The 55,186-nt window shown below is 72.0% G+C and carries 55 protein-coding genes and 1 pseudogene (1 of these 56 cut by a window edge); 21 read left to right on the top strand and 35 right to left on the bottom strand.

The features are described from left to right. The 5 genes from ACZ7G3_RS18600 to ACZ7G3_RS18580 all read right to left on the bottom strand — a co-directional run. Positions 1–529: the start of an SWIM zinc finger family protein gene (locus ACZ7G3_RS18600; RefSeq protein WP_470926820.1), read on the bottom strand. Its footprint begins 1,442 nt before the window's first position; the window shows 529 of its 1,971 coding nt (coding positions 1–529); it begins with the start codon at positions 527–529; its stop codon lies beyond the left edge, outside the window. Between the two features lie 806 nt (positions 530–1,335). After that, positions 1,336–4,251 carry a DEAD/DEAH box helicase gene (locus tag ACZ7G3_RS18595; protein ID WP_470926792.1) on the bottom strand — a complete coding sequence of 972 codons (2,916 nt, stop codon included), beginning with the start codon at positions 4,249–4,251 and terminating at the stop codon, positions 1,336–1,338. Positions 4,252–4,361: 110 nt separating this feature from the next. Then, positions 4,362–4,946: a sugar kinase gene (locus ACZ7G3_RS18590; protein ID WP_426602086.1), complete on the bottom strand. Its 585-nt coding sequence runs from the start codon at positions 4,944–4,946 to the stop codon at positions 4,362–4,364. Beyond that, on the bottom strand, positions 4,943–6,091 hold the full coding sequence (locus ACZ7G3_RS18585) for an ROK family glucokinase (protein WP_470926790.1): 1,149 nt from the start codon (positions 6,089–6,091) through the stop codon (positions 4,943–4,945). Before ACZ7G3_RS18585 ends, ACZ7G3_RS18590 begins: the two co-directional genes overlap by 4 nt. 444 nt (positions 6,092–6,535) lie before the next feature. Further along, positions 6,536–7,273, bottom strand: a complete 738-nt coding sequence (locus ACZ7G3_RS18580) for an NADPH-dependent F420 reductase (protein ID WP_470926788.1) — start codon at positions 7,271–7,273, stop codon at positions 6,536–6,538. A 147-nt stretch (positions 7,274–7,420) separates the two neighbouring features. Here ACZ7G3_RS18580 and ACZ7G3_RS18575 point away from each other — a divergent pair, with 147 nt between their 5' ends. After that, positions 7,421–8,269 carry a LysR family transcriptional regulator gene (locus tag ACZ7G3_RS18575; protein WP_470926786.1) on the top strand — a complete coding sequence of 283 codons (849 nt, stop codon included), beginning with the start codon at positions 7,421–7,423 and terminating at the stop codon, positions 8,267–8,269. A gap of 211 nt (positions 8,270–8,480) precedes the next feature. Here the strand turns inward: ACZ7G3_RS18575 and ACZ7G3_RS18570 are convergent, their stop codons facing one another. Both ACZ7G3_RS18570 and ACZ7G3_RS18565 read right to left on the bottom strand, forming a co-directional pair. Further along, positions 8,481–8,921, bottom strand: a complete 441-nt coding sequence (locus tag ACZ7G3_RS18570) for a DUF6010 family protein (protein WP_470926784.1) — start codon at positions 8,919–8,921, stop codon at positions 8,481–8,483. A 313-nt stretch (positions 8,922–9,234) separates the two neighbouring features. Beyond that, positions 9,235–9,924: a DJ-1/PfpI family protein gene (locus ACZ7G3_RS18565; protein WP_470926782.1), complete on the bottom strand. Its 690-nt coding sequence runs from the start codon at positions 9,922–9,924 to the stop codon at positions 9,235–9,237. Positions 9,925–10,126: 202 nt separating this feature from the next. Between ACZ7G3_RS18565 and ACZ7G3_RS18560 the strand changes: the two genes are divergently transcribed. Continuing rightward, complete coding sequence (locus tag ACZ7G3_RS18560; RefSeq protein WP_470926780.1) at positions 10,127–11,065, top strand: GlxA family transcriptional regulator; 939 nt, start codon at positions 10,127–10,129, stop codon at positions 11,063–11,065. 21 nt (positions 11,066–11,086) lie between these two features. Here the strand turns inward: ACZ7G3_RS18560 and ACZ7G3_RS18555 are convergent, their stop codons facing one another. From ACZ7G3_RS18555 to ACZ7G3_RS18540, 4 genes are all read right to left on the bottom strand, one after another. Beyond that, complete coding sequence (locus ACZ7G3_RS18555; RefSeq protein WP_426602092.1) at positions 11,087–11,881, bottom strand: ATP-binding cassette domain-containing protein; 795 nt, start codon at positions 11,879–11,881, stop codon at positions 11,087–11,089. Further along, on the bottom strand, positions 11,878–12,918 hold the full coding sequence (locus ACZ7G3_RS18550) for an ABC transporter permease (protein ID WP_470926778.1): 1,041 nt from the start codon (positions 12,916–12,918) through the stop codon (positions 11,878–11,880). The genes ACZ7G3_RS18555 and ACZ7G3_RS18550 overlap by 4 nt, the downstream gene beginning before the upstream one ends. Beyond that, positions 12,915–13,919: a sugar ABC transporter substrate-binding protein gene (locus ACZ7G3_RS18545; protein WP_470926776.1), complete on the bottom strand. Its 1,005-nt coding sequence runs from the start codon at positions 13,917–13,919 to the stop codon at positions 12,915–12,917. The genes ACZ7G3_RS18550 and ACZ7G3_RS18545 overlap by 4 nt, the downstream gene beginning before the upstream one ends. Positions 13,920–14,248: 329 nt before the next feature. Then, on the bottom strand, positions 14,249–14,986 hold the full coding sequence (locus tag ACZ7G3_RS18540; protein ID WP_470926818.1) for a myo-inositol degradation transcriptional regulator: 738 nt from the start codon (positions 14,984–14,986) through the stop codon (positions 14,249–14,251). 129 nt (positions 14,987–15,115) lie between these two features. Between ACZ7G3_RS18540 and ACZ7G3_RS18535 the strand changes: the two genes are divergently transcribed. After that, the gene (locus tag ACZ7G3_RS18535) at positions 15,116–16,138 is read left to right on the top strand and encodes a Gfo/Idh/MocA family protein (RefSeq protein WP_470926774.1); all 1,023 of its coding nucleotides are present in this window, start codon (positions 15,116–15,118) and stop codon (positions 16,136–16,138) included. A 136-nt stretch (positions 16,139–16,274) separates the two neighbouring features. Here the strand turns inward: ACZ7G3_RS18535 and ACZ7G3_RS18530 are convergent, their stop codons facing one another. The 5 genes from ACZ7G3_RS18530 to ACZ7G3_RS18510 all read right to left on the bottom strand — a co-directional run bounded on the left by ACZ7G3_RS18530 (position 16,275) and on the right by ACZ7G3_RS18510 (position 22,693). Further along, positions 16,275–16,922, bottom strand: coding sequence for a response regulator (locus ACZ7G3_RS18530; RefSeq protein ID WP_470926772.1), 648 nt, complete (start codon positions 16,920–16,922; stop codon positions 16,275–16,277). Continuing rightward, on the bottom strand, positions 16,919–18,112 hold the full coding sequence (locus tag ACZ7G3_RS18525; protein WP_470926770.1) for a sensor histidine kinase: 1,194 nt from the start codon (positions 18,110–18,112) through the stop codon (positions 16,919–16,921). Before ACZ7G3_RS18525 ends, ACZ7G3_RS18530 begins: the two co-directional genes overlap by 4 nt. Positions 18,113–18,162: 50 nt before the next feature. Then, entirely contained in the window at positions 18,163–20,367 is a 2,205-nt protein-coding gene (locus tag ACZ7G3_RS18520) for an MMPL family transporter (RefSeq protein ID WP_470926768.1), read from the bottom strand. Positions 20,368–20,536: 169 nt separating this feature from the next. Beyond that, a complete protein-coding gene (locus tag ACZ7G3_RS18515; protein ID WP_470926766.1) occupies positions 20,537–21,226 on the bottom strand; it encodes a response regulator transcription factor in 690 nt (229 codons plus the stop codon). A 174-nt stretch (positions 21,227–21,400) separates the two neighbouring features. Further along, complete coding sequence (locus tag ACZ7G3_RS18510; RefSeq protein WP_470926764.1) at positions 21,401–22,693, bottom strand: sensor histidine kinase; 1,293 nt, start codon at positions 22,691–22,693, stop codon at positions 21,401–21,403. Between the two features lie 180 nt (positions 22,694–22,873). Here ACZ7G3_RS18510 and ACZ7G3_RS18505 point away from each other — a divergent pair, with 180 nt between their 5' ends. Continuing rightward, positions 22,874–23,074: a hypothetical protein gene (locus tag ACZ7G3_RS18505; protein ID WP_426602101.1), complete on the top strand. Its 201-nt coding sequence runs from the start codon at positions 22,874–22,876 to the stop codon at positions 23,072–23,074. Between the two features lie 33 nt (positions 23,075–23,107). Here ACZ7G3_RS18505 and ACZ7G3_RS18500 read toward each other — a convergent pair whose 3' ends face one another. Together ACZ7G3_RS18500 and ACZ7G3_RS18495 are read right to left on the bottom strand one after the other, a co-directional pair. Continuing rightward, on the bottom strand, positions 23,108–23,503 hold the full coding sequence (locus tag ACZ7G3_RS18500; protein WP_470926762.1) for a guanyl-specific ribonuclease: 396 nt from the start codon (positions 23,501–23,503) through the stop codon (positions 23,108–23,110). 145 nt (positions 23,504–23,648) lie between these two features. Beyond that, a complete protein-coding gene (locus ACZ7G3_RS18495; RefSeq protein WP_470926760.1) occupies positions 23,649–24,275 on the bottom strand; it encodes a dihydrofolate reductase family protein in 627 nt (208 codons plus the stop codon). 134 nt (positions 24,276–24,409) lie between these two features. On the opposite strand from ACZ7G3_RS18495, the gene ACZ7G3_RS18490 reads away from it, so the two are divergent. After that, a complete protein-coding gene (locus ACZ7G3_RS18490; protein WP_426602104.1) occupies positions 24,410–25,177 on the top strand; it encodes an SDR family oxidoreductase in 768 nt (255 codons plus the stop codon). Positions 25,178–25,484: 307 nt separating this feature from the next. Here the strand turns inward: ACZ7G3_RS18490 and alc are convergent, their stop codons facing one another. Then, positions 25,485–26,615 (bottom strand): allantoicase, encoded by a 1,131-nt coding sequence (alc, locus tag ACZ7G3_RS18485; RefSeq protein WP_470926758.1) that lies wholly within the window; start codon positions 26,613–26,615, stop codon positions 25,485–25,487. 62 nt (positions 26,616–26,677) lie between these two features. Then, on the bottom strand, positions 26,678–28,015 hold the full coding sequence (gene allB / locus ACZ7G3_RS18480; RefSeq protein WP_470926756.1) for an allantoinase AllB: 1,338 nt from the start codon (positions 28,013–28,015) through the stop codon (positions 26,678–26,680). 233 nt (positions 28,016–28,248) lie between these two features. On the opposite strand from allB, the gene allR reads away from it, so the two are divergent. Continuing rightward, positions 28,249–29,052 carry an allantoin degradation transcriptional regulator AllR gene (allR, locus tag ACZ7G3_RS18475; RefSeq protein ID WP_426522845.1) on the top strand — a complete coding sequence of 268 codons (804 nt, stop codon included), beginning with the start codon at positions 28,249–28,251 and terminating at the stop codon, positions 29,050–29,052. Positions 29,053–29,141: 89 nt separating this feature from the next. Here allR and ACZ7G3_RS18470 read toward each other — a convergent pair whose 3' ends face one another. Beyond that, positions 29,142–29,456: a DUF5955 family protein gene (locus ACZ7G3_RS18470; RefSeq protein WP_426602108.1), complete on the bottom strand. Its 315-nt coding sequence runs from the start codon at positions 29,454–29,456 to the stop codon at positions 29,142–29,144. A 197-nt stretch (positions 29,457–29,653) separates the two neighbouring features. On the opposite strand from ACZ7G3_RS18470, the gene ACZ7G3_RS18465 reads away from it, so the two are divergent. Then, positions 29,654–30,253, top strand: coding sequence for a nucleotidyltransferase family protein (locus ACZ7G3_RS18465; protein ID WP_470926754.1), 600 nt, complete (start codon positions 29,654–29,656; stop codon positions 30,251–30,253). 184 nt (positions 30,254–30,437) lie between these two features. Then, positions 30,438–32,060 (top strand): malate synthase A, encoded by a 1,623-nt coding sequence (aceB, locus tag ACZ7G3_RS18460; RefSeq protein WP_470926752.1) that lies wholly within the window; start codon positions 30,438–30,440, stop codon positions 32,058–32,060. An 86-nt stretch (positions 32,061–32,146) separates the two neighbouring features. Here aceB and ACZ7G3_RS18455 read toward each other — a convergent pair whose 3' ends face one another. Then, on the bottom strand, positions 32,147–33,061 hold the full coding sequence (locus tag ACZ7G3_RS18455; RefSeq protein WP_470926816.1) for a HipA family kinase: 915 nt from the start codon (positions 33,059–33,061) through the stop codon (positions 32,147–32,149). A 710-nt stretch (positions 33,062–33,771) separates the two neighbouring features. Then, complete coding sequence (locus ACZ7G3_RS18450) at positions 33,772–34,167, bottom strand: helix-turn-helix domain-containing protein (protein WP_470926750.1); 396 nt, start codon at positions 34,165–34,167, stop codon at positions 33,772–33,774. 121 nt (positions 34,168–34,288) lie between these two features. On the opposite strand from ACZ7G3_RS18450, the gene ACZ7G3_RS18445 reads away from it, so the two are divergent. Further along, entirely contained in the window at positions 34,289–35,014 is a 726-nt protein-coding gene (locus tag ACZ7G3_RS18445) for an SDR family NAD(P)-dependent oxidoreductase (RefSeq protein ID WP_470926749.1), read from the top strand. A gap of 81 nt (positions 35,015–35,095) precedes the next feature. On the opposite strand, the gene ACZ7G3_RS18440 is transcribed toward ACZ7G3_RS18445, so the two are convergent. Further along, entirely contained in the window at positions 35,096–35,863 is a 768-nt protein-coding gene (locus tag ACZ7G3_RS18440) for an IclR family transcriptional regulator (protein ID WP_426522839.1), read from the bottom strand. A 156-nt stretch (positions 35,864–36,019) separates the two neighbouring features. Here ACZ7G3_RS18440 and ACZ7G3_RS18435 point away from each other — a divergent pair, with 156 nt between their 5' ends. Further along, positions 36,020–36,949 (top strand): alpha/beta fold hydrolase, encoded by a 930-nt coding sequence (locus ACZ7G3_RS18435; RefSeq protein WP_398136212.1) that lies wholly within the window; start codon positions 36,020–36,022, stop codon positions 36,947–36,949. Positions 36,950–37,082: 133 nt separating this feature from the next. On the opposite strand, the gene ACZ7G3_RS18430 is transcribed toward ACZ7G3_RS18435, so the two are convergent. The 4 genes from ACZ7G3_RS18430 to vph form a co-directional block, all read right to left on the bottom strand. Next, the gene (locus tag ACZ7G3_RS18430) at positions 37,083–37,166 is read right to left on the bottom strand and encodes a DUF6461 domain-containing protein (protein WP_470926814.1); all 84 of its coding nucleotides are present in this window, start codon (positions 37,164–37,166) and stop codon (positions 37,083–37,085) included. Next, the gene (locus ACZ7G3_RS18425; protein ID WP_470926747.1) at positions 37,136–37,483 is read right to left on the bottom strand and encodes a hypothetical protein; all 348 of its coding nucleotides are present in this window, start codon (positions 37,481–37,483) and stop codon (positions 37,136–37,138) included. The genes ACZ7G3_RS18430 and ACZ7G3_RS18425 overlap by 31 nt, the downstream gene beginning before the upstream one ends. 483 nt (positions 37,484–37,966) lie before the next feature. After that, complete coding sequence (locus tag ACZ7G3_RS18420) at positions 37,967–38,245, bottom strand: hypothetical protein (protein ID WP_470926745.1); 279 nt, start codon at positions 38,243–38,245, stop codon at positions 37,967–37,969. 122 nt (positions 38,246–38,367) lie between these two features. Then, positions 38,368–39,249, bottom strand: coding sequence for a viomycin phosphotransferase (gene vph / locus ACZ7G3_RS18415; RefSeq protein ID WP_470926743.1), 882 nt, complete (start codon positions 39,247–39,249; stop codon positions 38,368–38,370). Between the two features lie 71 nt (positions 39,250–39,320). Between vph and ACZ7G3_RS18410 the strand changes: the two genes are divergently transcribed. Beyond that, a complete protein-coding gene (locus ACZ7G3_RS18410) occupies positions 39,321–40,319 on the top strand; it encodes a Rieske 2Fe-2S domain-containing protein (RefSeq protein WP_470926741.1) in 999 nt (332 codons plus the stop codon). Between the two features lie 33 nt (positions 40,320–40,352). Here ACZ7G3_RS18410 and ACZ7G3_RS18405 read toward each other — a convergent pair whose 3' ends face one another. Together ACZ7G3_RS18405 and ACZ7G3_RS18400 are read right to left on the bottom strand one after the other, a co-directional pair. Next, positions 40,353–40,781, bottom strand: coding sequence for a response regulator transcription factor (locus ACZ7G3_RS18405; protein WP_470926739.1), 429 nt, complete (start codon positions 40,779–40,781; stop codon positions 40,353–40,355). A gap of 731 nt (positions 40,782–41,512) precedes the next feature. Continuing rightward, positions 41,513–41,806, bottom strand: a complete 294-nt coding sequence (locus ACZ7G3_RS18400) for a hypothetical protein (RefSeq protein ID WP_470926737.1) — start codon at positions 41,804–41,806, stop codon at positions 41,513–41,515. On the opposite strand from ACZ7G3_RS18400, the pseudogene ACZ7G3_RS18395 reads away from it, so the two are divergent. Continuing rightward, positions 41,770–42,213, top strand: a pseudogene (locus ACZ7G3_RS18395) (Scr1 family TA system antitoxin-like transcriptional regulator); the annotation flags it as partial. The gene ACZ7G3_RS18400 and the pseudogene ACZ7G3_RS18395 sit on opposite strands and share 37 nt — an antisense overlap. 62 nt (positions 42,214–42,275) lie before the next feature. Further along, the gene (locus tag ACZ7G3_RS18390) at positions 42,276–42,392 is read left to right on the top strand and encodes a DUF397 domain-containing protein (RefSeq protein ID WP_470926735.1); all 117 of its coding nucleotides are present in this window, start codon (positions 42,276–42,278) and stop codon (positions 42,390–42,392) included. 66 nt (positions 42,393–42,458) lie between these two features. Here the strand turns inward: ACZ7G3_RS18390 and ACZ7G3_RS18385 are convergent, their stop codons facing one another. Beyond that, positions 42,459–42,947: a hypothetical protein gene (locus ACZ7G3_RS18385; protein WP_470926733.1), complete on the bottom strand. Its 489-nt coding sequence runs from the start codon at positions 42,945–42,947 to the stop codon at positions 42,459–42,461. A 140-nt stretch (positions 42,948–43,087) separates the two neighbouring features. Then, positions 43,088–44,623 (bottom strand): IucA/IucC family protein, encoded by a 1,536-nt coding sequence (locus ACZ7G3_RS18380; RefSeq protein WP_470926732.1) that lies wholly within the window; start codon positions 44,621–44,623, stop codon positions 43,088–43,090. A 121-nt stretch (positions 44,624–44,744) separates the two neighbouring features. On the opposite strand from ACZ7G3_RS18380, the gene ACZ7G3_RS18375 reads away from it, so the two are divergent. From ACZ7G3_RS18375 to ACZ7G3_RS18365, 3 genes are all read left to right on the top strand, one after another. Continuing rightward, on the top strand, positions 44,745–46,244 hold the full coding sequence (locus ACZ7G3_RS18375; protein WP_470926730.1) for an IucA/IucC family protein: 1,500 nt from the start codon (positions 44,745–44,747) through the stop codon (positions 46,242–46,244). 62 nt (positions 46,245–46,306) lie between these two features. After that, a complete protein-coding gene (locus ACZ7G3_RS18370; RefSeq protein WP_470926728.1) occupies positions 46,307–47,572 on the top strand; it encodes a VWA domain-containing protein in 1,266 nt (421 codons plus the stop codon). Continuing rightward, complete coding sequence (locus ACZ7G3_RS18365; RefSeq protein ID WP_426602120.1) at positions 47,572–48,375, top strand: hypothetical protein; 804 nt, start codon at positions 47,572–47,574, stop codon at positions 48,373–48,375. The genes ACZ7G3_RS18370 and ACZ7G3_RS18365 overlap by 1 nt, the downstream gene beginning before the upstream one ends. An 89-nt stretch (positions 48,376–48,464) precedes the next feature. On the opposite strand, the gene ACZ7G3_RS18360 is transcribed toward ACZ7G3_RS18365, so the two are convergent. Further along, positions 48,465–49,106, bottom strand: coding sequence for a winged helix-turn-helix transcriptional regulator (locus ACZ7G3_RS18360; RefSeq protein ID WP_470926726.1), 642 nt, complete (start codon positions 49,104–49,106; stop codon positions 48,465–48,467). An 87-nt stretch (positions 49,107–49,193) separates the two neighbouring features. On the opposite strand from ACZ7G3_RS18360, the gene ACZ7G3_RS18355 reads away from it, so the two are divergent. Next, the gene (locus ACZ7G3_RS18355; protein WP_470926724.1) at positions 49,194–50,402 is read left to right on the top strand and encodes a pyridoxal phosphate-dependent aminotransferase; all 1,209 of its coding nucleotides are present in this window, start codon (positions 49,194–49,196) and stop codon (positions 50,400–50,402) included. Between the two features lie 67 nt (positions 50,403–50,469). Here the strand turns inward: ACZ7G3_RS18355 and ACZ7G3_RS18350 are convergent, their stop codons facing one another. Beyond that, positions 50,470–51,495 (bottom strand): NHL repeat-containing protein, encoded by a 1,026-nt coding sequence (locus tag ACZ7G3_RS18350; RefSeq protein ID WP_470926722.1) that lies wholly within the window; start codon positions 51,493–51,495, stop codon positions 50,470–50,472. Positions 51,496–51,691: 196 nt separating this feature from the next. Then, positions 51,692–52,519 carry a helix-turn-helix transcriptional regulator gene (locus ACZ7G3_RS18345; protein WP_470926720.1) on the bottom strand — a complete coding sequence of 276 codons (828 nt, stop codon included), beginning with the start codon at positions 52,517–52,519 and terminating at the stop codon, positions 51,692–51,694. A 100-nt stretch (positions 52,520–52,619) separates the two neighbouring features. On the opposite strand from ACZ7G3_RS18345, the gene ACZ7G3_RS18340 reads away from it, so the two are divergent. From ACZ7G3_RS18340 to ACZ7G3_RS18325, 4 genes are all read left to right on the top strand, one after another. Beyond that, on the top strand, positions 52,620–53,222 hold the full coding sequence (locus tag ACZ7G3_RS18340) for a histidine phosphatase family protein (RefSeq protein WP_470926718.1): 603 nt from the start codon (positions 52,620–52,622) through the stop codon (positions 53,220–53,222). A gap of 85 nt (positions 53,223–53,307) precedes the next feature. After that, positions 53,308–53,961, top strand: coding sequence for a hypothetical protein (locus ACZ7G3_RS18335; RefSeq protein ID WP_470926716.1), 654 nt, complete (start codon positions 53,308–53,310; stop codon positions 53,959–53,961). Positions 53,962–54,015: 54 nt separating this feature from the next. Further along, positions 54,016–54,438, top strand: coding sequence for an acyl-CoA thioesterase (locus tag ACZ7G3_RS18330; RefSeq protein WP_470926714.1), 423 nt, complete (start codon positions 54,016–54,018; stop codon positions 54,436–54,438). A 174-nt stretch (positions 54,439–54,612) separates the two neighbouring features. Then, positions 54,613–55,002: a hypothetical protein gene (locus ACZ7G3_RS18325; protein WP_426522826.1), complete on the top strand. Its 390-nt coding sequence runs from the start codon at positions 54,613–54,615 to the stop codon at positions 55,000–55,002. Positions 55,003–55,186: the final 184 nt, after the last annotated feature.

The following is a 55,186-nucleotide window of genomic DNA, read 5'->3' as shown; positions in this document are numbered from 1 at the left end:
GGCGGTACGAGCCGGACGACGGGTCCGGCTCCGGGTGCGGGGGCACCGAACTCTCGGCGGATCCGCCGCCGGCGGGCTCCACCAGGGGCGCGGCTCCCCCGGCGGGGTCCGCCTCCGGAGGCAGACGGAACGCGCCCGCGACGAAGTCCCGCACGGCACGGGCCCTGGCATCGGCGGTGCGCGAACCGCCGGCCCTCTGCGGGCGGCCGGCCGGGCGGGACGGTCGCCGTGTGGACGCCGCACCGTTGGCCGCAGTGTCCGCTTTCGCCTGCCGACGAGCAGCCCGCAATGCCTCACGCGCCACGTCCGCCGGTCGTCCGTCGCCCCCGTCGACGGAGCCGGGGCGGGCCACGGAGGTCGCGTCGACGGGAGAGTGCGCCGGGCCAGGGGGGTTCGCCTCGCCGGGCAGGGACGTCGGGGTGACGGAGGGGGCCGCCGCTTCGTCGGAGCGGCCGACATGGCCGGCCCCACCCGCCGGGGCGGAGGCTGGTGTGCCGTCAGGGACGTCCGGCCCAGCGGGCCGGGTCACCTCTTCGGACCCGTCCGCTTCGTCTCGTGGTGTGCCGGGTGGGCCCGGTGGGCCGTCCGTACTCGCCTCCGGCTGCGCGTACCGAGGGATGCCGCCTTCCCCCGCCGCGCCGTCGGCGACAGCGCCGCCGTCCGCCTCCGCACGCCGTGCGGTACGCGCGCTGCGCAGCGCCGCGCGTGCGACGTCCCCGGGACGCGGCCCAGTGCGCTCCTCCGACTTCCGGGCCTGGTCCCTGCTCCGGGCCTGGTCCTTGTCCTGGTCCTGGTCCTTGTCCTGGTCCTTGCCCTGGGCCTGGGCCTGGTCCCCGTCCCGGGCCTGGTCCTTGCCCTGGGCCTGGGCCTGGTCCCCGTCCCGGGCCTGGTCCTTGTCCTTGCCCTGGGCCTGGGCCTGGGCCTGGGCCAGGTCCTGGTCCGGGTCCTGGCCACGGTCATGATCCTGTTCCCGGCCCCGATCCCTGTCCCGGACCTGGGCCAGGCCCTGTACCCGATCCCAGCGTTGCGCCTGGTCCCGGCCCTGACCCTGGCCCCAGCCTTGGTCCCGGTCCCGGTCGTCGTCCCGGTCCCGGGCCTGGTCCCCGTCCCAGGCCTGGTCCTGGAGCTGGCTCCCGTCCCGGGCCCGGTCCTCGACCTCGGCCTGGTTCCGATCGCGGGCCTGGGCCTGGTTCCGGTCCCGTCCATGTCCCCGCACCGGCTCACGCCCCGTCGTCGCCGCACCGACGTCTGCGTCTCCGGCGGGGCCCGGCTCCCGCTCACTTCGCTCGCGCGCCTCACGCAGGGCGCGGCGGGCCTCGTCGGCGGGCCCGGGGGTCATGACGGCCTCCGCAGGGACACCAGATCGGACAGTTCACGGACCGTCAGTTCGGTGAGGGCCGCCTCGCCGGAACCCAGTACGGCATCCGCCAGGGCGCGCTTGGACTGGAGCATCTCGGCGATGCGGTCCTCGACCGTGCCCTCGGTGATGAGCCGGTGGACCTGGACCGGCTGGGTCTGGCCGATGCGGTAGGCGCGGTCGGTCGCCTGTTCCTCCACGGCCGGGTTCCACCAGCGGTCGAAGTGCACGACGTGGCCCGCGCGGGTGAGGTTCAGGCCGGTGCCGGCCGCCTTCAGGGACAGGACGAGGACGGGAGTCGCCCCGCTCTGGAAGCGGTCCACCATGCGTTCGCGCTCCGGGACCGGCGTACCCCCGTGGAGAAGGTCGACAGGGACCGCGCGGGCGGTCAGGTGGGAGGTGATGAGGCGGGCCATTCCGACGTACTGCGTGAAGACGAGCGCCGAACCGTCCTCGGCGAGCAGCGTGTCCAGCAACTCGTCCAGCAGGGCGAGCTTGCCGGAGCGGGCGGTCAGCCGGTCGGCCCCGCCCGGCGGATGCTCCTCCTTCAGGAACAGCGCGGGGTGGTCGCAGATCTGCTTCAGCGAGGTCAGGAGCTTGAGCACCAGGCCCCGGCGACCGATGCCCTCGGCCGACTCGATGGCGAGCATCGATTCGCGCACCACCGCCTCGTACAGCGCGGCCTGTTCCCTGGTGAGCGGGACGGGGTGGTCCGTCTCGGTCTTCGGCGGCAGCTCGGGGACGATCCCCGGGTCGGACTTCTTGCGGCGCAGCAGGAACGGGCGGATCAGACCGGCGAGGCGCTCCACAGCCTCGTCGTCCTCGCCGTTCTCCACCGCGCGCGCGTGCCGGGCGCGGAAGGACTTGAGGGGGCCGAGGAGGCCGGGGGTGGTCCAGTCGAGCAGCGCCCACAGCTCGGAGAGGTTGTTCTCCACGGGCGTGCCGGTCAGCGCCACGCGCGCCGGGGACGGGATCGTGCGCAGGGCCTTCGCCGTCGCCGAGTACGGGTTCTTGACGTGCTGCGCCTCGTCCGCGACGACCATGTCCCAGCGCTGCTCGGCCAGGGTCGCCGCGGCGGACCTCATCGTGCCGTACGTGGTGAGGACGAAGCCGCCCGTCAGACCGTCCAGGGTGCGGTCGGGGCCGTGGAAGCGGCGGACGGGGACGCCGGGCGCGAACCGGGTGATCTCCCGCTGCCAGTTGCCCAGCAGGGAGGCGGGGCAGACCACCAGGGTCGGTTCGGTGCGGGCCCGCTTGAGGTGCAGGGCGATGACGGTGATCGTCTTGCCGAGGCCCATGTCGTCGGCGAGGCAGCCACCGAGGCCGAGGGAGGTCATGAGGTCGAGCCAGGCCAGGCCGCGCAGCTGGTAGTCGCGGAGGGTGGCGTGCAGGCCCGGCGGTGGTTCGGCGGGGTGTACGCCGGCGGTGAGACGGTCGCGCAGGGCGGCCAGCGCGCCGACCGGCACCACGTCGACCGTCTCGCCGTCGGCCTCCGCACTGCCCGTGAGGGCGACGGACAGGGCGTCGACCGGGTCGAGCAGGCCCAGGTCGCGCTTGCGTGCCTTGCGGACGAGGCCCGGGTCGACCAGCACCCACCGGTCGCGCAGCCGGACCACCGGGCGGTGGGCCTCCGCGAGGGTGTCCATCTCGGCCTCGGTGAGCGGGTCGCCGCCGATCGCCAGCTGCCAGCGGAACTGGAGGAGAGCCTCGCTCTCGAAGAAGCCCGTGCCGTCGGTCGCCGAGCCGGGCGCGGGCCGGACCACCGCGGTCGCGGTGAGGTCCTGGGCCAGGTCGCGGGGCCAGTGCACGGCGACGCCGGCGGCGGAGAGCCGGCCGGCCGCCACGCCCAGCAGGTCGATGACCTCCTCCTCGGAGAGGCTGAGTACGTCGGGCACGTCCTGCTCGGTGAGCCGGTCGAGGGGCGGCCAGACCCGCGCCGCGCGCCGCACCGCGAGGGCGGCGTCCACGCGCGCGCGGGAACCGAACGCCGTGTCGGCCGTCCCCGACCACAGGTCCGCCGCGTCGGCCACGAGGGTGGGGTCGGCCAGGCTGTGCACCTGGACGACCGCCGCTCCCGCGCTGCGCACGCCGCCGGTGCCGTCGCCGTCCCCGTCGAAGAGGTCGTACGCCGACAGATCCAGGCGGAGCGAGATCCGCACGCCCGCGTCCATGCCGGCGGCGACCTCGGCGGCCCAGTCGTGGGCGTCGGGCAGGTGCTGGGCCCCGCGGGCGGCGAAGGGCCGGCCCGAGGCGTGGGGCGCGGCCGGGGTGCGGGGCAGGGTGTCGGCGACCGCGTCCAGGAAGGCGCGGATGAGCGCTTCCGGTTCCGGCAGCTGGATCGGACCGGGCCCGTCCAACGGAACCGCGTGGCCCTCCGGGGGCATCGCGGCGGCCACCGCCCGCAGGTGCGCGATGTCGTCGGGGTCCAGCGGGCCGGCCCGCCAGGCGTCGTGGCCGGTCGCCGTCAGGCCGGGCAGCAGCCGGCCGCGCGCGGTGAGCCGCAGGGCGTGCAGGGCCGCGGCGCCCCAGCACGCGGTGGCCGGGTGGGCGGCCGGGTCGTGCCGGGCGCGCACCAGCAGGGGCAGCGCCTCGCCGAGCGGGAGCGACAGGGCGGGCGTCGTCCTGCGCCGCGCCCCGGCGCCGTGTCGCCGTACGACGGTGAGCTCCGTGATCCCGGTGGGACGGGCCGTGCCGTCGGGAGGCGGGACGGTGGCCACGGGCCCGCCCTCGGGGTCCCAGAAGGCGATCCGTGCGTCGCGCGGCAGCGCCGCCGGCAGGAGGACGGCCGCGAGCCGGACGGGGACGGAGGGGGCGGGCCTCTCCGGCTGCCTCGCCTCTCCCCGCCGCCCCGCTCGTCCGGCAGCCGTCGTGCCCATCACAGCCATGTCGCTCATACGTCCTGTCACCTCCCGCCCGTGTGCCGGATCAGATGTCTTCGACTCTACGGGCGGGGTCTGACAATCGGCCCCGGCGGCCTCCGGGCCCGGCCGTCGCGCGTACGCGGTCAGGGAACCGTGCGCGAGACGACGTAGACCATCGGGTAGTCCGGGTTGTCCATGTTCACGACGACGTCCTGGGTGGGCGCCGGGTTCCGCTGCTCGTTGACGAGGCCCCACCAGGAGGAGCCGGACCCGCCGAACTCCCAGCCGGTGACGCGCTGGGCACGGTCGCTGATGGCGATCTTGTCCCGCTCCAGTGAGTCCCGGTCGACGCCCAGTCCCGCCAGGAAGGCGTCCAGTCCGGCGCCGGTGGTCTCGAACTGGACGTAGAGGCGGCTGGTCTTCCAGTTGTTCGTCTCGTAGTACGCGACCTCTTCGGACGGGACCGGGACGGGCACCTCGTAGATGCGGCGCTGCAGTTTGGAAGGCCAGCCCTCGGTCATGCCGGTCGCCGCGTACTTCGCCTCCTTCTCCCGGCCGCTGTCGCGGCTCTGGTTGGCGGAGATCACGAGGTAGCCGGCCGGGATGCCGATGAGCAGCACGATGATGAGCAGGGTGAGCGACCGGCGGCGGATCATGTGCCGGCGGCCCTCCGCCGGCGGCCGGGGCGTGTCCGGGGCCCCGGCCTGGTGCGGCAGGGGATCCGTCACAGCGACTCCCCGGACGCGCGGCGGGCCTCCGCGTACCGCTCGTAGCGCTCGTACCGCTCCACCCGGCGCCGCTTGGCGCGGCGGAACCGGCGGGCGACCAGCCGGGACAGGTCGGCGGCGCCCACCATGCCGGCCTCGGGGCCGAGCTGGGCGCGGACGATGCGCGCCTCGGGGCGGTAGCCGCGGCCGGTGAGCTGGCGTTTGAAGGCGTCGCGCGCGGGGCCGATCAGCAGGTCGTCGGCGGCGCTGACCCCGCCGCCGATGACGAAGCAGGACGGGTCGAGGGCCGCGGCGAGGTTGGCGATGCCGACGCCGAGCCACTGGCCGATGTCCTGGAGCAGCTCGACGCACATGGCGTCGCCGTCGCGGGCCAGCTCGGTGATCATCGGGCCGGTGATGTCGCCGATGCTGCCCTTGACGTGCTCGATGATCCCGTAGGCCACCGGCGAGTCGGCGGCGGCCAGCTCGCGGGCCTCCCTGACCAGGGCGTTGCCGGAGCTGTACTGCTCCCAGCAGCCGCGGTTGCCGCACGGGCAGCGGTGGCCGCCGGGCACGACCTGCATGTGGCCGAACTCACCGGCGACCCCGTACTTTCCGCGCTTGACCTGGCCGTCCTCCAGGATCGCGCCGCCGATGCCGGTGCCGAGCGTGATCATGACGAGGTGGTCCTCGCCGCGCCCGGCGCCGAAGCGCCATTCGGCCCAGGCGGCGGTGTTGGCGTCGTTGTCCACCAGGACGGGGACGGCGAGGCGGCCGGCGATGCGGTCGCGCAGCGGCTCGTTGCGCCAGGACAGGTGGGGGGCGAACAGCACGCGGTTGCGGTCGGCGTCGACCCAGCCGGCCGCGCCGATGCCGACGGCGTGCACGTCGTGCCGGTCGGAGAGGTCCAGGACCAGTTCGACGATGGTGTCCTCGACGACCTTCGGGCTCTTGGACTTGTCCGGGGTCTCCGTGCGGAGCTTCTCCAGGATGTTGCCGTCGGCGTCGACGGCGCCCGCCATGACTTTCGTGCCGCCGATGTCGATGCCGACCGTCGGCACGCGGGGCGCCGTGAGGTGCGAGCGGCGTTCCCTCGTGCCCACGGTGCGCAGGACCGGGGCGCGGCGGGAGCCGATGGGGGCGGTGAGGTCGCGGTAGGTGCTCATCGGGTGCGATTGTGCCGCACGCCCCCACCGGGTGCCGAACGGGACAGGGGCGGGGCGGGGCCGACGTACGCCGTCCGCGGCTCGATCGTGGCCGGTCGCACGGGTCCCCCGCGGCCCCTGAGCTGGTTCCTTGGCATCGGCGATCACGCGGTGCGAAGCGTGTCCCGGGACGCGGCACGGCCCCACACCCCGTGATCCGTCCGCCGCCACGACACACCGGTGGGGCAGACCGGCGGGCACGACGGACGGTTGCGGGGGTGGGGGCGGTACTTCCACGGGCCGGCGCCGAGAACGTTCTCGCCCCCACTTCCCGACCCGGTGCTCCCGGCGGTTCTCCGCCCGGGCGGCGGCTCGGCACTCCCGCTCGGTCACATGACCGTCGCGGTGAGGGTGAGCGGACGCCCGGCCGTACCGTCGGGGCGGATCACCCGCTGTTGCACCGGATCACATCCGGAACCCCGCGGGCCCTCGCAACGCGGCGGCGGCGAGTTCGCCGACCCGGGCGACGGGTACGGGCACCCCGGGCGCCTGCTGGACCCAGGCCACGAACTCCCTGGGCGTGAGGCCGGACGGCGGCTGCCCCACGTACGGGACGGCGTACAGCGGGGTGTTGGGTTCGCTGCGCCAGCTTTCGGCCAGCGTGCCGAGGTCCACCGCGTCGAAGCCGAGGACGTCCAGCAGGTCGGCCACCTCCTTCTTGGCGTCCGGGTCGTCGCCGGAGAGCGGCAGTGCGGTGCGGTCGGGGGCTCCGGCCGGGCGGAACAGTTCCGTCAACTGCTTGGGGCCGATGTTGTGCAATGCCTTCACCACCCGGGCGCCTGCGAGGTGGCGCTGCACCAGTTCGCTGGAGGTCAGCTCGTTGCTGTCGAGTTCCGGCACCGTGAAGCGGGAATGCGGCGCGTAGTTCATCGGGTCGATCACGGTCTTGCCGGCGAGCTCCGCCCGGGGCAGCTGCTCGTGGGCGGCCAGTGGCACGGAGGCGATGACCAGACTGCCGGCGCTCGCCGCTTCGGGCGGGGTGGCCGCGCGGGCCCGCTCGCCGAGCTCCGCGACGAGGTCGGCCAGCGTCTCGGGGCCGCGTGAGTTGCTCAGGACGACGTGCAGGCCGGCGTCGACGGCGCGGCGGGCGGCCCCGAGGCCGACCATGCCGGTGCCGATGACGCCGAGGGTTGTCGTGCTCACTTTGTTCTCCGTTCGCGTTCCCCGCGTCGCGGCATCCAGCGGGTAGGACCGCTCTGGCGGGCTCGTACCCATCACAGCCGGAGCGACCTGCGCGAACAATGACCAGAAACGCTCGGCAGCGATCACATCGCGTGATAGATCAGGCGGATGGAACTGAGAGCGTTGCAGTACTTCGTGACGGTCGCCGAGGAGCTGCACTTCGGGCGCGCGGCGCAACGGCTGGGCATCGTGCAGCCGGCGGTGAGCCAGCAGATCGCCCGGCTCGAACGCGAACTCGGCGTGCGCCTGCTCGACCGCACCTCACGCCGGGTACGGCTCACCCCGGCCGGCGAACGAGTGCTCGCCGCGGCCCGTAGGACCCTCGTTGCGGCGGCCCGGGTGCGGGTGGTCGCCGGGGAGCCGGCAGCCGTCCTGCGGATCGGGGCCGCGTCCTGCGTCACCCGACGGCTCGACCGGGCGGTGGGCCGCCTGAGCGGCGGCGAACGCCCCGCCGAGCCGAGACTGGTCGACCTGCCGGTGGCCGCGCGACTCGACGCCGTCCGCGACGGCGAGCTGGACCTGGCGCTGGTGCGGGGCGCGCTCACCTCCACCGCGGTGACGGTGGTGCGCGCCTGGTCCGAGCCGCTGCACGCGGTGCTCGCGCGCGAACACCCCGCCGCCCGCGAGCCGGCGGTCAGCCTGCACGACCTCGATCCGCACGGTCTGCGGCTTCCCAGCCGCGACAGTGACCCGCCGATGCACGACGCGATCCTCGCCGCCCTGCCCGTCGCCCCGCTGCGGCCGCCTGCCGGGGACATGCTCAACGTGCTGTTCGAGGTGGGCCGGGACACCGAGGGCTGGACGCTGGTGACGGCCGAGCAGTTCGACGGGTCCCGCTCCGAGCGGCTGCTCCGGCTGCCGCTCGACCCGCCGGTGACCGTCGACGGCAACGTCGTCACCTCACTGGCCACCCCGAAGCCGTGCGTGGCGTCGTACGTGGCCGCGTTCGCGGATTGAACGTCCGCCTCGGGCGGGAAGGTCCTTCCGGGGAAGCGCCGCTCCCGCCCCGGACCAGCGGCGGCACGCTGAGCCTGTCCTCGAGCCGGCCCCGAACGATGTCCCGGTTCGAGCCGGCCGGCTTTGCGAGGCGGGGGCGGTCTTCCGGCTCCCAGACTGACCGTTGGGTGCCGGTGCGGTCCGGTGACCGTTGGGTGCCGGTGCGGTCCGGTCAGGAGGGGGCGGAGACGTGATCGTGCGCGTGGTCTGCTGTCCGGCCGGGCTGGAACCGGCGGCGGACGAGCGCGATCAGGGGAGGTCCTCCGCGGAAGCACCACAGGGCGATGACCGGATCACAGATGGCACATGCCAGAGACGCGTCGTGGTGGAAGGGCAGGATCGGATTGCCCTTGAGGTGGTGGGCCATGTCCCAGGCCGTGTGGAGCAGCCAGCCGACGCCGATGAAGGCCCAGGAGTCCAGGCCGCGGTAGGCGACGTAGGCCGTGAGTGCGACGAATGGGAGCTCCCACGGGCCGAATCCGCCCCCGCTCAGATAGGCGGCGCCGGCTCCGCCCACCATGATCGCGTTGAAGTGGCGTCGGTGCGGTTCTTTGATCAGGGACATCAGCAGGCAGTAGACGATGCCGACGATCACTGGTGACACGAGGTTCATGAGGGGATGACTTCTTCTTCCTGGGGCGGGCCGAATCGCCGCGTCGCGCTGTCGTAGCGCGAGCACCGACGTCTCGGCTGGAGCAGAGTTCCGAGAGGGCGGGATCAGGAGTGTCAGTACGCCGGCGGCCGTCGCGGTCAACGGGATCGAGGCGATCAGTCGGGCGCCGGCGAAGACGCGGCGCGGCGTCGGGGGAAACATGCTCGCCGGGACGGTGATCGGGCCGACGGCGACCGCGCCTTCGACGCACATGCTGATGTTCTCCCTGCTGTGCAGGGGACGACGGCCGACTGGTCTGCGAAGGGCCGGGCGTTCAGAGAGTGGTGGGCGTTGGACCCCGCGCGCGCCAGACGGTGCCGCGCCGCTCGTGGGAGAAGAGTTCTTCGACGGCGTGCGCGACGCGGGGGCCCACCTCGCGCTCCAGTAGGTACAGACCTAGATCGATACCGGAGGTCACGCCGGCGCCGGTGATCAGGTCGCCGTCGTCGACGATGCGGGCGCGGACCGCGTGGGCGCCGGTGGCGTCCAGCATGGCCAGGCCCATGTGGTGCGTGGTGGCGTGGCGTCCCTCCAGCAGGCCGGCCATGGCCAGGACGAGCGAGCCGCCGCAGACGGTGGCGACGGTGATGTCCGGGTCGTCCATTGCCTGCTTGAGGAGCGCAGGGAGTTCGGTGGTCAGCGTGCGGCCCAGCAGCACCGGGATGAACTCGTCCTGCTTCCGCTCGCCGACGCCCACCTCTTCTTCCGGGGACTGGCCGGGTCCGCCCATGCGGCCGGAGGCGCCGGGTACCGGAAGCACGTCGGCGCGCTCCAGGTCGAGGGCGCCGACGGCGCGCAGCGTCAGTCCTCCGATGCCGCTGACGACCTCACGAGGACCCTCTGCGGTGACCAGCTCGACGGTCACCGCGCCGTTCGCCGCCGAGCCACCGGCGTACAGGACCTCGTAGGGGGCAATGGCGTCGAGCGGGTCGAAGCCATCGAACAGGACGACCTGGGTGTGCATGGGTGTGGGGTTCCTTCGGCGTCGATTTCCATCGGGACGCTCCGAAGTCAACCGGCTTCCCGGGTGCTCGCCCAGTGGCACTGGTGACATGTTGCAACGGGATAGTGCCAACCCTGTCCTGAAGGGGGTGTACTGCGATGACGTGGGCCTTCCGGAAGGGCGGCCCGGGTCTGCAAGGCTGGTGGGGAGGTAGGTTCTGGCCATGCATACGGTTGCCGTGCTCGCGTTGGATCAGGTGATCCCGTTCGACCTGTCCACCCCCGTCGAGGTCTTCTCCCGGACCCGCCTGCCCGACGGGCGCCCCGGCTACCAGGTACGGGTGTGCGCCGAGCGCGACGAGGTCGACGCCGGAGCCTTCACCCTGCGTGCCCCCTGGGGCCTGGAGGGCCTTCAGGGCGCGGACACGATCATCGTGCCGGGCGTCGCCGATCTCGCCGCCCCACTCCCTCCCGCCGTGCACGACGCGCTGCGGTCGGCCGCTGCCGACGGCACCCGGATCGCTTCCATCTGCGTGGGCACCTTCCCCCTGGCTGACACCGGGCTCCTCGACGGACTGCGCGTCACGACCCACTGGCGCGCGGCCGGTCTGCTGGCTGCCGCCCACCCGGACCTCGACGTCGACCCGGACGTCCTCTACGTCGACAACGGCCAGTTGCTCACCTCGGCCGGCGCCGCTGCGGGCATGGACCTGTGTCTGCACATGATCCGTCGTGACTACGGCTCGGCCGTCGCCGCCGACGCCGCCCGCCTGTCAGTGATGCCTCTCGAACGAGAGGGCGGACAGGCGCAGTTCATCGTCTACGACCACGCACCCACACCGCAGGGCTCCGAACTCGAGACGCTGCTCACCTGGCTACGGGAGAACCTGGCCCGCGACCTCACCCTCGCCGACATCGCCGAGCGGGCCGGAACCAGCACCCGAACCCTGATCCGGCGCTTCCGCGACCAGACCGGCACCACGCCGCTCCAGTGGCTCCACCGAGCCCGCATCCGCCAGGCACAGCACTTGCTGGAAACCACGGAGCACTCCGTGGAGCGCATCGGCGGCCAGGTCGGCTTCGGCTCACCCACCACCTTCCGTGACCGCTTCAAACGCACCACCGGCGTCAGCCCGCAGACCTACCGGCGCACCTTCAGTTGAACAGCCACATGAGACGTCGTCTCAAGAGGGGCGCCGCAGCTCGTGGCGGAGGTCTTCCAGCTCGTTCCCGCCGGCCATCTGCCTCGTCAGCTCGTCCAGTGTGATGTCGTGCCGTTCGTCGTTGCCCACCATGGTGCCGCGCTTCAGGAGTACGAAGCGGTCGCCCACCAGATACGCGTGGTGCGGGTTGTGGGTGATCAGAACGACGCCCAGGCCCTGGTCCCGTGCCGCCGCCACGTACTTCAGGACCACGCCGGACTGCTTCACGCCCAGCGCCGCGGTCGGCTCGTCCAGTACCAGGACCTTCGCGCCGAAGTGCACCGCGCGGGCGATCGCAACGCACTGGCGCTCACCGCCGGAGAGGGTGCCGATGGGCTGGTCGACGTCGCGCAGGTCGATGCCCATGCGGAGGAGTTCCTCCCGGGTGGTGCGGCGCATGTGGTCGACGTCCATGCGCTTGAACGGGGCGACGCCCTTGCGCGGCTCGGAGCCGAGGAAGAAGTTGCGCCAGACCGGCATGAGGGGGACGACGGCCAGGTCCTGGTAGACGGTGGCGATGCCGCGGTCCAGGGCCTCGCGCGGGGAGGAGAGGCGGGTCTCCTCGCCGTCGAGGCTCAGGGTGCCGCCGTCGTGCTGGTGCAGGCCGGAGATGATCTTGATGAGGGTCGACTTGCCGGCGCCGTTGTCACCCAGCACGCAGGTGATCTCGCCCGCGTGGACCTCCAGGGACACGCCTTCGAGGGCGCGGACGTTGCCGTAGTTCTTGCTGACGCCGGACAGCTCGACGAGCGCCGTACGTGCTCGGGTCCCGGTCACTTGGTGGCCTCCGCGCGCTTGCGGACCCAGGCGTTGAGCAGGGTCGCCAGGAGCAGCATCGCTCCGAGGAAGAACTTGAACCAGTCGGGGTTCCACTCGGCGAAGACGATGCCCTTGCTGGTCATGCCGAAGATGAGGGCGCCGACCGCCGAGCCGACGGCGCTGCCGTAGCCGCCGGTGATCAGACAGCCGCCGATGACGGCCGCGATGATGTAGATCAGCTCGTTGCCGACGCCCTCGCCGGACTGGACGACGTCGTAGGAGAAGAGCAGGTGCTGGCCCGAGACCCAGGCGCCGAACGCCACGCCCATGTAGAGGCCGATCCGGGTCCTGGTGACCGGGACGCCGACCGCGCGGGCGGCGTCCTTGTTGCCGCCGACCGCGAAGACCCAGTTGCCGGCGCGGGTGCGCAGCAGGATCCAGCTGGCGACGGCGACCAGGGCGAGCCACCACAGGATGGTGACCTTGAAGCCGACGCCGCCGACGGTGATCGTGGAGGCGAAGACCTCGCGGGCGGAGCCGAAGCCCTCCATGTCGGCGATCGTCTTGGTGGAGACGGTGCCGTCGATCAGCTTGGTGAAGCCCAGGTTCAGGCCGGTCAGCATGAGGAAGGTGCCCAGCGTGATGATGAAGCTGGGCAGCCTGGTGCGGGTGAGCATGAAGCCGTTGAAGACGCCGATCGCCAGGGTGACCAGCAGGGACACGCCGACGCCTACCCAGACGTTGGCGGTCATCTGGTAGCTGAACATCGACGACACCAGGGCCGACGACGTGACCATGACGCCCGCGGACAGGTCGAACTCGCCGCCGATCATCAGCAGCGCCACCGGGACGGCCATGATGCCGATCGTGGAGGCGGCGTAGAGGACCGTGCTGAGGCTGGAGGCGCGCAGGAAGCTGTCGGCGAAGAACGCGAAGAAGGCGAAGACGGCGATCGCGCCGACGACGGAGCCGAGTTCCGGGCGGCCCAGCAGTTTCCGCAGCGGGGAAGACTGCAGAATCCTTTCGTCAGACCGGGCTTCCGCGGCAGCGCTCATCGGGTGCCCCGCTTCGTGTAGCCGGCCAGTTCGGCGGCGTCGTCCTTGGTGACGATCTGCGGTCCGGTGAGCACCGGCCTGCCGCCGCCGAGGACGTCGGCGTTGTACTTGTACAGCCACAGCAGGTCGACCGCCTCGTAGCCCTGGAGGTAGGGCTGCTGGTCGACGGCGAAGCCGAGGGTGCCGTCCTCCAGGCCGGCGGCCACCTTGGCGTTGAGGTCGAAGGTGTCGATCTCGGCCTTGCTGCCCGCGCCCTGCTTGGCCTTCACGGCGGTGTCGGCGTAGGGGGCGCCGAGGGTGACCACGGCGTCGACGGCCTTGTCGGTCTGGAGCTTGGCCTCGATGGCGGACTGCACGTCCGGCATGCTGGTGCCGTTGACGTAGAGCCGCTCGACCGTGCCGTCGAAGGTCTTCTCCACGCCGTCGCAGCGCTGCTCGTGACCGACGTTGCCCTGCTCGTGCAGCACGCAGACCGCCTGCTCGCGCCCGCGCTCGTTGAGCTCCTCGCCGACCGCCTCACCGGCGATGGTCTCGTCCTGGCCGACGTGGGTGAGGGCGCCGAACTCCTTGGACTCCTGCGAGCCGGAGTTCACGGTGATCACGGGGATGCCCGCCTTCTGCGCACGGGCCAGGGCGGACTTCATGGCGGCGGGCTTGGCGAGGGTGACGATGATCCCGTCGACCTTCTTGTCGATGGCCGTGTTCACCAGCTCCGCCTGCTGCTGGGCCTCGTCGTCCTGGGAGTACAGGAAGTTGATGTTGTCCTTCACCGCGGCCTGCTCGGCGCCGCTCTGGACGATGTCCCAGAACGAGTCGCCGTCACCCGAGTGAGTGATCATCGCGAAGGTCCAGCGGGGCGTGTTCACCGCCGCCTTCCCCTGGGCCGACGCGGCCTTGCGGGCGTCCTCGGCGCGCTTGCCGCCCGTACTGCTGCAGCCGGCCAGGGACACCGACAGTGCCCCTGCCAGCGCTATGCCTACCCAGGTCCGAAACCGTGCCACGAGGCCGTGCCCTTCTTGCTGTGCCGTGCTGTGCGTGCCGGAGTCCGCGGAACCCGGCCGGGTTCTCGAAACCCCAAACGCCCCATTGTCCGACATGGGAAACGATCACTCGGAGCCGGGGAGCAGGCGTCGGTCACATTGTCCGGACATGGCGACGAACTCGCACGACGAGCGGCAGACGGACGGCGCGGCGTGCGGACGGACGGACGGACAGTGTGGCGTACGGAGGAACAGCGCGGCGTGCGGACGGCGCGGCATACAGCAGACGAGCGGCGCTACGTGCCGGGCGGCGCACCGCGCGGCTGCTCCACGCCGCCGGCCGGCCCGGGTCAGGACCGTACGAGGAGCTGGAACTCGAAGGAGTAGCGGGACGGCCGGTAGGTGTGCGTGCCGAACTCGACCGCGCGTCCCGTGTCGTCGAACGTCGTGCGTTCCATGGTGAGCAGGGGGGCGCCCTCGTCCTCGCCGAGCCGCTCGGCCTCGCCGGCGGTGGCGGCCCGGGCGCCGATGGACTGGCGGGCGCTGTGCAGGGTGATCCCGGCGGCGCGCATCAGCCGGTACAGGCCGGTGGCCTCCAGCTGCCCGGTGTCCAGGTCGAAGAGACCGGGCGGCAGGTAGTTGCACAGGTACGCCATCGGCTCCCCGTGCGTCAGCCGCAGCCGCTCCACCCGGTGCACGTCGCTCCCCTCCGCGACGCCGAGCGCGGCGGCGACCTCGGCGGTCGCGGGGACGACGGTGTTGACCAGGACCTTCGTGGCCGGACGCTGCCCCGCCGCCTCCAGGTCGTCGTAGAGACTGCTGAGCTCGAGCGGGCGCCTGACCTTGCTGTGCACGACCTGGGTGCCGACGCCCCGGCGGCGCACGAGCAGGCCCTTGTCGACGAGCGACTGGATGGCCTGGCGGACGGTGGGCCGGGACAGACCGAGCCGCGCGGCGAGCTCGATCTCGTTGCCCAGCAGGCTGCCCGGGGTCAGCGCGCCGCGCTCGATCGCCGCCTCCAGCTGCTGCGACAGCTGGAAGTACAGCGGCACGGGGCTGCTGCGATCCACGCTGAGGTCCAGCGACACGGTCGGATCCACTTCTGGTTTCGGCACGGGCCGAGCGTAGCTCCGTGCGCTGTTGACGGGAAGTTGTGTAGTTCGATTGTCCGGACATACGCATTGACAGTGCGTGGGCTGTGAGCCCACTTTGATTCCATGCGCATCGGGGTCATCGGGACGGGCCGCATCGGCACCGTTCACGCCAACACGCTCAGCCGCCATCGCGATGTCGGGTCCCTGATCCTCACGGACGCCGACCTCGCGCGGGCGCAGGACCTGGCCCACCGGCTGGGCGAGACGGCGGCACCAGGAGTGGACGAGATCTTCCAGTGGGGCGTGGACGCCGTGGTCATCACCACGGCGACGCCGGCCCACGCCGAACTGATCAGCCGGGCGGCACGCTCGGGGCTGCCGGTGTTCTGCGAGAAGCCCATCGCGCTGGACGTGCCGGGCACGCTGCAGGCGATCGCCGAGGTGGAGGCCGCCGGGACGATTCTCCAGATGGGGTTCCAGCGCCGCTTCGACGCCGGCTACACGGGGGCCCGCGAGGCGGTACGGTCCGGGCGGCTCGGCCGGCTGCACACCGTCCGGGCCGTGACCAGCGACCAGGCGCCGCCGCCGGCCGCGTATCTGCCGCAGTCCGGCGGGCTCTACCGGGACACGCTCATCCACGACTTCGACATCCTGCGCTGGGTGTCCGGCCGGGAGATCACCGACGTGTACGCCGCCGGCTCCGACGCCGGTCCGCCGGTGTTCCGCGCGGCGGACGACGTGGACACCGGCGCGGCGCTCCTCACGCTGGACGACGGCACGCTGGCCACGGTGACGGCGACGCGGCTGAACGGCGCGGGGTACGACGTGCGCATGGAGCTGGCCGGGGAGCTGGACCAGATCGTCGTCGGCCTGGACGACCGTACGCCGATCGCCTCGACGGAGCCGACCGGGCCGCCGGCCGCGGACAAGCCGTGGACCGGCTTCGTGGAGCGGTTCGGGCCCGCCTACGAGGCGGAGCTGGCCGCGTTCGTCGAGGTCGTGCGCGGCGAGCGGGCCAACCCGTGCGACGGGCGCGAGGCGTTGCAGGCCCTGCGGATCGCCGAGGCCTGCGAGATCTCCCGGCGCGAGCGCAGACCGGTGCGGCCGGCGGAGGTCCCGGGGGCCGCGGCGTCCGTCGCGGGGTGAGCGGGCGAGGGGTGAGGGACGTCGGGCACGTCCTCTTGCGAGAGGCGGGGACGGAGGGCCGTCCCCGCGCACGTCGGAGCGCAAGCACAGGGACGGCCGGTTCCAGGAGATCAGTGCGTCCAGCCAGGGCCGGACTTCAGGAGCGCGCGAGGAGTCCGCGTTCCAGGGCGACGACGACGGCGCGCGTACGGTCGCTGACGTCGAGTTTCGCGAAGACCCGCAGAAGATGCGTCTTCACCGTGGCCTCGCCGATGACCAGGCGACGGCCGATCTCGGCGTTGGACAGGCCGTCGGCGACCGCGTTCAGCACCTCCCACTCGCGGGCGGTGAGCGCGACCGGCTCGGGGCGGCGCATCCGGGCCACGAGACGCTCCGCGACCTTGGGCGCGAGGACCGTCTCACCGCGCGCCGCCGAGCGGATGGCGTCGGCGAGCTGCTCGCGGGTGGTGTCCTTGAGGAGGTAGCCGACGGCGCCGGCCTCCACGGCTCGTTCGATCTCGGCGTCGGTGTCGTACGTGGTGAGGATCAGCACCCGGGTGACCACCGGCAGGGTGACGATTTCGGTGGTGGCGGCCACTCCGTCGAGCACCGGCATGCGCAGATCGAGGAGGGCCACGTCGGGGGCGAGCCGCTCGACGAGGTCGACGCCCTCGCGGCCGTCGCTCGCCTCGCCGACGATCTCTATCGTCGGCTCGTTGGCCAGCAGGGCGATGACTCCGGCGCGCATCACGGCATGGTCGTCGACCACGACCACCCGGATCCGGCCGTACGCGGTGTCGGTCATGGGTGGTCCTGACTGTGCGTGGGGAGGCTGGCGAGGACACGGGTGCCGTCCCCGAGGGAGCTGGTGACGGCGAGTTCGCCGTCGAGTTCGGCCAGTCGTCGGCGCATGCCGTCGAGGCCGAAGCCACGGGACTCCTCGACGACGAAGCCGCAGCCGTCGTCGGTGATCTCCAGTTCGACACCGCCCGGGAATTCGGTGAGGACGACGCCGACGGTGGAAGCGCCCGAGTGTTTGCGCACGTTGGCGAGGGACTCCTGGGTGCAGCGCAGCAGGGCGACGCGGGTGCGCTGGTCCAGGTCGATGTCGGGCAGTTCGGCGGTGACGGTGAGGCCGGTGTCCTGGACGAAACGATCCAGGGTTCTGCGCAGGGTGGTGGCCGGCGAGCCGGGTGCGACGCCGCTTTCGGGGGCGGAGCCGACGAGTACCCGGGCCTCGGCCAGGTTCTCGCGCGCGGTCTGTTCGATGGAGGTGAGCTGCTCGGCGCAGCGCGCGGGGTCGGTGACGGTGGCGGCGCGGGCGGCCTCCGCGAGCACCACGATGGAGGCGAAGCCCTGGGCCAGGGTGTCGTGGATCTCCCGGGCGAGCCGTTCGCGCTCTTCGGCCGCGCCCTGCTGCTGATACGCGGCCGCCAGCTTCTCCTGGGTGGCGGTCAGTTCGGCGGTCAGTCGCTCCTGGCGCTCGTTGCTCTGGCCGACGAAGCGGTGCACCCACAGCCCCAGGCCCACCCCTGCGGCGTAGGCGACGACGGTGAAGACCGTGTTCCCCGTGAGGAATTGAGGGCTCCAGCCCTGGCCGAGCGTGCCGCCGAACACGGTGAGGGCCGCGGCGGTCCCGCTGAGTGTGATCGCGTCCCGCGGGGCGCGGGTGAAGAGCCAGAACTGCGGCAGGGACACCACGTAGAAGGCAGCCCCGCCGTCCAGGAGGCAGGACGCCGCGCCCAGGACGAGACCGAGGACGGCGAGGTAGGTACGGGGACGCAGGACGGGGTTGTCCGGCCGGGTGAGAACGACGGTGTGACACAGCGCGATCACGGCGAGCAGGCCGAGCAGCCAGTACCTCCGGGCCGGCGACGCGTCGAGTACGGCGACGGCCGGGGGCAGCAGGCCGAACAGGACCCAGCCTGCTGAGTTCCAGCGGCGGACACGGTCCACGGTGAGTCGGTCGCCCGGCTGCCGCTGCCACTTGGTCACGGTGATTCACCTCGCTTCTGGGCGAGTTGAGGGGCCGACGGTCGATTCGGTCAGCTTACCGATTCCAGGGTGCGGGGGGCCTGTTCGGTGCTGCGGTGAGCACGGCGGACTCCGCGCGAGGGCCACCAGTTGACCTCGCCGAGCAGGAGCATCATGGACGGCAGGACCAGCATGCGGATGACGAAGGCGTCCAGGAGGACGGCGACCGCGAGGCTGAAGCCGATCTGCTTCATCTCGATCAGGTGCAGGGCCGCGAAGCTGGCGAAGACCGTGACCATGACCACGGCGGCGCTGGTCACCACACCCGCCGAGCTGCCGATGCCCTCGATCACGGCCTTGCGGGTCGGGACTCCGCGCAGGGCGGCCTCCCGGATCCGGCTGATCACGAAGACCTGGTAGTCCATCGACAGGCCGAACAGGATCACGAAGAGGAACAGCGGGACCCGGGCGCCGATCGAACCGGTGGAGGTGAAGTCGACCAGGCCTTCGGCCCAGGTGTGCTGGAAGACCATGACGAGAACGCCGAGCGAGGCGGCGGCGGACAGGAGGTTGAGGACGATGCCGACCAGGCCGAGGACCACGGAGCGGAACGCCCAGACGGTCATGACGAAGGTCACCAGGAGCAGCGCCCCGATGATGAGCGGCAGCTTCTGTTCCTGGTGGGTCGGATAGTCGGCGTAGCGGGCGACGTCTCCGGTCACCGCGGTCTCGGCACCGTTCACCCGGCCGACGGTCTCCGGGAGGTGCTTGTCGCGGATGTCCTCGAGCGAGGACCGGGCCTCGTCGCGGCTGACGTAGTACGGGACCTGCAGTTGGAGCATGCTGATCCGCTTGTCGGGCGACGTGGTCAGCCGGGAGGTGCCGCTCAGGCGCGGGTCGTCCTCGACGTCGGCGGCGAGTGCGCGCAGGGCGGCGGTCACTTCGGGCGAACGGCCGGCGTCGGCGCGGACGACGACCTGGTGCATGGACTTCAGCTCCGGGTAGGCCGCGTTCAGCCGGTCGTAGACCTGCATGGCGGCGATGGAGCGGGAGTGTGTCTCGCGGCCCATGTCGGTGAGTTTGAGGCCGAGGACCGGGGCGGCGAGGGCGATCAGCGCGAGAACGGTGACGGTGAGCGTGGCGACGGGGTGCTTGGTGACGGGGCGCAGGACGGCGGCGGTCAGGCGGCCGGGGCCGGCCCGGTGCGTCTTCTGCTTCTTCGGCGCGAGACCCCGGGCCGCTCGGCGCTCGGCACGGCGCTCGGCGCGCATGCCCAGGGCGGCGAGCAGGGCGGGCAGCGCGGTCAGGGAGCTGACGACGGCGACGAGGGTGACGACGATCGCGCCGGTGGCGATGGACGAGAAGATGACGTCGTCGGCGAGGTAGAGGGTGGCACTGGAGACGGCGACGGCGAGTCCGGAGACGACGACGGCCCGTCCGGACGTGGCGGCGGCGAGTTCGACGGCGGCCCGCGGGCTCAGTGTGCCGCCCGAGCGGGCCCGTTCCTCACGTTCCCGCTTGAGGTAGAAGAGCGTGTAGTCGACACCGACGGCGAGGCCGATGAGCAGGATGATGTTGATGCCGATGCCGTTGTCGGGGAAGACGTGCGAGGCCACCATCGACAGGCCGACGGCCGCGGCGATCGAGGTCAGGGCGAGCAGCAGCGGCACGAGGGCCATGGCCACCGAGCTGAAGATCAGCAGCAGGGTGACGAGGGTGACCGGCAGGGCGATCATCTCGGTGCGCGCGAGGTCGTCACCGCGCAGTTCGTCGACGCCCTTGCTGATGGACGGCGACCCGGTCTCCTCGACGCGCAGCGAGGGGTTGGCCTCCTGTACGGCCTCGGTCTGCTCGATCAGCGCGTCGACGTGCTCCTTGCCCTCCCGCTCCGGGGCCTTCATGGTGACGGTGACCCGCACCGCCGTGTCGCCCGCGCTGCGTACCGGATCCTCGACGGAGAGCACCTCGGGCAGTTCGGCCATCCGGGCGGCGACGTCGGCGGCGGCCGAGTCGGCGGCGGCGACGTCGAGCCTGCCGGTGCCCGGCTTGGCGGTGATCAGGACGTGCTCGACGGGGCGCTGCTGCAGTCCGCCCTCCGCGGCGATCGCCTCGCCGCGTCCCGCCTCGCCGATGCGGAAGTCCTCGGTGGTCGCCTCGTTGGTGCCGACGCAGAGGCCGGCACCGAGGCACAGGACGACGAACACGAACCAGCCGACGATGCCCCGCCAGGGGTGGGCAGCGCTCCAACGAGCCATGCGTACAGGAAGATTCCTCATGGCGCCCATGCTCTTCGCCGGGGGTGTGGCCCCGACAGCGGCGACCGGTTGAACTTGGGGTCCACCGACTGGTGGACGGACCCCGGGTGAGGCCGCCATCACCGCGTCGCCCCGGGCGATGGGGGTGCCGCCGATCTCCAGGGGCTGGCGGCGTATCGGTGACCGCCGGCTAGTGCCCGTCCTCCTCCTGTTCCTCGTACTCCTCCAGGAGTCCCGCGTCGTACGCCAACAGTGCGATCTGCACCCGGTTGTCGAGGTCGAGCTTGGCCAGGATGCGGGAGACGTGCGTCTTGACGGTGGCGACGCTCATGAAGAGTTCCGCCGCGATGGCTGCGTTGGCCATGCCCCGGCCGACGGCGACGGCGACTTCACGCTCGCGGTCGTTGAGGGCGGCTATGCGCGTACGCGCGCGTGCGCGTCTGGTGTCGGCGGCGGAGCCTGCCGCGTGTTCCATCAGCCGCCGGGTCACGGCGGGCGACAGGACGGGGTCGCCGGCCGCGACCCTGCGCACCGCGTCGAGGATCTCGGGGGGCGGGGTGTCCTTGAGGACGAACCCCGCGGCACCGGCGCGCAGGGCCCGCAGCACCTGCTCGTCCGCGTGGAAGGTGGTGAGCACGACGACCTGCGGGGCGTCCGGGCGGCCCCGCAGCCGCTCGGTGGCCGTCAGGCCGTCCACCACCGGCATCCGGATGTCCATGAGGACGACGTCCGGGCGGGTGCGGTCGACGAGCGCCTCGACCTCGTCGCCGTCGGCGGCCTCGCCGACGATCTCGACGTCGTCGGCGCCGCCCAGCATGAACGACAGCCCGGCCCGTACCAGCGGGTCGTCGTCGACGAGGAGCAGTCTGATGGCAGTCATGGCCCCTACGTAATCACGGCTGCCGGTGGCCGACTTGGTCCCTGCGGCGACCGCGGCCCGGCGCCGGCGGCCACCCGACGCGGGGCATCCGACGCGGGGCATCCGATGCCGGCGCGGGTCACCCGACGCGGGGCCCCGACGCGGGCCGTCCGACGCCGGCGCGGGTCACCCGGCTCACGCCCACGGCAGCCGGGCCCGCACTTCGAAGCCGCCGTCGGGTGTGGGGCCGTGGTCCAGGGTGCCGCCCGCGAGCGTGGCGCGCTCGGTCAGCCCGATCAGGCCCTGACCCGAGCCGGGCACGTCGGGCACCTCGCCCGCGGGCGGGGAGTTGCGCACGGACAGGGCGAGACCGTCGCCCGGGGCCCCGGTGACGGAGACGGTGACCGCGGTGCCGGGGGCGTGCTTGCGCGCGTTGGTCAAGGCCTCCTGGGCGATGCGGTAGGCGGTGCGGCCGACGGACGCGGGCACGGCGGCGGGGTCGGTGACGCGTCCCGCGAGGGCGACCTCCATGCCGGCCTCGCGGGACTCGGCGACCAGGGCGTCGAGCGCCGCGAGCGTCGGCTGGGGACGGCCCGCGTCGTCGGGCTCGGCGGCCCGCAGGACGCCGATGATCTCCCGCAGGTCCTGGAGGGCGTCGTGCGCGCTCTCGCGGATGACACCGGCCGCCCGCGCCACGTCCTCGCGGGACGCGTCCGGCCGGAACTCCAGAGCGCCCGCGTGCACGCTCAGCAGCGTCAGCCGGTGCGCGAGGACGTCGTGCATCTCGCGGGCGATGGCCTCCCGTGCCAGCCGCTGCGCATGCTCGGCACGGAGCCGGGCCTCCGTCTCGGCGCGCCGGGCCCGGTCGCGCAGGCTGAGCATGAGCTGCCGCTTGGAGCGGGCGAGCATGCCCCAGCCCGCCACCGCGGCGGCGAGCAGGATGCCGAAGAAGACGACCCCCAGGTAGGGCAGCTCGGGGTCGGGGCGCACCCAGTAGAAGACGGGCTGAAGGACGATGTGCGCGCCCGCCACCCAGGCCACGTACCGGAAGGGCCGGTGCACGGCCACGGTGAAGAGGGAGACGAGAGCGGTGCCGCTCGACGTGACCGACAGGAAACCGATGGGCACCATGGCCGCGGCGAGTGCGACCGGCCACCGGCGCCTGAGCCAGACGGCGGCACAGGAGAGGGCGCCGATCACCTGGTCGGCGACCTCCATGGAGTGCGGGAGGTGCGGCTCGTTCTCCAGCGCGTCCGCGCTGAGGATGCCGATCACGACGGCGATCAGGAAGCAGCTGAAGTCGACGGCCCAGTCGCGCGCGGTCCGCCGGGACCGCCTGGACCGCTGCGATCGCCGGGATCGCGGTCCGGACGGTTCGTGGTCTTCGTCGTCCGGACCCGGGTCGAGCTGTGCGATCAGCGCCGAGGGCAGCAGCCAGCGACGCTCGGGGAACGCCGGGGTGATCCGCGCCGGCCCTTCATTGTTCACAGTCGACGAATCTACGCAGCGCCGGCCGCCGTGACCGCCGTGCGTACGGGATCGCCGACCGAAGTCGCGGAACCGCATACCTTCGGCGCGCGGAACGACGGGGAACGGGGACTTCGGTCGGACGTGGGCTCGCCCCGCGGCCGATGCGCGTGGGGGGTCCGCGGGGCGAGAGTCGGGGGCATGAAGGAACTACTGGGAATCATCGGCTTCTTCACCCTGGTGCAGGGCGTGGCGGGCCTGGTGCACGAGTTCACCGACTGGGACTGGGGGCTCGTGCACCGGGTCGGCTTCCTGGACGGCTACGAGATCTACGCGAGTGTGGCCCTCGTGGTGCTGGCCCTCGCGTTGTTCGCCGCCGCCGAGAGCCGGAAACCCGGGTGAGGAGCCGGGGTACCGCCTCCGGTGCCGCGGCCCTCAGCAGCCGTGGTCGACGAGGTCGAACGAGGAGTAGTGGTCGGCCGTGTAGTAGTCCTCCCGGTACTCCTCACCGGTGACGATGCGGCGGGCGCCACGCGTGTCGGAGCCGGGCGTGATCACCGTGTACTCGTGGTAGTAGCCGGTGGACCGGCTGGGCAGGATGCCCTCCCGGTTCTGGAAGACGGTCCCGTCCTGTTCGAACGGGTAGGGACCGCCCTGCTCGATCAGGTCGAGCGTGTCGTGCGCCTGGGAGGGCAGGTCGCTGTAGCAGATGTCGCCGACCGCCGTGGTGGCGGCACCCGCCGCGGTGGCGGAGACGGTGCCGCCCACGAAAAGGGCGGACAGGACTGCGGCTGCTGCGCCGAGCCGAGCGGCGCGTGGGGGGAATCGCATGACCTCATGATGACGCGCGTAGATAGTGGCATGTCAATGACAAGGTCGTGGAGTTTCCCGGGAAGTCATATGTGTTTTCGGCGAGTTCACCCGCCGCCGCCCGGGGTCCGTCCGCCCGGGCGGCGGGGCCGCGGCCCGGGTGCGGTCACGCGCTCTCGGGCAGCTCGTACGTCCCGTACTCGGGGCGTCCTGCCAGGTCGTACGACTGGATGGAGACGCCCGCCGCCGTCACGCGCCCGCCGGTGTGCCGGAAGGCCGTCGGCCGGGCGCCCTCCGCGAAGAGGCGGCGCCCGGCGCCGAGCACCACGGGGAAGGTCAGCAGGTGGACGGTGTCGACGAGGTCGAGCGCCAGCAGCGACCCCGCGAGGGCTCCGCTGCCGTGCACCTGGAGCTCCCCGTCGGTGCGCTCCTTCACCGCGGTGACCTCCTTGGCGAGGTCGCCGCCGAGCACGGTCGTGCCCGCCCAGCCCGGGTCGGTGAGGGTGGTGGAGGCGACGTACTTCGGCAGACTGTTCAGCTTGGCCGCGACGGGGTCGGCCGGGTCGGTGATCTTCGGCCAGTAGGAGGCGAAGATCTCGTACGTGCGACGGCCGAGGAGGAACGCGCCGACGCGGCCGAACACCTCGTTGACGAACCGGCCGAAGTCCTCGTCGCCGTACGGGACGCTCCAGCCGCCCTGGCCGAAGCCGTCGCGGGTGTCCTCCTGTGGTCCGCCGGGGGCCTGGTAGACGCCGTCGAGGGTGAGGAAGGTGGTGAGTACGAGCTTGCCCATGACGGGTGCCTGCTTTCCGGTGCCGTGAGTCGTGTTGTCATGGGTTCAGACTCCGCCGGCGCCGGCGACTCATCGGTCAGGTCGACGTCCGTTCGCCGCCAGCGTGTGCGGGGCGGGCCCGCTGGGATGGACCCATGAACACGAACTCACTCACTCACTCTTCGGCCGCCCTCCTGACCGGCCGGACGGCCCTGGTGACGGGCGGCAGCCGCGGTATCGGTGCGGCGACCGCGTTGCGACTGGCGCGGGAGGGCGCTGACGTGGCCCTCACCTACGTCAACGGCAAGGACGCGGCCGAGGACGTCGTACGGGCCGTCGAGGCCCTGGGGCGCCGGGCGGTGGCCCTGCGGGCGGACTCCGCCGACGCGGAGGAGGCGGCGGGGGCGGTGGAGCGTGCGGCACGAGCGCTCGGCGGCGGCCTCGACGTGCTGGTCAACAACGTGGGCCTGGGCCTGCTCGGCCCCCTCGACGGTCTGTCGCTCGCCGATGTCGACCGGCTGCTGGCCGTGAACGTCCGCGGGGTCTTCCTCACCTCGCAGGCGGCCGCGTCCCGCATGACCGAGGGCGGCCGGATCATCACCGTCGGCACCTGCATGACGCAGCGGGTGCCGGGCCCGGGAGGGACGCTGTACGCGATGAGCAAGTCGGCGCTGATCGGGCTGACCAAGGCCCTGGCCAGGGAGCTCGGTCCGCGGGGGATCACGGCGAACATCGTCCACCCGGGGCCGATCGACACCGACATGAACCCGGCGGGCGGTCCCTACGCGGACGCGCAGGCGGCCATGACCGCGCTGGGCCGCTTCGGCACCGCGGACGAGGTCGCGTCGACGGTGGCGTACCTGGCGGGCGCCTCGTACGTCACGGGCGCGGAGTTCGCGGTGGACGGCGGACACGCGGCATAGGCGGTACGCCTGGGTAAGCGGTACGCCCGAGCGGGCGGGGTACGCCCGAATGAGCGGTACGCCCGAGGGGCCGGGGTGCGCCCGAGGGAGCGGGTACGCCCGACGGGGCGGGGTGCGCCCGAGGGAGCGGGTGCGCCTGACGGGGCGGGGTGCGCCCGACGGGACGGGATACGCCCAAGGGGCCGGGGTGCGCCCAAGGGGCCGGGTAGGCCTCGTCAGGCGGCGGTCCCGCGTCGACGGGCGGCATGCGCGCGGGGCGCACCGGTGCTGTCCGGCCGGTGCGCCCCGCGGGTCGGTGAGCGGCGGGTCAGCCGCCGAGCTCCTGGTGGCGGGCGGCCAGGCGGCTGGTGCCGTCCTCCGTCAGGGAGCCGAACAGGCGCAGGCGGGAGATGCCGCCGTCGGGGAAGATGTCCACGCGCGCGTGGGTACCGACGGCCGCCTCGGGCAGGACGAAGCGGTGGTTGGTGTCGGGCTGCATCCGGGTGCGCGGGAGGACCTCGCGCCACTCGCCGTCCTCGCCGTCCCGCACGGACACCGACGCCCAGCCCGCCGAGTTGCCCTTCAGGTACGCCGTGTCGATCTCGATCGCGCGGATCTGTACGCGGTCCACCAGGCGGTAGCTGATCCAGTCGTGGCCCTGGTCGCGGCGGCGGCGGGTCTCCCAGCCGTCGTCCATCTTGCGGGAGCGGCCAGGCTGGATGGTGTTGGTGGCCGGCGAGTAGAAGAGGTTGGAGGCGTCCTCGACCTGGCCGCCGTTCTCCAGGGCGACGACGTCGAAGGTGCCGAGGGCCGCGAGCCACGCCGGGTCCGGGACGACCTCGCCGTACACGCGCAGGCGGGCGATGCCCCCGTCGGGGTGCTGCTTGAGGCGGAGGTGGGTGAAGCGCTGCTCGGCCGGGACGGCGAAGCCGTTGGCCGCGTGGCCGCCGACCGCCGTGCGCGGGACGAGGGTCGTCCACTTCACGTCGTCGGCGAGCAGTTCCTCGGGCGACGGGGAACCCGCGACCGAGGTGCCCTCGACGGAGACCGCCTGCGGGTAGTTGCCGCGGAAGTGGGCGGTGTCGACGACGATGCCGCGGATCACGCCGGGGGCGCCGAGGCGGATCAGCGCCCAGTCGTGGTCGTCCTCGGTGGGCCAGGGCTGGTCGGCCGAGACGCCGCGGCGCCGGCGGGTCTCCCAGCCGTCCATGACCTTGCCCTTGTGCCCGAAGTGCTCGGGGTCGAACTCGGCGGGCCCGGGCACCAGCAGGTTCTCGCGCTGGGCGAAGAACTCGTCGTTGGCGGCGACGACACCCGCGCCGAGCTGCCGGTCGGCAAGGTTGGCGTACTGGGTGAAGGGGAGGTCGGCGGTGCGGTAGTCCGCGTACGGGTCGCCGCCTCCGTAGGGGTTCGCGTCTCCGGTGAAGCTGGCCAACGAGGTGTTCTGCTGGGCCGTCACGGTGATCAGGTGTTCCTTTCGGGGTCGTTCGAGGTGATCTGGATTCAGGAGGTCCGGACGCGTCAGGTCCGGGTGAGGAGCTGTCCCTTCGGCTCGGTGAACGCGCCGTCCGCCACGACGCGCTGTCCGCGCAGCCAGGTGGACTTCACGACGCCGTACAGGGTCTTGCCCGCATACGCGGTGACGCGGTTCCGGTGCTGGAGGGCGGCCGGGTCGACGGTGAACGTCTCGTCGGGGGCGAGGACCGCGAAGTCGGCGTCGTGGCCGGCCGCGATGGCGCCCTTGTGCCCGTCGAGGCCGACCTGGCGGGCCGTGTTCGCGGACATCCAGCGCACGATGTCCTCCAGGCCGAGGCCGCGCTCGCGGGCCGCGGTCCACATGGCCGGCAGGCTGAGCTGGAGGCCGGCGATGCCGCCCCAGGCGGTGGCGAAGTCGTCGGTCTTCAGGTCGGCGGTGGACGGTGAGTGGTCGGTGACCACGCAGTCGATGGTGCCGTCGACGAGCGCCTGCCACAGCAGGTCCTGGTTGGCGGCCTCCCGGATGGGCGGGCAGCACTTGAACTCGCTGGCGCCGTCCGGCACTTCCTCGGCGGTGAGGGTGAGGTAGTGCGGGCAGGTCTCGACCGTCACGTTCACGCCGTCGGCGCGGGCCTCGGCTATCAGCGGCAGGGCGTCGCTGGAGGAGAGGTGCAGGACGTGCACGCGGGCGTTGAACCGCTTGGCCTGCGCGAGGAGGCCCGCGATCGCGGTGTCCTCGGCGTCGCGCGGGCGGCTGGCGAGGAAGTGCGCGTACTTCGGGCCGCCCTGCTGCGGGGCGGCGGCCAGGTGGTGCGGGTCCTCGGCGTGCACGATCAGCAGGCCGTCGAAGGCGGCGATCTCCGCGAGCGACCGGGCGAGCTGCTCCTGGTCGAGGTGCGGGAACTCGTCCACGCCCGACGGCGACAGGAACGCCTTGAAACCGAAGACCCCGGCCTCGTGCAGCGGGCGCAGGTCCTTGACGTTGTCGGGCAGCGCGCCGCCCCAGAAGCCGACGTCGATGTGCGCCTTGTCGGCGGCGACCTCGCGCTTGGTGCGCAGGTTGTCGACCGTGGTGGTCGGCGGGATGGAGTTGAGCGGCATGTCGACGAGGGTGGTGATGCCGCCGGCCGCCGCGGCGCGGGTGGCGGTCCAGAAGCCCTCCCACTCGGTGCGGCCGGGGTCGTTCACGTGCACGTGGGTGTCGACCAGGCCGGGCAGGACGACGTGGTCTCCGACGTCCTCCAGGCGGGCGCCGGCCGGTACGGGGGCGTCGTACGGCAGAACGGCCGCGATCTTGCCCCCGGTCACCGCGATCGACGCGGCGCGTGTCCCCTCGGGAGTGATGACGCGCGTCGAGCGCAGTACCAGTTCAGCCTCGGACACCCGAACCCCTCTCTCTGCCGCCGATTTCAACGTTCTGTTGAAGGAGTCTTCATTCCCCGTTCCACGACGTCAAGAGGCGCCCTTTGCGCGGACATGCCCGACGGCACCCTCTAGACGTTTCCACAAAGCGGAATTAGGATTCCAGCAAGCAGAACGTAGCTATGTACAAGCCGGTAGTCAACCGGCCGCCGGGTACGCTTCTTTCCTCCCGCCAGCCCCGAAAGGAACGTGCCGTGCCGACGTCCAGCGCCAGCACCACCGACTCCGCCAGGTCCGCCACAGGTGGCGTCCAGTCCCTGGAGCGCGCCTTCGACCTGCTCGAACGGATGGCGGACGCGGGCGGCGAGGTCGGCCTGAGCGAGCTCTCCGCGAGCAGCGGACTGCCGCTGCCGACCATCCACCGCCTGATGCGCACCCTCGTGGCCTGCGGATACGTACGCCAGCAGCCCAACCGGCGCTACGCGCTCGGCCCCCGTCTGATCCGGCTCGGGGAGTCCGCCTCCCGGCTGCTCGGCACCTGGGCCCGCCCGCACCTGGCCCGCCTGGTCGAGGAGACCGGCGAGACGGCGAACATGGCGCTGCTCGACGGGGACGAGATCGTGTACGTCGCGCAGGTGCCGTCCAAGCACTCGATGCGCATGTTCACCGAGGTCGGCCGGCGCGTCCTGCCGCACTCCACGGGCGTCGGCAAGGCACTGCTCGCGAACTTCCCGGCGGAGGAGGTGCGGGCCCTGCTGGGGCGGACCGGCATGCCGGCCGCGACCGAGAAGACGATCACCACGCCGGACGGCTTCATCGCGGCGCTGGAGGAGGTGCGGCGCCAGGGGTACGCGATCGACGACAACGAGCAGGAGATCGGCGTCCGCTGCCTGGCCGTCTCCGTGCCGGACTCCCCCACCGCGGCCGCCATCTCGATCTCCGGTCCGGCCGGCCGGGTCACGGAGGCCGCGACCGACCGGATGGTGCCGCTGCTCCAGCAGGTGGCGGCGGAACTGTCGGAGACCCTGCTCGCCTCGAACGGCAGTCCGGCCTCCTGACGCGCGCCGCGAACGGACCACCCCCGGCCTCCTGAGGCCGGGGGCTGCGGGCGTCGCGCGCCGACCCGCGCCGGCGGCGCGTCAGCGCCTCACCGGCGCGGCGGGGTGCCGAAGAGTTCCACCGCGTGACGGACGTCCGTCAGCCCCGGCGACAGGGCGCTGACGGAGCCGATCGCGCCCGCTATCAGCAGCAGGGAGCGGTGCAGCCGCGGCACCTCGGGGACACCGTGGTCCGTCATCGCGGCGAGGCCGGCCAGTTCGTCCTCGGCGACGGCCCGGTCCGGGAAATCGGTGGGCAGCAGGGCGAGTTGGCGGCGCAACCGGGACACAGCGGTCCGCAGTGCGGTCACCCTCACGTCCTCGTCGCCGACGGTCACGTGTCTCTGCCCCAAGCTCCGCAACACAGCCCCTCCCCCTCGCACCCCGTTGTGCGCCCCTCCGCGGTGAACGTGCCGCGCCCCTGCGGCGTCGGCCGACACCGGGGACGCGGGCCAGTAAACGCCACCCCGCACCGCACGCGCCACCGCGCGGGCCGAAATTCAGCCTCCGGAAACCCCGCGCACGCCTGAGCGTCCGGCGGGCGGTCGGGTATGCAGGACGCATGACGGACAACGAAGACCAGGTAGCGGGGCTGCTGCTGGCCGCCGGGGGCGGGCGTCGGCTCGGCGGACGCCCCAAGGCGCTGCTCGAACACCGGGGACATCCGCTCGTCGAACACGCGGTCGCCGCGTTGCGTGCGGCCGGTTGCGCCCATGTGCACGTCGTCCTGGGGGCACGGGCGGAGGACGTACGGGCGCGGGCGACGCTCGAAGGGTGCGTTCTCGTGGACAACCCGGACTGGGAGGACGGCATGGGGTCGTCGCTGCGCGCCGGGCTCGCCTCGCTGGCGGGTACGGGGGCGGGGGCGGCGCTGGTCTCGCTGGTGGACCAGCCCGGCATCGGCGCGGAGGCGATGGCGAGGGTGCGTGCCGGGTACCGGGACGGGACGTCACTCGTCTCGGCGGCGTACGCGGGCGTGCGCGGGCATCCGGTCCTCCTCGGCGCCGCCCACTGGGCGGGTGTCGCCGCGACCGCGAGCGGGGACCGGGGGGCACGCGCCTACCTGAGGGCGCACGAGGCGGAGATCGCGCTCGTGGAGTGCGGGGACGTGGCGCGGCCCTACGACATCGACGCCGAGGCCGACCTGGTCCACCTTGAGTGAGGGAGATGGCACCGAGCGCCACTGTCCCTCGACCCGGAGAATCTCGACATCAACAAACCATTGAAGTTCCACGATGAGGAAACTACTATCCACTGAACAGAAGCACCCGGCCGCACAACGGGTGCGTTTCGCCCCATACGCGCCCGTTGGCACCCGGTGCCACCGCTGAAGGAAGTGACAGCTCATGTCCGCACCAGCGCCGTCCCCGCTGGCCATCGTCGACGCCGAGCCCCTGCCCCGGCAGGAGGAGGTCCTCACCGATGCGGCGCTCGCCTTCGTGGCCGAGCTGCACCGGCGGTTCACGCCCCGGCGTGACGAGCTCCTCGCCCGCCGTGCGGAGCGCCGCGCCGAGATCGCCCGCACCTCCACGCTCGACTTCCTCCCGGAGACGGCCGCGATCCGCGCGGACGACTCCTGGAAGGTGGCCCCCGCTCCGGACGCGCTCCAGGACCGCCGGGTCGAGATCACCGGCCCCACCGACCGCAAGATGACCATCAACGCCCTCAACTCGGGCGCGAAGGTCTGGCTCGCGGACTTCGAGGACGCCTCCGCCCCGACCTGGGAGAACGTCGTCCTCGGCCAGCTCAACCTGGCCTCCGCCTACACCCGCACCATCGACTTCACGGACGAGCGCACCGGCAAGTCCTACGCCCTGCGCCCGGACGCCGAACTGGCGACGGTCGTCATGCGCCCGCGCGGCTGGCACCTCGACGAGCGCCACCTCCGGGTGGACGGCCGGCCGGTCCCCGGCGCCCTGGTCGACTTCGGCCTGTACTTCTTCCACAACGCCCAGCGCCTGCTGGACCTCGGCAAGGGCCCGTACTTCTACCTCCCGAAGACGGAGTCGCACCTGGAGGCCCGCCTCTGGAACGAGGTCTTCGTCTTCGCGCAGGACTACGTCGGCATCCCGCAGGGCACCGTCCGCGCCACCGTCCTGATCGAGACGATCACGGCCGCGTACGAGATGGAGGAGATCCTCTACGAACTGCGCGACCACGCCTCCGGGCTGAACGCGGGCCGCTGGGACTACCTCTTCTCCATCGTCAAGAACTTCCGTGACGGCGGCGCCAAGTTCGTCCTCCCGGACCGCAACGCGGTGACGATGACCGCCCCGTTCATGCGCGCGTACACCGAACTCCTCGTCCGCACCTGCCACAAGCGCGGCGCGCACGCGATCGGCGGCATGGCGGCGTTCATCCCGTCCCGCCGGGACGCCGAGGTCAACAAGGTCGCCTTCGAGAAGGTCCGCGCCGACAAGGACCGCGAGGCCGGCGACGGCTTCGACGGCTCCTGGGTCGCCCACCCCGACCTGGTCCCGATCGCCATGGAGTCCTTCGACAAGATCCTCGGCGACAAGCCGAACCAGAAGGACCGCCTCCGCGAGGACGTCGACGTCAAGGCGGCCGACCTGATCGCGATCGACTCCCTGGACGCCAAGCCGACGTACGCGGGCCTGGTCAACGCCGTGCAGGTCGGCATCCGCTACATCGAGGCCTGGCTGCGCGGCCTCGGCGCCGTCGCCATCTTCAACCTGATGGAGGACGCGGCCACCGCCGAGATCTCCCGCTCGCAGATCTGGCAGTGGATCAACGCCGAGGTCGTCCTCGACAACGGCGAGCAGGTCACCGCCGAGCTGGCCCGCAAGGTCGCCGCCGAGGAGCTGGCGAACATCCGCGCCGAGATCGGCGACGAGGCGTTCACGGCCGGCAACTGGCAGCAGGCCCACGACCTGCTCCTGACCGTCTCCCTCGACGAGGACTACGCCGACTTCCTGACCCTGCCGGCGTACGAGCAGCTGAAGGGCTGACGCCCGGTTCGCTCCCGCGTCCGTCCGCGCCCCCGGTACCGCACAGCACCGGGGGCGCGGACGTGTGTCGGCCCGGCGGACGCGCGTCAGCCCAGGTGCACGGACCAGTCCTGCTCGGCGGGCGGCTTGCCGTGCAGGTCGGGGACCCGCTTGAGCCAGTCGGGACGGCCGCGCTCGGTACGTGCCGCCCGGGCGGCGTTCTCGGCGGCGAGTTCCTCACGGGTCGGGAAGTCGGTGGGCAGCCACTCCCGCGAGGCCCGCACGCGCGCGTCCAGATAGCCGACGTAGGCGGCGCGGACCGCGTCCGGCGTGTCGAAGCCGGCCTCGCAGGTCAGCCAGGCCTCCGGCACCCGCGCCACCACGTCGCACAGCAGCTCCCGAGTCACCTTCGGCGCCAGCTCGGCGTCGGCGGCCCGGACGTCGGGCGTGGAGTGGCCGAGGGCGTGGTGGCGGAAGTCGTACGACTTCTCGGGCGGCGACGCACCCCAGCGGTGGTGGAAGACGAGGGCCGCCCCGTGGTCGATCAGCCACAGGCGCGGCACCGCGACGCCGGAGGTGGGCCAGACCATCAGGTTGGAGCTGTGCACCGTCCGGTCGACGTTCACGGTGAGGGCGTCCAGCCAGACGACGCGCCCGGCCTCCTCGGAGCCGACGGGGAACATGTCCGCGACGTCGGGCGTGAAGTCGGCGCCGCGAGACAGGTAGTCCATACCGAGGTTGAGTCCCGCGCTGGCGTCCAGCAGGTCCCGCACCTCCTGGTGCGGTTCACCGGCGGCGATCGCCGGGTCGAAGTGCGTGAGGACCAACTCCGGCACCCGAAGCCCCAGCTCACGCGCCAGCTCCCCGACGATCACCTCGGCGACCAGCGCCTTGCGGCCCTGCGCGGAGCCGGTGAACTTCACGACGTAGGTGCCGAGGTCGTCGGCCTCGACGACGCCGGGGACGGAGCCGCCGGTGCGCAGGGGCTCGACGTAGCGAGTCGCTACGACCTTTTTCAACACTTCCCAGGCCACCCATCTCTTCAGCCTTATAATCCACGGATCACTTTTCCGGGGCGGGGAGGCAGGAACCATCGGTCCCCTCCGTTGCCCACGATCCCCGCAGGGTAGGCGACCAGTTTGGACGAATGAGGACTGCCCGTAAGCAAGCCTGCGACGAAGACCACCGGGGCCGGACGCTGTCCGCTGTGCTGCGTGTGCACCGGCCGAAGGACCGACGTTCCCTGCGGCGCCGTCCACGTCCGGTGCCCGCTGTGCCGCCTCCCCTACTGGCCGCGGCGCTCCGGGAGCGTCTATCGAAGGTTGCGGCGTTCTCCGGGTCCGATATTTCCTGGATCGTCTTCCAGTCCAGGCGTGCGACCGAGCTGGTCATCAACCAGGTGATGGACCAGAGGCAGATCGCCCCGGTTCCGACCGGGCTGATCAAGCAGACACGTGCGCTCCATGGGACCGCAACTACGTAGACCAGCACGGACATCCACATCAAGGTCGGCCGCACTCTTTGCTCGGTGCCATGGCAGATGATCGGCCGCAAGGTCGACGTCCGCTTGACCATCTCCCAGCCCCGCGCCTGGCGACGGCGCCGACGAGGACGTGTCCCGGACACCACCCGCGGCGGAACCGTCGTCGTCGCAGCTCTGTCTGCTGGTAGTGTGCGTCGGCTGACCCGGCCGTCCCTGGCGTGGGCGGGTGGCGGCACCGGCCCCGCCCAGCTATGTGGCATCCGTTTCACGAGCAGCGGTCGCGGCGTAGTCGGTCGGGGTCCGGCCGTAGTACTTGCGGAAGGCGCGGGCGAAGTGGCCGCTGTCGGCGAACTGCCAGCGGGCGGCTGTCTCCGTGACGGTCATGCGCCGGTGCGATGCGAAGAGCGCGCGGCATGCCTCCTCGAGGCGGCGGCGCCGGATGTAGGCGCTCAGCGGTCGGCCTTCCCTGGCGAAGGCCCGTTGGAGGGTACGCGGGGAGACGTTCAGCTCCCGGGCGAGAGCCGAGGGGGACAGAGCGGGGTCGGTGAGCCGGCGGTCGGCCAGGTCCCGCGCGGCTTGGGCCAGGGCCGGCGACAACAGGGGCTCCACGTCGTCCAGGCCGCCCCCGGCGGCGGCCCGGGCCAACTCGGCCAGAGTGCCGCGGGCGGCGTCGACCCCCGGCCGGCCCGAGACGGTCCAGCATCCGGCCCACCATGGCGGCGTGCGCCGTCAGGAATGTCGATACAAGGGTAACGAGGTGGCGAAATTGAGCACGCTCGCGATCGTGGGCGCAGGCCGTCAACTCGGGCGCGCGATCGGCCGGCGGTTCGCCGCCGAGGGGGTCGACGTGGCGCTGATCGCCCGCAGCCGTACGACGCTGCAGGCGGTGGCCGACGAGTTGTCCGACACGGGCGTGCGGGCCGAGGCGTTCCCCGCCGACGTGACCGACCGTCCCGCTCTGCACGCGGCGCTCAGCGCCGCCGAGGAGCGGCTGGGACCGATCGACATACTCGAGTACTCGCCCGCGCCGTCCCTGGCCGACCTGCGCCGGGCGCCGCTGGTCGAGGCGACGAAGGTCACCGTCGACTCGGTTCTGGCCCAGCTGGACCTCTATCTGCTCGGGGGCGTGGCGGCGGTGCAGCACGTCCTGCCCGGCATGCTGGAGCGTGGCACAGGGACGATCCTGGTCAGCAGCGGGGCGGGGTCGGGGCCGGTGATCGCCCCGCAGGTGGCGAACGTCCAGATCGCCACCGGTGGGATGCGCAACTGGGTCCTCAACCTGCACGCGGCGCTCTCCGGTACCGGCGTCTACGCCGCGCACGTGGCGATCGCCGCCTTCATCGGCCAGGGGGGCCACGACTCCCAGCCGCAGACGATCGCCGACGCCTACTGGCGGCTGCACACCGGGCGGACCGAACCCGAGCTGGTCATCCAGGATCTGCCGGACGACTACCTGGACCGGGGACTGGCCGACAAGTTCGTCGAGCCCTGAGGCGGCCGGAGCGGTGACAGGGGGCCGGGCCGTGGGCGTTCCCGCCGACGGGCGCCGGTCTGCTGTCCGGCGCAGACGTGTTCACGGCCCCGCGGCCCGGGAGATCGCCAGACTCGCCCTGCGCAGCGCCGTCACGGCCGCGGTACGGGGCCCGCCCTCATCGGGTGCGACCAACGACAACGCGCCCAGTGCGTCGCCGCGGCGGTTCAGGATCGGGGCGGCGACGGTCGACATGGCGGTGGGCCCGGAGCGCAGTGGGTTGGGCACCGTCACGGCACAGACGCCGTCCGTGCGGACGGTGGCCAGGAGCCGGCGGACACAGGCCGCGTCGTCCGCGCCGGCCAGCGCTTCCTTCCGTATGCGCCCGGGGGCGTGCGCCAGCAGGGCGATGCCGATGCCGGTCCCGGTGAGGGGAAGGCGTCCGCCGACCCGGTACTTGACCGCCGCCGCGCCCCGTGCGGACAGCCGCTCCACCAGAACGGCCTCGTCACCGTCGCGCACGGCGAGGAGGATGTGCTGGCCGGTGACCCGGTGCAGGTCCTGCATGAACGGCAACGCGGCGGCGCGCAGTCCATGGCCGCGGGGTGCCAGCGAGGCGATCTCGAGCAGTTGCAGACCGACGACGAAGTCGCCGTTGTCGAGGCGTTCGAGGGCTCCCACCTCCATCAGCTGAGCCGCGATCCGGGACGTGGTGCTCTTCGGAAGGCCCGCCCGGGCCGCGAGTGTGTGGAGTGCCAGGCCCTCGCCCGCCTCGGTGAAGGCACCCAGGACCCGGAAGGCCCGCTCCAGGACCGGCTCGCCGCGCAACGGCCTGCCCGAGCGCGGGACTTGTACCGGTGTTCCACTCATCGGAATCGTCGGTGCGCGTCGTCTGCCACGGTTCGAATAATAGCTCTGTGACGTGCCCACCCGATGAGGGCGGGCGCCGGCTCTGATCACCGGCGCCGGGCCGCGGGAAGCGCCGTCCGCCCGTAACGACGGGCAGCACAGACCGAGGAGATTACAATGGTGAACAGCCCCGCGCTGCGCGACGTCCACGTCCCTCACGCCTACCCCGAACAGCAGGTCGATCTCGGCGAGATCACCATGAACTATGCCGAGGCCGGTGACCCGGACCGGCCCGCCGTGCTGCTGATCCCCGAGCAGACGGGATCCTGGTGGTCGTACGAGGAGGCGATGGGCCTCCTCTCGGAGCACTTCCACGTCTACGCCGTCGACCTGCGGGGCCAGGGGCGCAGCAGTTGGACCCCGAAGCGGTACAGCCTCGACAACTTCGGCAACGACCTGGTCCGGTTCATCACCCTGGTGGTGAAGCGGCCCGTCGTCGTCGCGGGCAATTCCTCCGGCGGCGTCCTCGCGGCGTGGCTGTCGGCGTACTCCATGCCCGGTCAGCTCCGCGGCGTCCTGTGCGAGGACCCGCCGTTCTTCGCGTCCGAGCTCGTCCCCGCACACGGTCACTCGGTCCGGCAGGGGGCAGGCCCGGTCTTCGAGCTGTTCCGCACGTATCTCGGCGACCAGTGGAGTGTGGGTGACTGGGAGGAGTTCTGCCGCGCGGCCGGCGCCTCGGCGTCGCCGATGGCGCGGTCCTTCGTGGCGGACGCGATCCCGCAGCACCTGAAGGAGTACGACCCGGAATGGGCCCGGGCCTTCTACGAGGGGACCGTCGGGCTGAACTGCCCGCACGAGCGCATGCTGGGCCGGGTCAACACGCCGGTGCTCCTCACGCACCACATGCGCGGCACCGACCAGGAGACCGGAAACCTGCTCGGGGCACTCTCCGACGAACAGGCCGCACAGGCCCGGCGGTTGATGGAAGCGGCAGGGGTGAAGGTCGACTACGAGTCGGTGCCGGACGCGTCACACATGATGCACCAGTCCGACCCGGCACGGTACGCCGAGATCTTCACACGGTGGGCGGCCGCACTGGCCCCGTGACCGGGCGCCGCGCGGGCACGCGCGGTCGGGCCTCGAGCGCCGGAGCTCCACGGCCGGCCGGTGGGCGGGTGCGTGTGACCGAGCGGCCCGCCGCTCTGCCGGGGTCTCAGGCCCGCAGCCAGGAGGTGGCGGGTCACTTCGTCACCAGCCCGCAGGTGAACTCCGCCGTCTCCAGGAGCAGGCGCGTCAGCCGGACTCCGGTGACGTGGTGCGCCAAGGCGAACTGGCCGGGGTGAGGCTCTTCACCTCGTCCTCGTCCGCGTCCGGGTCTTCCATCGGCCCGAATCCCACCTTGCGCATGACGTGGAGCAGGTCATCAGGGTGGCTGCCTCCACGGCAGTACTCGATCGTCCACTCGCGCAGCGCGCTCAGCCCGGTCACCGCCGGCCCGGCGGTGACCCGCAGAGCCTTCAGCTCCCCCAGGAGTTCCTCCGGGGGGACAGTCTGCACGTAGGTGAAGCAGTGCGACTCCTCGAAATCGGCGTCAGTGCCGAAAATGTCGGTGTAGTCGGCTTCCGTCGTGATTTCTCTCATGAGCACGTCCCCTTGGCTGCGAGTGAGGCAGTGCGGAGGACGAGGAAGGTGCTGAGTCGGTTCGCCCCGGGCCGGGAACCGTCCGGTGCCGCCGTGCGCGGTGTCGGTCACTGTCGCCGTGTGCCCTTTCCTTGAGGGCCAGGGGCCTCCCGGTACCCGCGAGATCTTTCTCCGAGGGAACAGGCCTGTCCGGCGCTCGGCTCCAGACTCACGTGAACCCCTACGGCCGGTTCCAGCTCGACATGAACGGCGGTCAACACCTGGAACGCATGCCGGGCGCCGGGGAAGGCCAAGGACGCCCGGCCGAGTACCCGGCGCCGCGGTGCGCGAGCTAGAACTTGCGGGACAGCCATTTGTTGATGATGTTGGTGGTGCTGTCGGCATTGCGCTGGAGGGCGAGGTCGTGGCCGGCTCCGGGAATGGACTTCACATCGACGTCAGGGCTGGCCGGGTAAGCGGCGGTCTCCGCCTTGAGGGTCGTGTTCAGATCGGCAGGGTCGAAGTACAGGTCATCGTGCTGGCCCAGAGCGACAGGACAGGAACGTTGACGTTCTTGCCGTAGGTGCCGTCGTTCTGTTCGTCCTCGAAGGAGGTGAATTCCCCGAGGGTGGCGATCTGCTTGACCTTGTCGTCGGCCTTCACGGTGTTCAGATCGGCGTTGAACGGCCAGTAGAACAGGTGGCGCATGCCGTCCCGGGTGGTGAGGGAGCCGTCCGGAATCGCGCGGCCGGCGAAGGCAGCGTCTTCGGCGGCCGGGTGCATCGCGGCATTGAACAACAGGCGGCCGGAGCCGGTATTTCAGCAGCACCAGGTGCAGTTCGTCCCACACGCCGGCCTCGTTCCGCCTGACCCTCCGGCCGGGCCAGAGCCCGACCCCGCGGGCTCTACTGGTAGCCGCTGAGGCCGTCGGCGAGCTCCTCGTCGTCGCCGTCGCGCAGCGCGTAGAGGGCCTGCTGGAGCGCGAAGGTGCCACGGATCGCCGAGATCCGCTCGGCCGTTCCCTTGTCGGCCCAGCCGCCGAGCGCGAGCACCCGGGTCAGCAGTTCCTCGCCGTAGCTTGCCCCGATGGCGGCCAGGTCCTCGGCCGGGTCGCCGATGCTGACCTCGTCCCAGTCGACGACGCCGCTCAGGCGTGGCACTCCGTCCACCGTCTCCCACAGGACGTTCTCGCCGCCGAGGTCGCCGTGGACCACGGCGGAGGTGAGACGGGGCAGGGCGTCAAGCGCGGCGAGCTCGCGCTCGGCACGCTCACGGCCTCCAGCGGATATCAGCGGGAACAGTTCCGCACGCACTCCCGCCGCGAACTCCTGCCACTCACCCGCGGGGGCCTCCGGCAGCGCGGCGCGCACCTTCTCCTCGTTGCCCGCAGCCGCGAGACGGGAGAGAAGCGTGACGTACTGCCGGACGACCGTCTCCGCCACTTCGGGGCTGTCGAGCGCGTCCTCCCCCAACGGTGCTCCGGGGATCCGGCTCAACACCAGGTACGGCGGTCCGGCCGTACCCTGGGCGCCCCCCTCGGAGAGCGGCTGCGGGGTGCGGAAGCCGAGGTCGATCCCGGCGAGGGCACGCAACGCGGCCGCCCTCTCGGGCAGCCGCTCCGCGGCCGCCTCGGTACGGGCGAAGCAAACCACCCGGTCCGAGCCGATCACCACGTGGTGGAACTGCCCTTCGTGGACGGCGAGTTCGTCCGCCGAGTCTCCAGGCAGCAGTCGGGTCAGCAGATCGCGATGCGTCTCAATGATTCCCATAGTGGGCGAACTCTCCACTTCTCAGACGTCCACCGGCTGACGACTGGTGCCTGCCGGCGTGTCGAGTCATCAGGAAAAGGGGTGTGACAATGGATCCGGTCGAGCACGAGATGCTGCGGCACATGTGGTTCCCGGTCGCCCGGGTCGTGGACATGGAGAACGGCGTCGCGAGCGGCAGCATCCTCGGCGAGGCTCTCGTTGTCTACGGGAACGAGGGTTCCGTCACCGTCGCGCAGGGCTTCTGCCCACACCGGGGTGCAGCACTGCGACTCGGGCAGCTGCGCGAGGGAGCGCTGGAATGCCCGTACCACGGTTGGCTGTTCGAAACGGGCAGCGGGCGGTGCACGCGCGTTCCCTCGCTGCCGCCCGGCCGGAGCAGGCCGCACGCGGCACTGCGCACCTATCCCACCCAGGTGGCCTACGGCCTGGTATGGAGTTGCCTGGGCGATCCCTTCCTGCCTCTGCCACGACTGCCCAAGTACGTCGACGACAACTGGCAGCTCGGCGCGGGCGAGCCATACACCCTGAACTGCGGGATGCGGCTGCTGACCGAGAACTTCCGGGACAAGGCCCACTTCCCCTTCGTGCACGCGGACTCGATGGGCCACGTGGACAAGGTGGTGGAGCCCTATCGCATCACCCGGGACGGCTGGCAGCTCGCATGGTCCTCCTCGCTGGGCTCGGAAGGGGTGCCCGACGAGCTCGCCGAGGAGTTCAGCCATCAGCTTGACTACCGCATCACTCTGCCTATGTTCGCATCGATCTGCGTCTCCTCGCCGTCCGGCGGGCGTCGGCTGGTCGCGCAGGTGGCCACCCCCGTCTCGGCGGACGGGCTGACGGTGCGACAGTTCTGGCTGGCCGGCACGGACGCCGTGTCCACCGCGCAGGGGGCCGACCTGGCCGACGTGCTCGGCTTTGAACGGCAGGTCTTCGAGGAGGACCACCCCATCGTGGAGAACCAGTGGCCCGCCGAGGCACCCCTGGACATTCACTCCCAGGTGCACACTCCCGCGGACCGGTTCAGCATCACCTACCGACGGGTGTACGCGGAGCTGCTGGAGAGTTTTCAAGGAAAGGCAGTGACATGAGTCGCCGTGACATCGAACTCGCTCCCGGAGATCTCAGGACTGCGAAAGGAGAGACGGGGAGTCGAGGCCGAGCCGCCACACCAGTTGGGCGGCGTGGACCCGGTCGCGCAACTCGAGCTTGGCGAGGATGCGTGAGACATGGCTCTTGACCGTGGCCTCGCTGACCCGGAGTGTGCGTGCGATCTCCCGGTTGCTGCGGCCGTCTCCGACGAGCAAGAGTACCTGCCGCTCGCGTGCGCTGAGAAGCTCCAGCTCCGCCGGTCTGTCTGTGCGGCGGGGCACCAGATGGAAGTTCCTGACGAGGCGTCGCGTGACGTCCATGGGAAGGAAGGCTCCGCCCGCGGCAACGGCCTGGATTGCGACATCGAAGTCCTCGCGCGGCGAGCTGAGCGGAACGTAGCTGTGCACCCCGGCCGCGAGCGCCGCACACAGCAGTTCGTCGGTGTCGCGTTCGGCCGCCATGACAGTGCTGCCGGAAAACGGCGCTGGGTAGCCGACTGACGATCGCCAGGCCCTCGGGGAGCACCAGGGAGGATCCCGCGACTACGACGTCCGGCATCAACCGGGTCGTCTGGTGTACCAACTCCTCTCGATCGAACGCGGTGCCGACCACCTCGGCATCGGTGATCTCGGAGAGCAGGACGAACAGGCCGTTCCGATAGACGTCCCTGTCCTCCGCCAACAGAATCCGGACTCGGGCGTCTGGCCCTTCTTCCGGTGCCGCGCCGCACGGTCTCCCCCTTGCTCGCTTTGCAGCCCTGCAAGAACCGCCAGGCCACGAGCAATGTTAGATCCAAAATTCTTGGACGTTGCTTTACTGTTAACTGATTGACTGAAATTCGGAGGGCGTTTAGAAATTTTCAGCCACCCACACCCTCCACCAAGGGGGGCCTCTCTCCCATCCAAGCAGATCAGAGCATACTTTGACATTGAAAGAGGGGCTATATTGAAGCACTTCTTGGCATGACCAATGAGGATGGGTTGACAGGAATTGGGCGGGTCGTGTACTTGCGATTCATTTTCTTTTCCTATCCCCTTGGGGCTAGCTCCGAACGCAGCCAGCTGCAGATATCACACTGCTGGAGGTTCAGAACTGTGAAATACAGGGTAGGGGGGAGTGCCCCTTACACGCGGCGGGCTCCGGCAGGCACCGCACTACCCGCCGTCGGCACCGTGACGGGCCTGCCACGGCATCAAGCGGAACCAGCCGCGAAGACCGTGCGGTCGACTTCGACCGGTTCGCCGGCGGCGAGGATGACCGTGCTACTGCGGGCCCTGGGCAGGGCGGCGGATGCTGGCGCGCAACCGGCCGGACGGGCGCCGTAGCGCACGGTCAGGTAGGCAAGGTCCCCCGGCCGCAGCCGGGACGGGACCGTGGTGACCAGGTGCCCGTCGAGAAGGAAGTGGACGCTGCGGTGGCTCGCCCAGACCGTCAGTATCCTGCCGGCCAGTGCTTGGTGGATGCCGACTCGCTGCCTGCCCGTCACCAGGGGGACCTCGCCGCTGGGAGGCACCCACACTTCGACTCGACCGCGGTCCCCCGCGGCGGCAGAACCTGCGGTTCGACGACCTCGATGGACAACTCTGGCGCAGTGACTGCCTGTTCAGGCTGTTCGTTGCCGCCGCGGACGGGAGTGTGGGGGCGGAAGAGACTGACCGGGGTGGCCGTGATCAGGGTCTGACAGCCCGCCTGGACCGTCAGGAGCTCCTCCGACGCAGGCCGCCGATCTCATTCAGCTTCATCATCGAACAGGCGCTGATCGAACGCGGTACAGGTGCGCCGGAGGTGACGAGACCACTGATCGACAACTTGCCGGCGCGAGCGGATCAGTTCAACGTGGAGCTGCAGATCACGCCGTTGCGGCAAGTGGATCACGCAGGCTTCGACGGCCCCATTCAGGTGCTGGAGACAGTGGAGAACAGGTGGCTCGGTTACGCCGAGGGGACTGCGTCGAGGTGGCGTCGTGCCCTGAGACGATCCACGTCCGGGACTCGAAGGTGCGGCAGGGTTCCCAGCTCGCCGTCACTCCGGCCGCGTGGACCCGCTTCCTCACGTACGCGGCCAACGGCTGACGCCGCCGCACAGCGGAGTGCCCCGTCCCGGAGTCGTCTCCGGGCGGGGCACTCCGCTTGCGGCGTTCACGCGGCGTTCGACGGTGCCGGGCCGGCGGCAGAGGGCGTACCGCTGCCGTCCAGGCATATCAGGGACATGGTCACCGGTGCCTGGATGCCTTGCGCCGGCTTGACGGGAAGGCCGGCCGTGACCGTCCAGTTGCCCTTCGTGAGGGTGAGCGTCCGGCTGCCCATGTCGGGACCGGTCTGCCAGCCGTACTCGGAACGGGCCCGCGCGAAGGCCGACTTCAGTGCGGCGTCCACCGTCTCCGGAGCATGCCGTCCCGAGAGCCGTTCCAGGCATCTCCCCAGGCCGCCCGAGGGCTCCCTGTCCACCACGACGCCCTCCGCCGCCAGTGCCGACCGCATCTCCGACACCGCCGTGTCCGCGGACAGAGGCGGGCCCGAGTAGCGAGGCGGCAGGGGGCCGAGATCCGGGGGCGCGCAGGCCGTCGCCGTCAGCAGTGCCGCTGTGACGAGGCATGCCAGGGCCGTGCGCCTCTGTCGCCGTCGCATGTCGTTGTCCGCCGTCCTCTCCCCCGCCGAGCGACTGGCCATTGTGCCGTGCGGCCGGTCCTGACGGGTCATCGGCCCCCGGGCAGGCCGGCCGCCGGACCGTGACCGGCTGACCGGCCGCTCTCCTCGACCCGCTCCGCTCAGGCCTCCAGCAGCGGGTTGGCCAGCGGCCGGTAGCGGGCGGCGGCGCCGTCCGCGCCCGTCCAGCGGAGCAGGAGGTTGGTCTTGCCGGGGAGCGTCGGAGAGGAGAGGAGGGCGGGGATCTCGGGGAGGTCGTGGCGGGACAGGGCGCGGCGGGCGGCGGGCCAGGGGTCGAGGCCGGGGTGGTGTTCGGCCAGGGCGGCGGCGATCTCGCACAGGTGGTTGACGACGAGGCAGTAGACGAGGCGCTCCCAGCCGTCCTGCCGGGAGGTGTCCGGCAGGAGTTTGACGCCCTCGGCGTCCCGGAACAGGGCCTGCACCGGTGTGCCGGAGGAGTCCACGGCGATGAGGGTGTTCTGCAGGTGCGCCTCCAGGACGACGCCGTCGTCGGCGAAGGCGGTCAGGACCGGCGGGACGACGGTGGCGAGGTAGGCCTCCCACCAGGCCGCCGGGTCCGTGGCGTTCTCCAGGGGGTTGTCCGGGAAGCCCTCCACGAGCGCGGCGGCGAGGAGCGGGGTCGCGCCGGGCAGGACGCGGTCGCGCAGTCCGTCGCGGACGACGACGGCCAGTTCCTCGAAGGCGAAGTCCGCGGTGCGGTAGCCGCGGTCGCCGAGCCAGGCCGCCGGGGGTCCGACGGCGTCCAAGGCCTCGGTGGCCGCCGTGTCGGTGCGGCGCAGTCTCAGCAGGTCGTGGCGCCAGAGGCGGCGGATGTCGTTGGTGATGCGCACGTCGAGGCTGAATTTGAGGAACAGGTCGTGCCCGGGGAGGTACTCGGGGACGTACACCGTGCGGACGGCGGCCGTGGGCCAGGTGGGGAAGTCCGTCGTGCCCAGCCGGAGGAGGCGGCCGTCGGCGAAGGCGGGGGCGAGGGCGGGCGCCGTCAGGTTCAGCTGCCAGGGGTGGGCGGGCAGCAGCCGGTAGCCGGGCGGGGCCTTGCCTAGGGCGTCCAGGGCGGCGGTGTCGCCCTCGTCGACGACCGTGTCCTCGCGCACGGCGAGCAGCGTCAGCGGGAAGCGGGCGTGCGCCTCGGGCGCGTACGGCAGCCAGCCGGCGTGCGGGCCGCCGCCGCGCGCCTTGGGGGCGGGGTGGTGGGTGTGGCCGGTGAGGAGGGACTGCTCGGAGCGGAGATACGGGTCGTCGGGCGGGGTCGCACGCGCGCGTGCCGTCAGCAGCGCGGCCACCGCGTCCCGGCTGTCGGTGATCTCGGTGGGCAGTTCGTGGTTGGGCAGGCCGGTGTGCCGGCGCAGCTCCTCCGCGACGAGTTTCACCAGCTCGGTGTGGCCGACTCGGTGCCAGCCGCCCGCCGCGCGCACCTCGGGCTCGGCGGGCCGCCGGCCCTCGCGCACCCGCAGCAGTCTGCCGCCGGGCAGCCGGTACACCGGCCGGGTGCCGGGCCCCGGCAGGGGTTCGGCCACCTCGCGCAGCAGGCAGTTCAGCAGTGGCACCGCCGCGTAGGCGTCGGCGCGTTCCACGACGTCACCCTGGGAGGCGGAGTCGGCGCCGGTGGGCGGGGGCAGGAGATCCACGCGTTCCACTCGTTCCCTACGGTCTGTCCATGCTGTCCATGGCGGAGGTGGCGGAGTTGCCGGAGACGATCAGTATGTCCGTCGCCGTCCCTCCGCCGTGACGTCCTACTCGTACCCGAGGAGCCCGCCCGTGCATCGTCCCCCCAGCGCAGAGACCGAGGTGGCCGACGAGCTGGCGGCCGTCCGCCCCGGTCTGGTCGCCCGGTACACGGCCTCGCTGGCCGGTGCCCGCGCGGCCGTGCTGACCCGGCTGTGGCGTGCGTTCGCCCACGAACCGCTGCCGTGGATCGCGGGCCGGGAGCCCGCCCGGGACGGGCTCGTCCTGCGGCTGCGGGACGGCCGCCGGCTGGCCGGTCCGGCGGCCGACCCGTACCGCACGGACGCGTACGTCTCCGTCGTACGGCTCGACGACGCCGCGTACGACGATCCGGCGCGGCTGGTGACGGACCTCGGCGTGCCGCACTCCGCCGGGTTCGCCGCGGAACTCGGGCACAGTGCCGCGTCGTTGGCGCTCTCGCGGGCGGGTCAGGAGATTCACCCGGACGAGTGGCCCGGCAGCGACTGGGGCTGGGAGCGGCGGGTGGTCGACGGGCACCCGTACCACCCGAACTGCCGTTCCCGGCCGGGCTTCTCGGTGGCGGAGCAGCTCGCGTACGGGCCGGAGCACGGGCCCGTGGTGGGGCTGGGGCTGGTGCCGGTCCCTGCGGCCGATTGCCTGGTGACGGGGGTGTGGCCGGGGGAGTTCCGGGACGGGGCGACGGTACTGGTCCCGGTGCATCCGTGGCAGGCGGCGCACGTGCTCAAACGGCCGTGCGAGGAGGGGCTCGCCGCGCATCCGCTGATGTCCCTGCGGACACTGGCCGTGCCCGGCGGGCCGCACGTCAAGACCGCGCTGAGCGCCCGGCTGACGTCGTCGGTGCGGGACATCTCGGTCGCCTCGATCGCCGCGTCGGCCCACGTGTCGGACTTCGGGCAGGCGCTGGCGGCGCGCGCGGACGGGCTGCTGCACGTCACCCGCACCCTGGGCGCGGTGGCCGCCGGCTCCCCCGACCTGGCGGCCGTACTGCGCGAGCCGCCCCGGGTGTACGCGGCCCCCGGCGAGCACGTCGTCCCGGTGGCCGCGCTGGCGAGCACCGGGCTGCCCGGCTCCCCCGCGTGGCGGGCGGACTTCGCCCGCCTCGCCCTCACCGTGGGGCTGCGCCTGCTGGAGGTGGGCGTGGCCCTGGAGGCGCACGGCCAGAACCTCCTCGTGGTGCTGTCCCCGGCGGGCGATCCGCTGCGCCTGGTCTACCGCGACCTGGCCGACATCCGGGTCAGCCCGGCGCGCCTGGCCCGCCACGGCGTCGACGCCCCGGACCTGCCCGCCCGGATGGTCACCGACGACCCGGTGGTGCTGCGCCGCAAGCTGTTCGGCTCGCTGGTGGGAGGCGCGCTGGCGGCGACGGCGGGCTCGGGCGCGGCGCTGCGGGACGCGCTGGAGGCGGCCGTACGCGAACTGCCGCGCACACCCGACGTCGTGGCGCTGTGCGAGGAGCCGCTGCCGGTGAAGGCGCTGACGCTGATGCGCACTTCGCCGGGGAACGCCGGGGACCTGTGGGCGGGGCTGCCCAATCCGCTGCACTGGAGGTGAAGTCGGGGCGTCGTCGCGGTCTCGTTTTGGAGCCCGGCGCCACTGATCAATAGGATCCGCCGATGATCACAAGAACACGGCTGGCGGCGGGTGCCTGTGCCCTGCTCGCCGCGCTGACGGCCGGGATCGCCTTCCCGGCCGGAGCGGCCGCCGGTGAACCCACGGGCGAGGACGCGCCGAAGGTCAACCTGGTGCTCGACGTCAGCGGTTCGATGCGGACGCGGGACATCGACGGCGGTACGCGGATGGCCGCGGCGAAGCAGGCGTTCAACGAGGTGCTCGACGCGACGCCCGAGGAGGTGCGCCTCGGGATCCGGACCCTGGGCGCCGACTACCCGGGCGACGACCGCAAGACCGGCTGCAAGGACACCGCGCAGCTCTACCCGGTCGGCCCGCTGGACCGCACCGAGGCCAAGACGGCGGTGGCGACGCTGGCGCCCACCGGCTGGACGCCGATCGGCCCCGCGCTCCTCGCGGCGGCCGACGACCTCGACGGCGGCGACGGCTCCAAGCGCATCGTGCTGATCAGCGACGGCGAGGACACCTGCGCCCCGCTCGACCCGTGCGAGGTGGCCCGCGAGATCGCCGCCAAGGGCATCGGGCTGACCATCGACACACTGGGCCTGGTCCCCAACACCAAGATGCGGCAGCAGCTCAGCTGCATCGCCGAGGCCACCGGCGGGACGTACACCTCGGTCGAGCACACCGACGAACTCACCGACAAGGTCAACCAGTTGGTGGACCGCGCGGCCGACCCCGTGGTGACGCCGGTCGCCACCGAGGGCGCGGACACGTGCGCCAAGGCGCCGACGCTGAAGTCGGGGCTGTACACCGACCGCGAGGAGTTCGGGAAGCAGCGCTGGTACCGGGTGGACGTGCTGCCCGGCCAGGAGCTGCGCGCCTCGGTGAGCGTGGGCGCGGACCGTGCCGTGAACCCGTCCTACGGGGTGCTGCTGCGGGCCGTGACGGTGCACGGCCGGGAGATCGTGCGCGGTGAGGCGGCGGGCAACGGCCGTACGGATGTGATCTCCACGGGGCTGCGCTACCCCAAGGCGGAGAGCGACGAGGAGGACGCCCCGGCCGAGACCGTGTGCCTCCAGGTCACCAACTCCTTCTCCGTCGCCTCCGGAGTGAAGACCACCCCCGGGCTGCCGCTGGAGCTGACCGTCGACGTCGTGGACGGTCCGGGCGACGCCGACGACGTGGCCTCCTTCGGCCTCGGGCGCGGCTGGTGGCTGCTCGGTGTGCTGGTGCTCATCGGCTTCGCCGCCGGTCTGCTGTGGGGCTGGCTGTCACGCTGGCGGCTCGCGGTCTGGAGGACCAACTGATGCGTATCACCCGGGCATGGGGCACCGCGGCGTTGCTGCTCGGCCTCGCCGCGACCCCCGCGGCGGCCGACTCCTCGCCCTCGGCGAGCCCCTCGGAGGATGGCGGTGCGCCGACGACGGCGGGCACCTCCTTCCGCACGGCGACCGAGATCGAGCAGGAGCAGCAGGCCACGGCGAGCGGTTCCGCGGGCGACTACCTGTACTGGTCGTTCCCGGCGGACGCCGGTCAGCGTCCCACCGTGAAGGCCACGGTGAAGCTGCCGGAGACACACGCCGCGGAGACCTGGCGGATCGACGTGTACGACGGTCTGCGCCGCCGCCAGGCCTGCCAGTACGGGGCACAGACCCGCACCGCGGCGGCGAACGCCCCCACCGTGGAGCTGGCCTGCGTGCTGCGCACGGTCCGCGCCTGGTCCGAGCCGTGGGCCAACGACCCGCTGCCGGGCACGTACTACATCCGGCTGACGGCGGTGAACGTGCCGACGTCCGACCTGGGTGTCCCGGTCTCCACCGAGGTCCGGGTGGACTCCAAGGACATCGGCGGGGCGGCGGCGGTGGACGGTTCGCTGGCCGAGCCGCTGGTGCCGGGCGTGGCGGTGAAGTCCCCGGCCGACGAGGAGGACTCGGACGGCGGGGCCGTACTGTCCGCCATCGAGCCCGAGGACGGCTGGTCCTCCGGCTGGTGGTCCGACCGGTGGGTGTGGACCGGGATCGGCGGCGTGCTGGCCGCGCTCGCGGGCATCGGCGGATACGCGCTGACCCGCGGCTCGGGACGGCCGTCCCGAGTACCGCCGACCGTCTGACGCGACCGCGGAAGGCCCGCCCCGGCGGGCCTTCCGTCGTCTCACGCCTCCCTCTCGTCCCTCCCTCTCACCCCCCTCTCACTCCCCTCTCACTCCTCCCGGAGCGACTTGGCGACCGTGCCGTCGCCGGTCACCTCGACGCGCCCGTCCCGTACCGCGTCCCGCAGACCGGTCTCCCCGCGGCTCAGCGCCGCGCAGGTCCCGGCGTCCAGCACCAGCCGGGCGTCGGGCTCCCCCGGTGCGGGTCCGTCGCCGTACACGGGACCCCGCTCGTCGGCGCCCGCGTACAGGTGGAAGTCCCCCTCCTCCAGCCGGACCTCGACGACGCCCTCCCCCACCCCGGCCTCCCGCACCGCCCGCAGCAGGGGCAGCGCGAACCAGTGCGCCCGTACGGCGTCCGTCGGCCGCCGCTCCCCCAGCTCGCCGGCGCCCCACGCACCCAGCGCCTCCAGTACCGGCAGCAACTCGCGGCCGCGCTCGGTGAGTTCGTAGACGTACGCCGCTCCGGGCGGCGGCAGCCGGCGCCGGGTCGTCAGCCCGTCGCGTTCCATGTCCTTCAGCCGCGAGGCGAGCACGTCCGTGCTGACGCCGGGCAGGTCGGCGTGCAGGTCGGTGTAGCGCCGCGGACCGGCGAGCAGCTCCCGGACGATCAGCAGGGTCCAGCGGTCGCCGACGGCGTCGAGCGCGCGGGCGGCGGAACAGTACTGGTCGTAGCTTCGGCGAGGTGACATGCGACGCAGTGTAGACAAGTTGTTGGACTTTCCAAGCGGCTACTTGGTAAAACCAAGCAACACCAGATTCCGGAGGGGAAGCCGCGCATGGAGTTCCGGCAGTCGAACAAGCTCAGCGAGGTCTGTTACGAGATCCGCGGCCCGGTCATCGAGCAGGCCAACGCGCTGGAGGAGGCGGGGCACAGCGTGTTGCGCCTGAACACCGGCAACCCCGCCCTCTTCGGGTTCGAGGCGCCCGAGGAGATCGTCCAGGACATGATCCGCATGCTGCCGCGGGCGCACGGCTACACGGACTCCCGCGGCATCCTCTCCGCCCGCCGGGCCGTCGCCCAGCGCTACCAGGCGCTCGGCCTGGAGGTGGACGTGGACGACGTCTTCCTGGGCAACGGCGTCTCCGAGCTGATCTCCATGGCCGTGCAGGCCCTGCTGGAGGACGGCGACGAGGTCCTGATCCCCGCCCCCGACTTCCCCCTCTGGACGGCGGTGACGACCCTCGCGGGCGGCAAGGCGGTGCACTACCTCTGCGACGAACAGGCGGAGTGGTACCCCGACCTGGCCGACATGGAAGCGAAGATCACCGACCGCACCAAGGCGGTCGTCATCATCAACCCCAACAACCCCACCGGCGCCGTCTACCCCAAGGAGATCGTCGAGGGCATCCTCGACCTCGCCCGCCGGCACGGCCTGATGGTCCTCGCCGACGAGATCTACGACCAGATCCTGTACGACGACGCCGTGCACCACTCGGCCGCGTCCCTCGCCCCCGACCTGGTGGTGCTGACCTTCTGCGGCCTGTCCAAGACGTACCGGGTGGCGGGTTTCCGCTCCGGCTGGCTGGTGGTGACGGGGCCGAAGCAGCACGCGAAGGACTACCTGGAGGGCCTGACCATGCTGGCCTCCATGCGCCTGTGCGCCAACGCGCCCGCCCAGTACGCCATCCAGGCCGCGCTCGGCGGCCGCCAGTCCATCCTCGAGCTGACGGCCCCGGGCGGACGACTGCGCGAACAGCGGGACGTGGCCTGGGAGAAACTGAACGAGATCCCGGGCGTCTCCTGCGTGAAGCCCAAGGGCGCACTGTACGCCTTCCCGCGCATCGACCCGGCCGTGCACAAGATCCACGACGACGAACGGTTCGTGCTGGACCTGCTGCTGAGGGAGAAGATCCAGGTGGTCCAGGGCACCGGCTTCAACTGGCCGAGCCCGGACCACTTCCGCATCCTGACGCTGCCGCACGCGGAGGACCTGGAGGCGGCGATCGGGCGGATCGGGCGGTTCCTCAGCGGGTACCGGCAGTAGCCGCCGGCCCCTGGGGAGCGGCACCCGGGACGCACGTCCGTGCGGCGCCGTGCCGGTCGGTCGTCCGCTACCCGAGAGGCAGGCTGGAGACCGTGAAGGGGAGGCTCTCCGGGGGAAGTCCGGCGACCCAGCGGTTGTACTGGCTGTTCACGACGAGAAGGCGGTCGTGGTCGGTGAGGGCCGCGGCGGAGGGGTGCAGGAGTCCTTCCGGCGGCACCAGACGGTCGACGAGGCGGCCGTGGGTGAGGTCGTCGTTCATCTCGACGACGGTGACCTGCGGCTGGGTGTCGGGATCGGCGTACAGGTTGCCCTGCGTCACGTAGAGGCGGCCGTCCCTCCATGCCAGGGCGTCGCCGTTGACAAGTGTGTGGCCGCCGAGGTCGACCTCGGCGGTACGGCCGGTGGAGCGGTCGACGCGCCACAGCTTTCCGGTGTTGCTCTGGACGGCGAGCAAGTGGTCGGTGCCGACCGCGACGATGCCGTTGAGGTTGTGCTGTCCGTCGACCCAGTCGATGCCCGAGGCGTCGACGTCGAGCCAGTGCTCCAGCTCCCACCGGCCGCGCTCGTCCTCGGTCAGTCGGTAGACGACCGGCTTGAAGGAGTCGGTGACGTAGGCGGTGCCGTCCGCGGCTACCGTGACATCGTTGACGAAACCGCCCTTCGTTCCGTGCAGTGTGGTCAGCAGGGAGCCGTTCGACGTGTCGTAGACGCGCAGCGTGCCCGTACCTCCCCCGTTGACGTAGAGCCGTCCCTCGCCGTCGATGGTCATGCCGGCGGTGAAGGAGCGTCCGTCCTTCCCGCCGGGCGACCAGACCCGCGCGGTGGGTTTGCGGACATGTCCCCGGTAGAGGGTGCCGTCCTGGGCGCTGCCCACGTAGTAGTGCCCGCTGCGCGGGTCGTAGGCCACACCGGTGGGAAAGGCCTTCTCCCCCGGGATCACGTAGTGGTCGGGGAGCCGCGCGGTGGCGGCCCCTGAGCCTGCGGTGGATTCGGAGCCAGCGGTGGGTTCGGAGCCGGTGGCGGTCTGGGAGCCGGTGGCGGCGGTGAGGGCGAGCGCGGTGACGGCTGCCAGGGCGGACGCGAACAGGCGCATGGAGGACCTCGGCGGGGTCGGTGGGGCGAATGGATGGTCCTGTTCATCCTGGACGGGCCGCGGGCCGGCTCCCTCCGCTCCGTCCCACCGGAGACACGGCGAACCTGGGTACTCCCAGTCCCCCCTCACCGGCGGACTCCCGGACTGCCAGACTCCCGGACTCCGGACTCCCGGACTCCCGGACTCCCCCGCGGGCCTATGCCTTGGCCATGACGCGCAGCGCCTCCTCCTCGGGCGAGCCCGGAGCGGCCGTGTAGACGAGGAGGCTCAGCTCGGGGTCCTGGGGGAAGCGGGTGATCTCGTAGGAAAGGGTGAGTGGGCCGGCGACGGGGTGGTCGATGCGTTTGAGGCCGTGGGACTTGGTACGCACCGTGTGCTGTTGCCAGTGGCGCCGGAACTCCTCGCTGCCCTCGTTGAGTTCCCCGACCAGCCGCCACAGTTCGGGATCCTCGGGGAAACGGCCCGCCGCGATGCGGAGATGGCCCACCGCCTCGCGGGCGATCATCTCGCGGTCGGGGTAGCGGCGGCCGATCTCGTCGTTCAGCAGATGGAGCCGGCACAGGTTGCGCTCGGCCACCGGCAGTGCGGCGAAGTCGGTGATGAGGGCGCACAGCGGCCGGTTCCAGGCCAGTACGTCCATCCGGCGGCCCATGGCGAGCGCCGGAGCGGTGATCCAGTCCAGCAGCCGACGCACTCCGGGGCGCGTCTCCCCACCGCCGGACCGCCCGATCTCCGGGTCCGGCTTCTGGGGCCGCGCGAGCCGGAAGAGATGGGCGCGCTCGTCCTCGTCCAGCCTCAGGGCGGCGGCCACCGCCCCGAGCACGGCGTCCGACACACTGCGGTTGCGGCCCTGCTCCAGGCGTACGTAGTAGTCGATGCTCACCCCCGCCAGGTGCGCCAGCTCCTCACGGCGCAGTCCCGGCACGCGCCGCAGGCCCGCGCCGGAGGCGAAGCCGACGTCCTCGGGCCGGATCCTGGCCCGTCGTGAGCGTAAGAAGTCCCCCAACTCGCCGCGTGACTGCATGATCCCATTATCGTCTTCCTGGGCCTCACTGTCCGCAGGCGGTGCGTCGCCGGGGCGCGTGCGCAGCGATCGCCGGGCTTGCGCCCGTAGCCTGGGCGGCATGGGTGATCTTTTTCTGGTCCGGCACGGTGAGACCGAGTGGTCGCGGTCCGGACGGCACACGGGCCTGACGGACGTCCCGCTGACCGAGCACGGGCGGGAGCAGGCGCGGAGTCTCGTGCCGCTGATCCGGTCGCACCGGATCGGGGCCGCGTTCGTCAGCCCGTTCCAGCGGGCCCGGGAGACGGCCGAGCTGATCGGACTGCGGGACGAGGTGCGGATCGACCCCGACCTGCACGAGTGGGACTACGGCGGGTACGAGGGCATCACGACGGTCGAGATCCACCGGAGCCGGCCGGACTGGTTCCTGTTCACGGACGGGGTCGCGCCCGGGCCGCCGGAGCATCCCGGGGAGACGCCGGAACAGGTCGGCGAGCGCGCCGACCGGGTGCTGGCCAGGGTGGAGGCCGCCTTCGCCAACACGGAGGGGTGCGTGGTGCTGGTGGCACACGGGCACTTCCTCCGGGCGCTCACCGCGCGGTACCTGGGGCTTCCGGCGTCGCACGGGGCGCTGTTCCAGCTGGGCACGGGCACGCTGTGCCGGCTGGGCACGGAGCACGCGCGACCGGTGATCGCGGCCTGGAATGTCAGACCTCCGTCGTAGCCTTCGAAGGCATCACCGGTGGAACCACCGGTGGCGTGACCGGTGGCGTCAGCGGTGGCATCACCGGTGAGGGAGGGAGGACGCCGTGGCACTGTCGCCCACCGCCGCGCAGCGGCGTGTCATCGACGCCGCCGACCCCGTCAGCGGGCGGCTGAAGGGGACGGAGGCTCAGCTCGCCGCGCTGGTGAAACGGGGGCTCGCCTTCCGGCACCCGCGCCCGCCGCACGACCACTTCCTGACGCCGGCCGGGCATCGGATACGGGAGGCTCCCGCCGAGCCGGAGACACCGGTGCCGGCCGGGCCCGCGGCGTCGGCCGAGCCCGCGGCCGGCGGTGTGTTCGCCGCGCGGGTGGGCGGGGAGGAGGCCGTGCCGGGCGATGCCGGGCCGGCGCGGCTGCGTGAGGTGCGCAGCGCCTGGCAGGGGCTGCTGGAGCTGCGCCGGATGACGCATTCCGACGGGGCGACGGACCGGCCGTGCGGGTGGGAGCGCCAGCATCTCGTGCAGGCCGCCGCGCTCGCCCTGGAGGCCGCCGGGCACCGCCCGGCGGGGCCGGACGGCGGGGCCGGGTACCGGGTGCGCGCGACGCCGCAGCCGGAGGCCGTCGCCGTGTACGAGCCGGACGGTACGGCGCTGCGCGGCTGTGCGGTGACGCTGGAGCGGGCGGGGTGGCAGGTCGGGGAGCACACCGAGCCGCGCACGCGGGCCCGTTACCTGCTGGCCTCGCCGCGGAAGGTGTGAGGCACTCGTGCCAGGATCGGTCGGTCAGTGCACCCACGAGGAGAGGCGGCAGCGGTGAGCGAGCCGTTTTCCGTACCCGTGACGGTCCGCGGGTACGAGAGCGACACGCAGGGCCACCTGAACCAGTCCGTGTACCTGAACTACGCCGAGCACGCCCGCTGGTCACTGCTCCAGGCCGCGGGCATCCGGCAGGCCGACCTGGTGGCCCGGGGTGTGGGCCCGGTCGTCCTGGAGACGACCGTCCGCTTCCGGCGGGAACTGCTCGCCGGTGACGAGACCACGGTGACCTGCGCCTTCGAGTGGGGGGAGGGCAGGACTTTCCGGATCCGGCAGATCATCCGCAAGGCGGACGGCACGATCGCGGCCGAGGTCGAGGGCGTCGGCGGTCTGATGGACCTGAACGCCCGCAAGCTGGTGGCCGATCCGCGGCGGCGGTTCAAGGAACTCGCGGCAAAACCCGGGCTGCTCGGCCTGTGAGGCTCGGTCTCCGCGCGGCCGACGGGCCGGGCCGGCGTCCGGTGTCGTGGACGGCGGACACGAGTGCGTGTGAGTCAACGGGCGAACGAATGCGCCCATATGCATCGGTATGAGTGCGTGACAGCATGAATCGTCTCGGAATCGGCTCATGACAGCTACTGAGGGGAACGCTCGATGCACGCACACCAGGGGTTGGTTCGGTCGGCGAAGACGGCGCGGCGGCGGTTGACGACCGTCGCGGTGGCCCTCGCCGGAGCATGCGCGTGGGGCGTGGTGACGGCGGCCCCGGCGAGCGCCGACGTCTCGACCCGCTGCGGCACCTACATCTGCGTCAACACCGCGCACCAGGGCAAGGACTACGTCCAGGACATCACCGTCACGACGAGGGACGGCCTGCCGGGAACGTTGCGTGGTTTCGTGCGCGACTACGCGAAGAGCTCAGCCGGAGTGTCGAAGGCGCGGTTCGTCGTCAACCGCGAGTTCAGCGGGAAGCCGCTGCTCGTCTGCGGTGGCCTGGACCGCGGTGGCAGGGTCATCGAGAACACCTGCGTGAAACTCTCCTGACCGGTCGGCGGTGACGGCCGGGGTGGGACGGAGCCGGTGATACCGGAAGGGGGGGGGGGGGGGGGGGGGGGGGGGGGGGGGGGGGGGGGGGGGTGTGGGTGTGGGGGGGGGGGGGGGGGGGGGGGGGTGGGGGGGGGGGGGTTTGGTCTGTTGTTTATCTTTTCTTCCTCCCGGTGCTTCTTTT

The organism is Streptomyces sp. NPDC037271 (genome assembly GCF_055603605.1).
This window is presented reverse-complemented; position numbering and strand designations above follow the sequence as displayed.

Excerpts from the sequence above, each read along its gene's own strand:
- ACZ7G3_RS18595 (WP_470926792.1), bottom strand. The coding sequence starts at position 4,251 with ATGAGCGACATGGCTGTGATGGGCACGACGGCTGCCGGACGAGCGGGG.
- ACZ7G3_RS18585 (WP_470926790.1), bottom strand. The coding sequence starts at position 6,091 with ATGAGCACCTACCGCGACCTCACCGCCCCCATCGGCTCCCGCCGCGCC.
- ACZ7G3_RS18575 (WP_470926786.1), top strand. The coding sequence starts at position 7,421 with ATGGAACTGAGAGCGTTGCAGTACTTCGTGACGGTCGCCGAGGAGCTG.
- ACZ7G3_RS18570 (WP_470926784.1), bottom strand. The coding sequence starts at position 8,921 with ATGAACCTCGTGTCACCAGTGATCGTCGGCATCGTCTACTGCCTGCTG.
- ACZ7G3_RS18565 (WP_470926782.1), bottom strand. The coding sequence starts at position 9,924 with ATGCACACCCAGGTCGTCCTGTTCGATGGCTTCGACCCGCTCGACGCC.
- ACZ7G3_RS18560 (WP_470926780.1), top strand. The coding sequence starts at position 10,127 with ATGCATACGGTTGCCGTGCTCGCGTTGGATCAGGTGATCCCGTTCGAC.
- ACZ7G3_RS18550 (WP_470926778.1), bottom strand. The coding sequence starts at position 12,918 with ATGAGCGCTGCCGCGGAAGCCCGGTCTGACGAAAGGATTCTGCAGTCT.
- ACZ7G3_RS18535 (WP_470926774.1), top strand. The coding sequence starts at position 15,116 with ATGCGCATCGGGGTCATCGGGACGGGCCGCATCGGCACCGTTCACGCC.
- ACZ7G3_RS18530 (WP_470926772.1), bottom strand. The coding sequence starts at position 16,922 with ATGACCGACACCGCGTACGGCCGGATCCGGGTGGTCGTGGTCGACGAC.
- ACZ7G3_RS18520 (WP_470926768.1), bottom strand. The coding sequence starts at position 20,367 with ATGAGGAATCTTCCTGTACGCATGGCTCGTTGGAGCGCTGCCCACCCC.
- ACZ7G3_RS18515 (WP_470926766.1), bottom strand. The coding sequence starts at position 21,226 with ATGACTGCCATCAGACTGCTCCTCGTCGACGACGACCCGCTGGTACGG.
- ACZ7G3_RS18505 (WP_426602101.1), top strand. The coding sequence starts at position 22,874 with ATGAAGGAACTACTGGGAATCATCGGCTTCTTCACCCTGGTGCAGGGC.
- ACZ7G3_RS18500 (WP_470926762.1), bottom strand. The coding sequence starts at position 23,503 with ATGCGATTCCCCCCACGCGCCGCTCGGCTCGGCGCAGCAGCCGCAGTC.
- ACZ7G3_RS18495 (WP_470926760.1), bottom strand. The coding sequence starts at position 24,275 with ATGGGCAAGCTCGTACTCACCACCTTCCTCACCCTCGACGGCGTCTAC.
- ACZ7G3_RS18490 (WP_426602104.1), top strand. The coding sequence starts at position 24,410 with ATGAACACGAACTCACTCACTCACTCTTCGGCCGCCCTCCTGACCGGC.
- ACZ7G3_RS18465 (WP_470926754.1), top strand. The coding sequence starts at position 29,654 with ATGACGGACAACGAAGACCAGGTAGCGGGGCTGCTGCTGGCCGCCGGG.
- aceB (WP_470926752.1), top strand. The coding sequence starts at position 30,438 with ATGTCCGCACCAGCGCCGTCCCCGCTGGCCATCGTCGACGCCGAGCCC.
- ACZ7G3_RS18440 (WP_426522839.1), bottom strand. The coding sequence starts at position 35,863 with ATGAGTGGAACACCGGTACAAGTCCCGCGCTCGGGCAGGCCGTTGCGC.
- ACZ7G3_RS18435 (WP_398136212.1), top strand. The coding sequence starts at position 36,020 with ATGGTGAACAGCCCCGCGCTGCGCGACGTCCACGTCCCTCACGCCTAC.
- ACZ7G3_RS18425 (WP_470926747.1), bottom strand. The coding sequence starts at position 37,483 with ATGAGAGAAATCACGACGGAAGCCGACTACACCGACATTTTCGGCACT.
- ACZ7G3_RS18420 (WP_470926745.1), bottom strand. The coding sequence starts at position 38,245 with ATGCACCCGGCCGCCGAAGACGCTGCCTTCGCCGGCCGCGCGATTCCG.
- ACZ7G3_RS18410 (WP_470926741.1), top strand. The coding sequence starts at position 39,321 with ATGGATCCGGTCGAGCACGAGATGCTGCGGCACATGTGGTTCCCGGTC.
- ACZ7G3_RS18405 (WP_470926739.1), bottom strand. The coding sequence starts at position 40,781 with ATGGCGGCCGAACGCGACACCGACGAACTGCTGTGTGCGGCGCTCGCG.
- ACZ7G3_RS18385 (WP_470926733.1), bottom strand. The coding sequence starts at position 42,947 with ATGCGACGGCGACAGAGGCGCACGGCCCTGGCATGCCTCGTCACAGCG.
- ACZ7G3_RS18370 (WP_470926728.1), top strand. The coding sequence starts at position 46,307 with ATGATCACAAGAACACGGCTGGCGGCGGGTGCCTGTGCCCTGCTCGCC.
- ACZ7G3_RS18365 (WP_426602120.1), top strand. The coding sequence starts at position 47,572 with ATGCGTATCACCCGGGCATGGGGCACCGCGGCGTTGCTGCTCGGCCTC.
- ACZ7G3_RS18360 (WP_470926726.1), bottom strand. The coding sequence starts at position 49,106 with ATGTCACCTCGCCGAAGCTACGACCAGTACTGTTCCGCCGCCCGCGCG.
- ACZ7G3_RS18355 (WP_470926724.1), top strand. The coding sequence starts at position 49,194 with ATGGAGTTCCGGCAGTCGAACAAGCTCAGCGAGGTCTGTTACGAGATC.
- ACZ7G3_RS18350 (WP_470926722.1), bottom strand. The coding sequence starts at position 51,495 with ATGCGCCTGTTCGCGTCCGCCCTGGCAGCCGTCACCGCGCTCGCCCTC.
- ACZ7G3_RS18345 (WP_470926720.1), bottom strand. The coding sequence starts at position 52,519 with ATGCAGTCACGCGGCGAGTTGGGGGACTTCTTACGCTCACGACGGGCC.
- ACZ7G3_RS18340 (WP_470926718.1), top strand. The coding sequence starts at position 52,620 with ATGGGTGATCTTTTTCTGGTCCGGCACGGTGAGACCGAGTGGTCGCGG.
- ACZ7G3_RS18325 (WP_426522826.1), top strand. The coding sequence starts at position 54,613 with ATGCACGCACACCAGGGGTTGGTTCGGTCGGCGAAGACGGCGCGGCGG.